The following is a 42,192-nucleotide window of genomic DNA, read 5'->3' as shown; positions in this document are numbered from 1 at the left end:
GCCACGAGCCCTTCGCCTGGCCGACGCCGCCGCTGCCGGGTTATCCGCCGCCGGGGCCCGGGGGCGGCAGCGGCATGGAGAGGTCGGTCATCTCGGGTGCGGGCAGGACGGCGCGGACGGACAGGGGCAATTCCCCGGTCCATGGTGCCGAGTTTCCGATGCTAGGAAGCGGCGGCGGCTGCCATGGCTCGAACAAAGCGGTGAAAGTGGCGCAGATGGCGGGTCTTGCCCCACCCGGGTTCAGGGTCTCGCCGCAGCGGCATCGGGCCGCGGCGCTTCTAGACTCGCCGGGGCCGCGATTCGGCGGCGTCGAGGAGCAAGGCGTGAGGAAGAGGCTCTGGCAGTTCTGGATCGACCGTGGCGGCACCTTCACCGACGTCGTCGGCCGCGACCCGGCGGGTGCGCTGCACACGCTCAAGCTGCTGTCGGAGAACCCCGAGCACTACGAGGACGCCGCCGTCGAGGGCATGCGCCGCCTGCTCGGGCTGGCACCCGGCGAGCCGATCACGCCCGAGCGCGTCGACTGCGTGAAGATGGGCACGACGGTGGCGACGAACGCGCTGCTCGAACGCCGGGGCGAACCGACGCTGCTGGTGACGACGCGGGGGTTCCGCGACGCGCTGCGCATCGCCTGGCAGGCGCGGCCGCGGCTGTTCGAGCGCCACATCGTGCTGCCCGAGCTGCTCTACGCGCGTGTCGCCGAGGCCGACGAACGTGTGCAGGACGACGGCACGGTGCTGCAGCCGCTGGACGAAGCGGCGCTGGCGGCCGAGCTGGCCGCGGCGCGCGCCGCCGGGCTGCGCGCCTGCGCCATCGTCTTCCTGCACGGCTGGCGCCACACGGCGCACGAGGCGGCGGCCGAGCGCCTGGCACGCGCCGCCGGTTTCGAGCAGGTCAGCGTCTCGCACCGCACCAGCCCGCTGATGAAGTTCGTGCCGCGCGGCGACACGACGGTGGTCGACGCCTATCTGTCGCCCATCCTGCGGCGCTACGTCGAGCGTGTCGGCGCGCACATGCCGGGCGTGCGCCTGCTGTTCATGCAGAGCTCGGGCGGGCTGACCGAAGCGACGCGGTTCCAGGGCAAGGACGCGATCCTGTCCGGGCCCGCCGGCGGCATCGTCGGCATGGTGCGCACGGCGCTGGCCGCCGGCCACGGCAAGGTGATCGGCTTCGACATGGGCGGCACCAGCACCGACGTCAGCCACTACGCCGGCGAGTTCGAGCGCGCCTTCGAGACCCAGGTCGCCGGGGTGCGCATGCGCGCGCCGATGATGAGCATCCACACCGTGGCCGCCGGCGGCGGCTCCATCCTCGCTTTCGACGGCGCGCGCCTGCGTGTCGGCCCCGAGAGTGCCGGCGCCAACCCCGGCCCGGCGTGTTACCGCCGCGGCGGGCCGCTGGCGACGACCGACGCCAACGTGCTGCTGGGGCGCGTGCAGCCGGCCTGGTTCCCGCGGGTCTTCGGCCCCGGCGCCGACGAGCCGCTGGACCGCGACGGCGTCGTCGCGCGTTTCCAGGCGCTGGCCGCCGAGGTCGTGTCCGCGACCGGGCGCGAGACCACGCCCGAGGCGCTGGCCGAGGGTTTCGTCGCGATCGCGGTGCAGAACATGGCGAACGCGATCAAACGCATCTCGGTGGCGCGCGGTTACGACGTCACCGGCTACACGCTGCAGTGTTTCGGCGGCGCCGGCGGCCAGCACGCCTGCGGCGTCGCCGACGCGCTGGGCATGACGCGTGTCTTCGTGCACCCGCTGGCCGGCGTGCTCTCGGCTTACGGCATGGGGCTGGCCGATCGCATCGTGATGCGCGAAGCCTCGCTCGAGCAGCCGCTGGACGCCACCGGCCTGGCCGCGGCGCGCGAGCGGCTGCAGCAGCTCGGCGGCGCGGCAAGCGATGAGCTGGTGGCGCAGGGCGTCGCGCCCGAAGGCATCGAGCTGCGCCCGCGCCTGCTGCTGCGTTACGCCGGCACCGACACCGCGCTCGAACTGGCGCTGGCAGCAGGCGACGGCGTCGCCGCGCTCGCGGCCGCCTTCGAAGCCGCCTACCGGCTGCGTTTTGCCTTCGTGATGCCGGGGCGCTGCCTCGTCGTCGAAGCGGTTTCGGTCGAGGCCGTCGCCGCCGGCGAAGGTTTCGACGAAGCCGCCGCGCCGATCGAACCCGCCGCCTTCGTGCCCGAGGCCGCGGCGCGCGTGCGCGTCTACAGCGGCGGCTGGCAGGACGCCGGGCTCTACGTGCGCGAGCAGCTTCGCGCCGGCGCCGTCGTCGACGGCCCGGCGATCCTGGCCGAACGCAACGCCACCACCGTCGTCGAACCCGGCTGGCGCGCGCGTGTGCGCCCCGCCACGCTGGCGGCCGACCCGGGCGCGCCTGGCGGGCCGCTGGAGCTGGAGCGTGTGCTGCCGCGTGCCGCCGTGCACGCCGCCGGCACCGAGGCCGACCCGGTGATGCTGGAGGTGTTCAACAACCTGTTCATGAGCATCGCCGAGCAGATGGGCTCGCGGCTGCAGAACACCGCCTACTCGGTGAACATCAAGGAGCGGCTCGACTTCTCCTGCGCGCTCTTCGACGCCGAGGGCCGGCTGATCGCGAACGCACCGCACATGCCGGTGCACCTGGGCTCGATGAGCGAGAGCATCCGCAGCGTCATCGAGCGCAACCCCGGCATGCAAGCGGGCGAGGTCTACGCGCTCAACGACCCCTACCACGGCGGCACCCATCTGCCCGACGTCACCGTCGTCACCCCGGTCTACCTGGACGCGGCCGATGCGAAGCCGGCGTTTTTCGTCGCCAGCCGCGGCCACCACGCCGACATCGGCGGTTCGACGCCGGGTTCGATGCCGCCGTTCTCGAGCACCATCGCCGAGGAAGGCGTGCTGCTGGACAACGTGCTGCTGGTGCAGGACGGCCGGCTGCGCGAAGCCGAAATGCGCGCGCTGCTGGCGTCGGGCCCGCACCCGGCGCGCAACCCCGAGCAGAACCTGGCCGACCTGCGTGCCCAGATCGCCGCCAACGAGAAGGGCGTGCACGAGCTGCGCGCCATCGTCGCCCAGTACGGTCGCGAGACGGTCGCGGCCTACATGGGCCATGTGCAGGACAACGCCGAGGAGTCGGTGCGGCGCGTCATCGGTGCGCTGAAGAACGGCGCCTTCGAACTGCCGCTGGACAACGGCGCCGTGATCCGCGTGCAGGTCACCGTCGACACTGGCGCGCGCGAAGCGACGATCGATTTCTCCGGCACCAGCGAGCAGCTGCCGAACAACTTCAATGCGCCCAAGGCGGTGACGATGGCGGCGGTGCTCTACGTCTTCCGCACCCTGGTCGACGCCGACATCCCGCTGAACGCCGGCTGCCTGAAGCCGCTGAAGGTGATCGTGCCCGAGGGCTCGATGCTGAACCCGCGGCCGCCGGCGGCGGTGGTGGCGGGCAATGTCGAGACCTCGATGTGTGTCACCAACGCGCTCTACGGCGCGCTCGGCGTGATGGCCTCGGGGCCTTGCACGATGAGCAACTTCACCTTCGGCAACGAGCGCCACCAGTACTACGAGACGATTTCCGGCGGCTCGGGTGCCGGCGCCGTCTTCGACGCCGCGGGGCGCGTGACCGGCGGCTTCGACGGCACCGCGGTCGTGCAGACGCACATGACGAACTCGCGCCTGACCGACCCCGAAGTGCTGGAGCACCGCTTCCCGGTGCTGCTGGAGAGCTACAGGCTGCGCGCCGGCTCCGGCGGCGCCGGCCGCTGGCGCGGCGGCGACGGCGGTGTGCGCCGCCTCCGCTTCCTCGAGGCGATGACCGCATCCATCCTCAGCAACGGGCGCCAGGTGCCGGCTTTCGGGCTGGCCGGCGGCGCGCCGGGGGCGGTGGGCGTGAACCGGGTCGAACGCGCCGACGGCCGCGTCGAGCCGCTGGGCCATATCGGCTCGGTGGCGATGCAGCCGGGCGATGTCTTCGTCGTCGAGACGCCGGGCGGCGGCGGCTACGGCGCAGCGTAGGCGGCGGCGGGTGCCGGCCGCGGCGCCGTCAGCGCCGCCGCGGCCCAGCACAACCAGGCGGCCCAGAGCACGTGGCTGACGTAGTGCGCGCCGCGCAGCACCTGGCCGGCGCCAAAGAGCAGGGTCAGCAGCAGCGCCAGCGCCAGCCAGCGCCGCGCCGCCAGCGGGTGGCGCGTGCGCAGCGCGAACCAGCCGGTGAAGTAGGCCGCCGCCGAGGTCGCATGGCCCGACGGGAAACAGCCGCCCGGGCCGCCGTCCCTCAGGCCCAGCTGCCAGTGCGGCACGTAGGCGGCGCTGCCGCCGAACTCGGCCAGCGACCAGGGGCAGCTGGTCGCGCTGATGTCCTTGAACACGGGCACGACGGCCAGCACCGCCAGCGTCACCAGCACCCAGCGCAAGCGCTCTGCACGCGGCAGCGAGCAGCCGGCCAGCGGCCGCAGCACGTTGACGACGAGCAGGCCGAAGACGATCCAGGCGAGCGCGCGCCCGCCCTGGTGCAGCACGATGCTGGTGAGCCAGTGGCTGCGCCAGCCGAAGCCGGCGGCGGTCCCGAGCAGGCGTTCGACCGGCAGGTCCAGGCCGCTGATGTCCCAGGCGAGTACCGGCAGCAGCGCCACCAGCGTGACGACCAGGTCGCGCGGGACCCCGTGGGCCCGGGTCACGGGGTCAGCTCGCGTCGGCAGCCGGCGCCCAGGTCCATCGCGGGCTCGTACAGCGAGGTCTGCACGTCCAGCAGCCCGAGCATCAGGTGGAACAGGTTGTCGTGGCTGGCCGGCTGCGCGGCGCGGCGCGCCAGGCAGGCGGTGTCGAGCGTGCCGTCGGCCGTGGACCAGACGATCATCGGCACCTTCTTCTGCTCGGCCGGGGCGATCGGCCAGGGCAGGCCGTGCAGGTAGAAGTTGTTCTCGCCCAGCGACTCGCCGTGGTCGCTGACGTAGACCAGCGTCGCGTCCACCCGGTCGGCGTGCGCCTGGAGCGTGCGCACCAGCGTCGCCAGCACGTGGTCGGTATAGAGCACGGCGTTGTCGTAGGCGTTGACGATCTCTTGGCGCGAGCAGTGGCGCAGGTCCTCGTCCTGGCAGGCCGGCTTGAAGCGTTCGAAGGCCGGCGGGTAGCGGCGCGAGTACGCCGGGCCGTGGTTGCCGAGCTGGTGCAGCACCAGCAGCTGCCGGCCCTGCACCTGCTCGAGCCAGCCGTCCAGGCCCGAGAGCAGCGCGTCGTCGAGGCAGCGGCCGTCGGGGCACAGTGCCTTCGGCGCGACCGCGGCGGCGGTCTCTGTCGGCAGGCCGTCGCAGACACCTTTGCAGCCGGCCTGGTTGTCGCGCCAGCGCACGCCGACGCCGGCGCGTGCGAGCACGTGCAGCAGCGATTCGCTGCCCCGGATCGTGCTCTCGTCGTAGTGGCGCCGGCCCAGGGCCGAGAACATGCACGGCACCGAGACCTCGGTATTCGTGCCGCAGCTGGTGACGTCGCGGAAGTTGACGACCTGCAGTGCCGCGAGCTCGGGCGTGGTCTGGCGGGCGTAGCCGCCCAGCCCCCAGTTGGCGGCGCGTGCGGTCTCGCCGACGACGAAGACCACCACCTTGGGCCGCTCGCCGGTGCGCCAGCTCGGGCCGGGCCGGGCGTCGGCGCCGAGCGTGCGCTTCGGGCCGGCGGCGCGCGCCTCGCGGCCGGCGACGCTGGCCAGCGACCACAGGTAGTTGGCCGGCGTCACCAGGTAACGCAGCTCGTGCTGGTTGCGCATCAGCGAGGCCAGCGGCTGGTACTGGGCGACGACGACGCCGACCAGCACCGCTGCGGCCAGGCCGATGGCGGCGATGCGCACGCCCAGCGCCTGCGCCCAGCCCCGGCGCACGACGCGCACGCGCCAGAGCACGAGCAGCGGCAGCACGGCCAGCAGCAGCAGGTCGGGCACGAGCGAAGCGGTGAAGAGCTCGCGCGCCTCGCCGACGTCGGTGCGCATCACGTTGCGCAGCATCGACGGGTCGAGGTAGATGCCGAACTCGTCCATGTAATGCGCGGCGAAGGCGGTCGCGACCAGCACCAGCGCCAGCAGCGGCTTGATCGTCAGCCGCGTCATGAAGGGCGCCAGCAGCAGGAAGTGCAGCGCGACCAGCGCGGCGCCGAGCGCGGCGATGAAACCGATGCTGCTGCCCAGGTTCTGCCCGGCCACGGCGCTGGCGAAGAAACGCTGGTTGACCGCGAGCGCCCAGAACACGCTGGCGGCCAGCAACAGGGTTTCGCTGCTGGCGCGTATCGTCCAGCGTTCGGGCTCGGCGTCGGCGATGGGTTTTGTCGTCACGGCATCACTGTGTGACGGCGCGCTTAAAGGTCCATTAACTCGATAGAAATGAAGCAACCGGTTTTGCTACTGACCGGATTCGAGCCCTTTGGCGGCGAATCCATCAATCCTTCGTGGGAGGTTTGCGCCGCGCTTCAGGGAGAACCCCTGGATGGACTGCGCATCGAGGCGCTGCGCCTGCCCTGCGTCTTCGGCGCCGCGCTCGAGCTGCTGGACGCGGGGCTGGCGCGGCACGCGCCGGCGCTGGTGCTGCAGCTCGGCCAGGCCGGCGGGCGGCCCGATTTCACGCTGGAGCGGGTCGCGATCAACGTCGACGACGCGCGCATCGCCGACAACGCCGGCGCGTGCCCGGTCGACCAGCCGGTGGTCGCCGGCGGCCCGGCGGCGTACTTCTCGACGCTGCCGATCAAGGCGATGGTCGCGGCGCTGCAGGACGCGGGCCTGCCGGCCTCGGTGTCGCAGAGCGCCGGCACCTTCGTTTGCAACCACGTCTTCTACGGCCTGATGCACCGCCTGGCCACGCGCCCCGGCGTGCGCGGCGGTTTCATGCACCTGCCGCTGCTGCCCGAACAGGCGGCACGCCAGCGCGGCGCGCCCAGCCTGCCGCTCGCGACCCAGGTCGAGGCGGTGCGGCTGGCGCTGCGCACGGCCTGGCGCACGCGGGAGGATCTGCGGGTGGGTGGCGGCGCGGAGAGCTGATCCGCCGGCGCGCGTGAAATCGCGTTCCGGCCCGACTGCGGCGTAGCAGGCCTTGGAGCCTGCCGTGCCCAGACTCAGTCCTTGGGCCGGGACGTGATGACGATGTTCGACGGCACCCGGCCGTCGACGTCGCGCGGCAGCGTGCCGATGCGGTCGATCGCACGCAGCACCGCTTCGTCCCAGGCGGGCACGCCGCTGGACTTGAGCAGGCGGCGCGCGATGATGGTGCCGGTCGGGCCGGCGCGCACCTCGATTTCGGCCACCGGGTTGCCGGCCACCGAATCGGCGAAGACGATGTTCTGCCGGATCAGCGCGCGCAGCTTGCCGCCATAGGACGCCGACGGCCCGGCGTCGCGTGCGGCGGTGCCGGTGGACGTGGCGGCGCCGGTGCCGCTGCCGCCGAGCGAGTTCTGCATGCGCTTCAGCTGGTCCTCGCGCAGCTTGGCCAGGCGCTGGGCCTCGGCTTTCTGCTGCGCCTGCTTCTGCTGGTCGGCCTTCTTCTGCGCCTCGCGTTCCTGGCGCTCGGCGTCGGCCTTCTCTTTTTCCTTTTCCTTCTTCTCGGCTTCGGCCTTGGCCTTCTTGTCGGCCTCGGCCTTGTCGCGCGCCTTCTTCTGCTCGGCGGCCTGCTTCTCGGCGAGTTCGCGCTTCTCGCGCTCCTCTTCCTTCTTGCGGCGCTCGGCACGTTCGACGGCGATCTCGGCGTCGCGGTCCGGGGCGGCCTTGGGCGGCGCCGGCGGCGGTGTCGCCGGCTTCGGTTCCGGCTTGGGCTCGGGTTCGGGTTCGGGCGGCGGCGGTTCGGGCGCTGGCGGCGGTGCGGCCACGGTCGGCACCGCGGCCCAGAGTTCGGCGCTGATGGTCTCGGGTTCGGACGAATGCCAGTCGACGCTGACCGTCAGCGCGATGATCAGCGCCACGTGCACCAGCAAGGCCAGCAGCCCGGCCGGCAGCAGGCTGTCGGGCGGGCGGGGCTGCAGCGCGTCCTGCGCCACGGCTTCAGGCTCCCTGCTTGACCGAGAGGCCGACACGCTGCACGCCGGCGCGCTGCAGCGTGTCCATCACGCGCACCACGCTCTCGTACTTGACGTTGCGGTCGGCGCTGATGACCACCGGCACCTCGGCCTTGCCGCCTTGCGCGTCGCGCACGCGGGCGACGAGCTGCGGCAGCTTGACCGCGTCGGGCTCGCCGGCCTTGCTGCCGTCGATCAGGCGCAGCTTGAGCGTCTCGTCGCTGCCGACGACGATCTCGACCACCGCGCTCGGCCGCTGCTGCGACTTGCCGACCGAAGGCAGGTCGACGACGCCGGTGGTGATCAGCGGCGCGGTGACCATGAAGATGATCAGCAGCACCAGCATGACGTCGATGAACGGGACCATGTTGATCTCGTTGACCGAACGGCGGCGGCCGCGGCCGCCGCGGGAGGCGACTGCCGGCATCTCAGACGCCCGTCGCCGGGGTTCCGGCGTTGCGCTGCAGGATGTTCGAGAACTCCTCGATGAAGGTCTCGAGCTGCATCGCGATGCGGTCGATGTCGCGTGCGAAGCGGTTGTAGGCGATGACCGCGGGAATCGCGGCGAAGAGCCCGATCGCGGTCGCCACCAGCGCCTCGGCGATGCCCGGCGCGACGGTGGCCAGCGTCACCTGCTGCAGGTTGGACAGGCCGACGAAGGCATGCATGATCCCCCAGACGGTGCCGAACAGGCCGACATAGGGCGAGACCGAACCGACCGAGGCCAGGAAGCTGAGGTGGCTCTCGATCGCGTCGAGTTCGCGCTGGAAGCTCGCACGCATCGCGCGCCGTGCGCCGTCGAGCTGCGCACCGGCGTCAAGGCGCTTTTCGCGCAGCTTCAGGAACTCGCGCATGCCGCTGGCGAAGATGCGTTCGATCGGCGCCGCGTCGGTCTTGTTCGTCGCCGCCTGGTTCAGCTCGGTCAGGCTGCGGCCGGACCAGAACTCGCGCTCGAAGGCTTCGTTGCGGCCGCGCACGGTGCGCAGGCCGAAGATCTTGCCGAAGATGACGGTCCAGCTCGCCAGCGAGACGAGCGCGAGACCGGCCATCACGACCTGCACGACGGCGCTGGCCTGCAGCACGAGGGAGACGATCGAAAGGTCCTGGTTCATCGGATGGCGTCGAAGATCGAAAGCGGGATGCGGGCGGGGCGGAAGGTCTCGGCGGCGACGCAGCCGACGCGGATCTGGCCCTCGGCCAGCAGTTCGTCGCCGCGCCAGGCCTGCTGGGCGACGACGAGCGAGGCGCGGCAGAGTTCGCGCAGTTCGACCGTGACCTCGATCTCGTCGTCCAGCCGCGCCGGGCGGCGGTAGGACACGGTGGCGTCGGCGACGACGAAGACGGTGCCGGTGGCGGCGCGGTTGGCTTCCTGCCCGATGCCCAGCGCGCGCAGCCACTCGGTGCGGGCGCGCTCGAAGAACTTCAGGTAGTTGGCGTAGTAGACGACGCCGCCGGCGTCGGTGTCTTCCCAGTAGACGCGGACGCGGTGGCGGAACGGTGCGGCGGCAGACATCGGAAGCCGAAGATTATGCGGCAGTGCAGCAACGGCCTCGGCGGGCGCGGGGCTGGCGGCGCCTCACCGCAGTTCGCGCGCCAGGCGCGCGATCGCGGCTTCCAGCTCGCTCATCGAGTTGGCGAAGGACAGGCGCAGGAAGCGTTCGGCGGCGGCCGGGCCGAAGTCGCGGCCCGGCGTCATCGCGACGTGGGCGCGCTCCATCATGCGCATGCAGAAGTCCCAGCTGCTGGGCGAAAAGCGCGAGCAGTCGGCCCAGGCGTAGAAGGCGCCGTCGGGTTTGACCGGCACCGCCAGGCCGAGCGCGTCCAGCGCCGGCACGATGAAGTCGCGGCGGCGGCGGAATTCGGCGCGCCGGGCTTCGTATTCGGCGATCGCCTCGGGCTCGAAGCAGGCCAGCGCCGCGTGCTGCGCGACCGAGGACGCGCAGATGAACAGGTTCTGCGCCAGCTTCTCCACCGGGGCGACCAGCGCCGTCGGCAGCACCACCCAGCCCAGGCGCCAGCCGGTCATGCTGAAGTACTTGGAGAAGCTGTTGATCGAGACGATGTCATCGCCGAGCGCGAGCGCGGTCTTCGTGAAGGCCTCGTCGTAACCCAGGCCGAGGTAGATCTCGTCGACGATGGTGACGCCGCCGCGCGCGCGCACGGTGTCGGCTATGGCCGCCATCTCGGCCGGCGCGATCGAGGTGCCGGTCGGGTTGCTCGGCGAGGCCAGCAGCACGCCGCGTGTGGCCGGCGTCCAGTTCGCCGCGACGGAAGCCGCGTCGAGCTGGAAGCGCGCTTCTGGCGTGGCCGGCAGCAGCCGCGCGCTGCCGCCGGCGGCGGCGACGAAATGGCGGTTGCAGGGGTAGCTGGGGTCGGGCATCAGCACCTCGTCGCCGGCCTCGAACAAGGCCAGGCAGACGAGCTGCAGCGCCGCCGACGCGCCGGCGGTGACGGCGATGCGCGCCGGGTCGACTTCGACGCCCCAGCGGCTGCGGTACCAGCCGGCGATGCGCTCGCGCAGCGCGGTCAGGCCGAGTGCCGGCGTGTACTGCGTGCGGCCGGCGGCCAGGCAGGCCTCGGCGGCACGCTGCACGCCGGCCGGTGCGGTGAAGTCGGGCTCGCCGATGTTCAGGTAGATCATCGGCTCGCCGCCGCGTGCCGGGTCGCAGGCGGGGCTGGCGGCGATGCGGTCGGCCGCCTTGGCGCACTCCATCACGTAGAACGGGTCGATGCGCTCGACCCGGCTGGCGATGCGCATCAGGATGCCTGGGCGCGGCGCTGCGCCACCTCGGCCGGGCGCAGCTCGGCGGCGGCCTTGTCGAGCACGCCGTTGACGTACTTGTGGCCGTCGGTGCCGCCGAAGCTCTTGGCGAGCTCGACCGCCTCGTTGATCGCGACGCGGTAGGGCACCTCGATGCAGTGCGTCAGCTCGTAGGCGCCGATCATCAGCACCGCGTGCTCGACCGGCGACAGCAGGCTGGTCTTGCGGTCGACGTGGCGCGAGAGCACGGCGTCGAGCGCCGAGGCTTCGGTGATGCAGCCGTGCAGCAGGGCGTCGAAATGGGCGCGGTCGCACTTGTCGAAGCCGTCCTGCTCGCGCATGTGGGCGTCGATGGTGGCGGCTTCGGCGCCGCTGATCAGCCATTCGTACAGGCCTTGCAGCGCGATCTCGCGCGAACGGCGGCGCGAGGACTTGGACGCGGCGCGTTTGCGCGCGGCGGTGCGTTCGGTGCTCAAGACAGGTCTTCCAGCAGGTTCGCCATCTCGACGGCGACGCGCGCGGCGTCGCGGCCCTTGTCGGCGGCACGGGCCCAGGCCTGGGCCTCGTTCTCGACGGTGAGGATGGCGTTGGCGATCGGGAGGCGGTGGTCCAGCGCGACGCGCGTGACGCCGGCGCCGCTTTCGTTGGCCACCAGTTCGAAGTGATAGGTCTCGCCGCGGATGATGCAGCCCAGCGCGACGAAGGCGTCGTAGCCGCCCGAGGCGGCGAGCGCGGTCAGCGCCACCGGCACCTCGAGCGCACCCGGCACCGTCACCTCGCGCACGTCGCCGGGCTCGACCCCGAGTTCGGCGAGTTCGGCGCGGCAGGCGTCGGCCAGCGCGCTCGTGATCTTGTCGTTGAATCGCGCCCGCACGATGGCGATGCGCAGGCCGCTGCCGTCGAGATCGAGCGCCTGGCCTTGATCGGCTTCTTGCATATTGCTCTGTCCCTTCAGACGTGGGCGGCGACGAAGCCGGTGATCTCGAGGCCGTAGCCGGCCATGCTCGGCATGCGCCGCGGGTTGCCCAGCAGCCGCATGCGGCGCACGCCCAGCTCGCGCAGGATCTGCGCGCCGACGCCGTAGGTGCGCAGGTCGGCCGGGGTGCGCGGCGCGGGTTCGCGCGCCTCGGGCGGCACGAGTTGCGGCAGCAGCGTGTCGATGTCGTGGGTGCAGTTGAGCAGCACCGCGCAGCCGCGTTCGGCCGCCTGCAGCGCCGCCAGCGCCGCCGGCAGCGGCCAGGAATGGGTGCCGCTGCAGGCGTCGAGCACGTCGAAGACGGTGAAGGGCTCGTGCACGCGCACCGTCACTTCGTCGGCCGGCGTCCAGCGGCCGTGCGTCAGCGCCAGATGCAGCCCGCCGCTCTTGTCGCGGTAGGCGATGCAGTCGAACTCGCCGTGCGGCGTCGTCACGCGGCGCTGGCCGACACGCTGGATCAGCGTCTCGTTGCGGCTGCGGTAATGGATCAGGTCGGCGATGGTGCCGATCTTCAGGCCGTGTTCGCGTGCGAAGACCTCCAGGTCCGGCAGCCGCGCCATCGTGCCGTCGTCCTTCATGATCTCGCAGATCACGGCCGCCGGCGTCAGGCCGGCCATGCCGGCGAGGTCGCAGCCGGCTTCGGTATGGCCGGCGCGCATCAGCACGCCGCCGTCCTGCGCCATCAGCGGGAAGATGTGTCCGGGCTGCACCAGGTCGGCGGCCTTGGCGTCGCGCGCGACCGCGGCCTGCACGGTGCGGGCGCGGTCGGCCGCCGAGATGCCGGTGGTGACGCCGGTGGCGGCTTCGATCGAGACCGTGAACGCGGTGCCCAGCCGGGTGCCGTTGCGCAGCGCCATCGGGTGCAGCTGCAGGCGCTCGCAGCGCTCGCGCGTGAGCGTCAGGCAGATCAGGCCGCGGCCGAAGCGGGCCATGAAGTTGATCGCCTCGGGGGTGACGTGCTCGGCCGCGAGGACGAGGTCGCCCTCGTTTTCGCGGTCTTCCTCATCGACGAGGATGACCATGCGGCCGGCCGCCAGTTCGGCGACCAGCTCGGGAACGGGGGAAATCGACATCGTCGCAATTGTAGGCGGCGCGTCCGGCACGGCCGGGTGGCGCCAAAGGAAAGGGCGGACGCCTCGCGGCGTCCGCCCGTGAAATCAGGCGCCGGACGGCGCTCAGCTGCGGCGGCGACGCGTGACGGCAGCGCCCGCGAGCGCGATCCCGGCCAGGGCCAGCGTCGCCGGTTCGGGCACGGTGCCCGGGTCGGTGCTGGCGTTGGCCAGCAGCAGGTCGTCGAAGCCGACGTAGTCGTCCTGGCCGTCGGCCTGCAGCACCTTCAGCGTCAGCGAGGTGAAGCTGAAGTCCTCGTCGACCAGCCCCCAGAACAGCAGGCTGCCGTTGGTGATCGCGTTCGGCTCGTCCCGCGCCGGCGTGTCGTCGGGGTAGATCGTGTATTCCTGGGTGCCGTCGCTGCCCGTCAGCGTGATCAAGATCGCGCCGGCGAAGTCGCCGATGTCGGTGGCATAGAAGCCGAAGGCGTTGATCGCCTGCGCGAAGGTCAGCGTGAACGACTGCGAGGTTTCCCAGAACAGCGCGGATGCGGCGCCCGGCGTGGTGTTGAAGCGCCCCGCCGTCGTGCCGTCGACGAGCGTCTCCTTGCCGACGTAGCCCTCGCCGCCTTCGTCCACGGACTGCAGCTTCACGGTCCCGCCGAAGAGGGTCTGCGGCGTGCTCAGGTAGGCGTAGCTCTCGAAGCTCTCCGTCTTCAGGCTGGCGGAACTCGTGGCGGCGGCGAATTCGTTCTTCGCGGTCGCCGCTTCGCCTTCAGCCGGTACCTGCCCGTTCGGGCTCGCGTCGAGCCCGGTGTAGATCACCGGCGTCGCGAAGCTCGCCCCGGCGGCGCACATGGCGGCGACGGCAAGCGCCGACCGACCCCAGTTCAGCAAGGAACCCATCGCTCATCCTCCCGCCGCAGACCATCCGCACGAATGAACGGAAAGGCCCGCGCACCTCTCTGAACGATCATAGAGGCGCCCCCCCTAGGCCAAGCCCCCCCATTCACATGGCGCTCTCGGCGCGCGCCCGCGTTCAGGGGGCTGCCGGGATGGCGAGCGGACGCGCCAGCAGCCGCAGGTCGGCGCCTACCGGCTGGCAGCCGACGAAGGCGAAACGCAGACCCTGGGCGAGGGTGTCGAAGGGCCCGAGCGCGGCCATGGCGCGGCCCTCTCCGAGCAGCAGCGGCGCGGTGTAGACCAGCAGTTCGTCGACCCGTCCGCTGGCCAGCCAGGCCGCGTTCAGGCGTGCGCCGGCTTCGACGTGCAGTTCGTTGACGCCGAGCGCGGCCAGATCGGCGAGCACGGCGTCCAGCGCCACCCGGCCATCCGCGCCCGGTCGCAGCCGGAGTTCGGCGCCTGCGGCGCGCAGAGCGGCGCCGGCGCCGTCGTCGACGGCAGCGAAGACGATGCAGCGCCCCGGCGGCGCCAGCAGCCGCGCCGTCGGCGGCGTGCGCAGCCGCGAGTCGACGACGGCGCGCATCGGCTGCAGCGCGGTCGCAACCAGGCGCACGTCCAGCCGCGGGTCGTCGTCGAGCACGGTGCCGATGCCGGTGAGCACGCAGCCGGCGCGGCGCCGCCAGGCGTGGCCGTCGGTGCGCGCCTCGGCGCCGGTGATCCACTGGCTGGCGCCGTTGGCAAGCGCGGTGCGGCCGTCCAGCGATGCGGCGATCTTCATCCGCACCCAGGGCCGGCCGCGTTCGACGCGCGAGAAAAAGCCGATGTTGAGTTCGCGCGCGGCGGCGGCGATGTCGGCGTCGGCGAGTTCGACCTGCACGCCGGCGGCGCGCAGCCTCGCGATGCCGGCCCCGGCCACCTGCGGGAACGGGTCGCCGACGGCAACGACGACCCGCGCGATGCCCGCGGCGGCGAGCGCCTCGCAGCACGGCGGCGTGCGGCCGTGGTGGGCGCAGGGTTCCAGCGTCACCCAGGCGGTGGCGCCGCGCAGGTCATGGCCCGCGGCGGCGGCGTCGCGCAGCGCCATAACTTCGGCATGGGCCTCGCCGGCGCGCTGGGTGGCGCCGCGGCCCAGGACGCGGCCGTCCTCGTGGCCGAGGATGCAACCGACCCGCGGGTTGGGGTCGGTCAGGCCGATCGAGCCTTCGGCGAGCGCCAGGGCTTCGAGCAGACGGGTGCGGTCCAGCGGTGACATCGGGCGCGGCGGGGGCGAAGGCACGGCGGTGCGCCGCGCCGCGATGCTAAGGCGTCGTCGACGTCGGCACCGGCTCGGGCTGGTGTTCCAGCGTCAGCGTCATCGGCTGCGTATCGGGGTCGTCTGCGGGACAGGCGTACCGGTTGCTGCCGTCGCCGGCGCTGATGACGAGGAAGTTCTGGTTCGTCAGCGCGCCGCCGACGTCGACGTAGTCCAGCGGGTGGTCGACGTTGCGTGTCGGCCGCAGCGCCGTCGTGTAGCGGCACACGCGCACCGCGTCGGCCGAGCTGCGGGTGTCGGGCACGTCGCCCACCGGCAGCGTCGCCAGGTTGGACAGGTGCAGCGTCGAGCGGCCCGACCAGACTGCCGTGCCGGTGCCCAGGGGCACGGCGCACCAATAGGCCACGAAGCCGGCGTAGAGCCGGTGCACGCAGCTGTCGGCGGCCGGCAGCGGCGAGCCGGTGCGTTGCACGGTCACGAAGGGCGAAAGAACCGAGTCCTGATCCGTCTCGCCGATCGCCGACGGCACTTCGGCATCGGCGGCGGTGGGCTCGTGGCCGGTCGCGAAACGGACGTATCCCGCCAGCAGGTAGGCTTTGGTCGAGACGCAGGGCAAGCCGGGCGTGCAGATGCTGGTGATGACGCCGGTGACGTTGTTGAAGACCCAGCCCACGCCTTCGCCGCCCAGTGGCCGGAAGGTGCTGCTGCCGTCCCCGTTGTCCTGTGCCTGCACCGGGATGGCGGGGTTGCGGCCGCTGGGTGTCGACAGCACCGTCTGGTTCGCCGGCAGCACCAGCGCGCCGGCCAGCGCCGGCGGCACGCCGGTGACCAGCGTGCCGAAATCGACCCACTGGTTGTCGGTCTCGGACCGGCGGTCGCGCCAGGCGACCTTGACCGAGACGGTCTTGGCGCGGCCGGCAGCCAGCGTCTGGACGTCCTGGTAGAGCGTGTACTCGGTGTTGACGTTGGTGGCCGTGATGCGTTCGCCCGGAGCTGCCGCGATCCCGTCGTAGGTCTCGCCCTTGATGTCGTCCAGCGAGGTGTAGGCGCGCAGCTGGTCGATGCGATCCTGCGCGATGCGCACGGCCTCGCTGCGCTGGCGCGAGAGGTCGGCGTTGGCGCGCAGCGTGGCCTGCAGGCCGACGACGCCGAGCAGCCCGATCGCCATCACCGCGAGCGCGACCATCGCCTCGACCAGCGAGACGCCGCGCTGCACCGGGCGCGACGGCTTGTTCATGGGAAGTCCTTCCAGCTGCCCGGCACGCGCACGAACGAGCCGGTCAGCGTCGACAGCCGCTTCAGGATCTCGGCGTCGTGGTAGACCGCGCCGCCAGCGTCGGTGGCGATCTGCAGGTCGTTCTCGGCGACCAGCGCGCCGTTGACCCGGGCCAGGCCGCTCAGGCGCCAGGTGGTGGCGCGGCCATAGATCAGGCCGTTGACGGTGCGCCCGCCGCTGTCGAAGTCGAGCTCGCCGGTGACGACGATCAGCACCGGCGCGGCGGCGCTGCCGATCGCGCCGCTGCCGTCGAGCCGCAAGTCGCCTTCGACCCAGATCGGGCGCCCCGGGTTGCGCGCGACGGCGTCGGCGAGCGCGGCACCGTCGCAGGCCGAGCTGGCGCAGTCGAGCAGCACTGCCGCGGGCTGGTCGCGGAAGGTCTCGGGCCGCATCATGAAGATCGAGGCGAACATGCGCATGCCGGCGATGGCCGGATCGGGCGCGGCCAGGGCGGTCAGGACCGGGTCGTTGGCCAGGCGCAGGGCCGTTGTGTCCGGCGTGCCCGCCGCGCCCGCCGCCTCGACGCCGACGATCGTGCCGCCCGCCCGCACCGCGTAGCCGACGTCGTTGTTGCCGCGGCCCGCGGTCAGCGTGCTGCCGCCGCCCAGGCCGATGTCGCCGCGCACCGTCAGCGTGTCGCGCGGCAGCGCCGCCGTGACGTTCTTGCTGCCGTCGCGTTCGACGGCGGCGACGCGGCCGGTCATCGCGGCCCCGGTCGAGATCGAGGCCACCGCTTCGCCCGAGGGCGCAACGGCGCGCGCGACGGAATCCGTTGGCGAGGGCACGATCATGTCGGCATCGAAGGCCAGGCACTCCTCGAGCAGCCGCGTGCAGCCGTTGGCGTAGACGCGCACCTGGCCCGGCAGCGAGCCCTCGCTGACGATGGCGATGCGGAATGCCGGATGCGGGCCGTCGCTCGTCGGCGGGACGGGCAGCGCCGCGCCGTCGGCCGGGCAGCGGCAGCTCCAGGATTCGCCGTCGCGCACGCAACTCGCGAACGCGACGTTGCCACTGGTCGCGTCGCGGTGCGGGCTGATGTAGCCGGTGTCGGCATTCGTGACCAGATAACGCTCGCGAAAACTGGTGTCGCTGGCGGCGGCGCTGGGTTCGCAGTTGGCGTCGATGCGGCCGGCGTTGAGCAGGGTCAGCGCCCAGCCCAGGCCGGCCTCGGCCGTCTCCATCGCCTGCGTCGAGCGGTACTGGTTGGTCGCGGTGCGCTGCTCGAAGATCAGATTGCGGCTGGTGTAGGCGGCTACCAGCGAGACGACGAAGAACAGCATCAGCACGACGGCCAGTGCCGCCACGCCGCGCTGGCGGCTGGCGCGAAGCGAGGGCGTGCAGCGTTTCATGCCGGGCACATCTGCGTCGAACTGGGCGGCACGTACTCGACGAAGTCGTTGCGCAGCTTCACCCGCGTCGAGATCGAGCGTTTGACGCTCGCATCGCTGACCGCCTCGCCCTCGATGTCCACCTGAAGCAGCCGCACCTTGAGCAGCGGCCAGCATTCGGTGCCACCGCTCGGGCACAGCTTGGGGCAGGGCAGGGGTTCGGGATCGCTGCCGTCGTCGACCAGCTCGAAGTTCAGGCGCGTGATCTTCAAGGTCCGGCTGTCGGTGAGTTCCTGCCAGCTCGACGGCGTCGTGGACTGTTCGCACGTGCCCGCCGAGGGGGTGCTCGGGCCCTGGATCGCCGTCTTCAGCACGCCGTTTTCGAGCTTGATGCCGAGCGGGCTGTTCATCGCGCCCGAGCGGTAGTAGTGGTAGACGATGCTGCTGCCGTCGGGCACCACGGTGGCGTAGAGGTTGCAGCCTGGGGTCGGGTTCTCGGTCGACCACACGCCGATGGACTGGGCGTCGTTCCAGATGCCGGCCCGGCGCAGGTCGCGCACGATGATGTCGGCGCTGGCGCGCAGGTCCTGCTGCACCTGGATCTCGAGCATCAGGCGGCGGTTCTCGGTCAGCTGGCCCGACACCAGCAGCGCCGACGCCGCGACCACCAGCAGGCCGACGGTCACGCCGACCATCAGCTCGACGATCGACAGGCCGCGTTGCCGGCGCTGGCAGCGGCGTCGGTTCAGCATGCCGGCACCCCGAGCCCGTTGCCGATGCCGCAGATGGTGGGCCGGCCGGCGCGGCCTATCGTCGTTCGCAGCGTGCGCGTCGAATCGAGCACCGTGTCGATGACGATTTCGTCCAGCGGCACCGGGAGCTTGTCGGTCTTGTTCGTGATCAGCCCGCCGGTCACCGGGTCGAAGCCGAAGCCGCGGTTGCGGCCCGAGATCGCCATGTGCACGCCGTCCGCGGCCGGCAGGACGACGGTGCGCACTTCGGTGCCGACCGTGCCCTCGCAGGCCGCGCCGGGCCCGCGGCTGCAGTCACAGCGTTCCGTCATCGAGTCGGCCGTCGGCGGCAGTTCGTAGAGCGTGTAGCAGCGCAGCGTGCTGCCCGAAGGGAACAGCACGAAGCTGTACAGGTCGCGGCCGACGGCGCGGCTGCGCGCGAACTGCAGGTCGGTCGTCAGTTGGGCACTGATGCTCTTCAGGCGCTGCACCCGGATGTAGTCGAACAACGAGGGCGCGCCGAGCGCGAGCACGGTGCCCAGCAGCGCGACGACGACCAGCAGCTCGATCAGCGTCAGGCCGCGCGGGCGGAGGCGGCGCGTGCCGGTCATTGTTTCCAGCACTCCTGGGTGGCGGCGTACGAGAAGCTCGAGCAGCTGCCGCAGCCGGCGTACTCGAGGTTGCCGCCTCGCAGCCGCATGCTCATGTTGCGGCAGCGGCTGTCGCCGGCCTGGCTGCTGTCGCTGTTGCCGCGTGCGGTGACGATGTAGGCGCTGGCCAGGCTGTCGCCTTCGACCGCCGACTCGGCGAGCTCGAGCGTGTAGTGGCCCGACGAACTGCTGCTGCCCAGGCCGAGGTCGCCGAGTGCCGTCGTATAGGCGGTGTGGTTGCTGCGCCAGCGCTCCTGCGCCTGCTGCACCGCGGCGATCGCGGCGTAGGCGTCGGAGCGGCGGCTCTTGCGGATGCTGTCCAGGAAGGACGGCAGCGCGACGGCGGTGAGGATGCCGAGCACCACCAGGGTGATCATCAGCTCGATGAGCGTGAACCCGGGTGCGGGGCTGCGACCGGAACTCGGACGGCGGCGACGCGACATGCGATCCATTATTCGCAGCCCTGGTTCTGCTGGTCACCGTTCATCGGCGGGTGCCAGCCGCTCGTCGGCGCGTTTCCCCGCGTTCGAGGGGCCGGGCCGGCCCGCGGCGCGGGTTCAGCAAGCTGCGTAGCCGGGCAGGCCGCTGGGCGAGCACAAGCGTACCCGGCCCATCAGGTTGACGACCGCGTTCAGCTGGCTGCCGTCGGGCAGCGACAGGCGCACGGTGGCGGTGGGTGTCACGGTGCCGCGCAGGTCGTCGAAGGCGATGGCGCGGCTGTTCGATTGCAGCTGCACCGGGTGGTCGGCGCCCAGCACCATCACGCGCAGCACGCGGCGCTCGCCGCACTCGAGCCGGCCGTCGGCGTCGCAGTTGCATCCGGGCGGGCCGTCGTGCAGCACCCAGCAGCGTGCGCCGCCGAACTCGAGCCGCAGCGTGTCCGACTGCGCCACCGCCAGGCTGCGCGCGAAAGCGACGTCGGTCTCGAGCTGCGCGGCGACCGCACGCAGCCGCTCGCGTTCGCGCAGCGACGCAAAACCCGGCGCCGCCATGCCCAGCACGACGGCGGCGATGCCGACGCTGACGGCACATTCGATCAGTGTGAGGCCGCGTGCGCGGCGCAGGCGGCGGGGTGTGCTGGCCATCGTCTTCCTCCGGTGCCGGGGCACTGTAGGAAGGCGGCTCGCCGGGCGCTGTCCCCTGGCGGCGGGGGCGTGGGGCGCCCGCTGGCGTGGCCCCTCTAACGAGGGACGCGCCGCGTCAGATGTCGCGGATCAGCTGGCGGAACGCGTCGACGTCTTCGAAGCTGCGGTAGACCGATGCGAAACGCACGTAGGCCACCTTGTCCAGCTTCTTCAGCTCGCGCATCACGAGTTCGCCGACGCGTGTGCTCGGCAGCTCGCGCGCGCCGCCTGTGACCAGCTGCTCCTGGATGTGTTCGATCGCGGCGTCGACCTGCTCGACGCCGACCGGGCGCTTGCGCAGCGCCAGCAGCATCGACGCGCGCAGCTTGCCGGCGTCGAACTCGACGCGCGCGCCGTCCTTCTTGACGACGGCCGGCATCGCGACCTCGGGGCGCTCGTAGGTCGTGAAGCGCTTTTCGCAGTGCAGGCAGCGGCGCCGGCGGCGTACGACGCCGCCTTCGTCGGATTCGCGGGTCTCGACGACCTGCGTTTCGCCGTGGGCGCAGTACGGACAACGCATGCGCCGCCGCCTCGTGTCAGCGGTAGACGGGGAAGTCGCGCGTCAGCGCCGCGACCTTCTCGCGCACCGCGGCCAGGTTGGCCTCGTCGTGCGGGTTGTCGAGCACGTCGGCGATCAGGTGCGCGGTGCGGCGCACCTCGTCTTCCTTGAAGCCGCGCGTCGTCATCGCCGGCGTGCCCAGGCGGATGCCGCTGGTGACCATCGGCTTCTGCGGGTCGTTCGGGATGCCGTTCTTGTTGCAGGTCATGTGGGCCTTGCCCAGCACGCCTTCCGCTTCCTTGCCGGTCAGGCCCTTGGGACGCAGGTCGACCAGCATCACGTGGCTCTCGGTGCCGCCGCTGACGATGCGCAGGCCGCGTTCGATCAGCGTCGCCGCCAGCACCTTGGCGTTGGCCGCGACCTGCTGCTGGTAGGCCTTGAATTCGGGCGCGAGCGCTTCCTTGAACGCGATCGCCTTGCCGGCGATCACGTGCATCAGCGGGCCGCCCTGGATGCCGGGGAAGATCGCGCTGTTGATCTTCTTGGCGATCGCCTCGTCGTTCATCAGGATGATGCCGCCGCGCGGGCCACGCAGGCTCTTGTGCGTGGTGGACGTGACGACGTCGGCGTGCGGCACCGGGTTCGGGTAGACGCCGGCGGCGACGAGGCCCGCGTAATGCGCCATGTCGACCATGAAGTAGGCGCCGATGGCCTTGGCGACCTTGGCGAAACGTTCGAAGTCGATGCCCAGGCTGTAGGCCGAGGCGCCGGCGATGATCAGCTTGGGGCGGTGCTCGAGCGCCAGGCGTTCCATCGCGTCGTAGTCGATGGCTTCGTTGGCGTCCAGGCCGTAGCTGACGACCTTGAACCACTTGCCGCTCATGTTCAGCGGCATGCCGTGCGTCAGGTGGCCGCCTTCGGACAGGCTCATGCCCATGATCGTGTCGCCCGGCTCGAGCAGGCCGAAGAACACGGCCTGGTTGGCCTGCGAGCCCGAGTTCGGCTGCACGTTGGCGAAGTTGGCGCCGAAGAGCTGCTTCACGCGGTCGATCGCCAGCTGCTCGACGACGTCGACGTACTCGCAGCCGCCGTAGTAACGCTTGCCGGGATAGCCCTCGGCGTACTTGTTGGTCAGCTGCGAGCCTTGCGCGGCCATCACCGCGGGGCTGGTGTAGTTCTCCGACGCGATGAGCTCGATGTGCTCTTCCTGGCGGCGGTTCTCGGCCTGGACGGCGGCCCAGATCTCGGGGTCGACGTTGGCAATGGTGGAGGTGGTACGGTCGAACACGGCAGTCCTCTTCGGAAGGAAGGGCCATCGAGCGCCCCGATGGCGAGGCGTCGTCGAGAGCTGCCCAGGCGAACGGCGGACACCGGCTGTGGGGCCGGTCTGCGCTTCCCGGTGGTCAGTCCACCTCGGGGCGGGTGTCGCCCCTTCATCGCCAGTCGCGCAGGCTGCGGAGTGTAACGGCAGCCGCAGCCTACACCCGCCGGAGGACGTCAAACGCCCGGCCGGGCGGGGCCGGGCTCAGTGGCGCAGCAGCGCCAGCTGCTCGGCGCGGGGCGTCGGCGGCTCGGCCGGCGGCACCGGGATCGGCGCCGCTTCGCGCGGCACGATCATCGGCGCCGTCACCGGTACGCGGTTGCCGGCGGCGACACGCTTCAGATAGACCTGCTCGGTCATCACGCGGTCGACATAACCGCCGTCGCTGTCCTGCAGCGCGGCGCCGACATAACGCCGCAGCCCGTCTTCCAGGCCGCCGGCGCGGCTGATGCACTCCTTGAGCACCTGCACGCCGACGCGCAGGTTGCTGATCGGGTCGAAGGCCGCGTGTTTGCCGCCGAAGGCCTGGTACTTGTCGTCGTGGATGCGGGTCATCACCTGCATCAGGCCCTGGGCGCCGACGGAACTCTGCGCAAAGGGGTTGAAGCTCGACTCGACGGCCATGATCGCGAGGATCAGCGTCGGGTCCAGTCCCGCCTTCTGGCCGATGGCCCAGGCTTCCTGCACCAGCGCGCTGATCGGCTCGGGCGCCACCTTGTAGCGGCGCGAGATCCAGGTCGCGACGGCCGCCTGCTGGCGCGTCAGCGCCTTCGGGTCGGCCGCGGTCGCGCGGTTCACGGCGTCCGGCTCGGCCGGCACCTCCTCGGTTTCGCCGGCCGCGGCGACACGCACTTCGTGCCGCGTCTGCAGCCATTCGAAGGCCATCGTCTCGGCCTGCTGCCGCAGATCGTCGCGGCCCGCCACGAAGACGAGCGCCGCCACCACCGCCAGGCCGACCACGGCCAGGGTGTTGTGCCCGATCTCCAGCAGACCGTGACCGACGTCACGGGCGAATACCGTCAGCGAGCGCCCCGTGGCTTGCTGCGCAGTGCGCAGCATCGCAATGGCTTTCATCGCATCCCTCTTCCAAGCGCCGTCCAGGAGCCCGGCCGTGGAGCAGGGGGCTCACGACGGGGCGACGGCGATAATCGACCGACTTTGCGCAAACGGCCATCGAACGGGCCGGCACGCAAGCGGGACTGCAGCGTCCGTCCTGATGATTACGATGCGGACGGTACGGGTCTGCCCTGATCCAGATCCAGGGCTGGCGCGAATTTTAAGAAGGCTCTCATATCCGGTCAAGAATATGAAGTCGCCTTGTTATATCCAAAAAGCATGACCTACCGAGACCTGCGCGATTTTCTGGCCCAACTCGAGGCCGTCGGCGAGCTCCGAACGCTGCATGAACCGGTGTCTCCGGTGCTCGAGATGACCGCGCTGGGCGACAAGCTGCTGCGGGCTGGCGGCCCGGCCGTTCTCTGCCGCAAACCGACCGGTTTCACGACACCGGTGCTGATCAATCTGTTCGGCACCCCCAAGCGAGTGGCCCTCGGCATGGGGGCCTCGTCGCCGGCCGAACTGCGCGACGTCGGCCGCTTGCTCGCCGGCCTGAAGGAGCCCGAACCGCCCAAGGGGCTGAAGGACGCCGGCAAGCTGCTGCACATGGCCAAGGCGCTGTGGGACATGAAGCCGGCGCTGCAGCGCAGCGCGCCCTGCCAGGAAGTCGTGCTGCAGGGCTCTGAAGTCGATCTGAACCGCCTGCCGATCCAGACCTGCTGGCCCGGCGACGCCGGCCCGCTGCTGACCTGGGGCCTGGTCGTCACGCGCGGGCCGCAGGCGGTGGCGGCGCCGCGGCTGCGCCAGAACCTGGGCATCTACCGCCAGCAGCTGATCGGCCGCAACCAGTTGATCATGCGCTGGCTGGCGCACCGCGGCGGCGCGCTCGACTTCCGCGAGTTCGCCCAGGCCAACCCGGGCAAGCCCTTCCCGATCGTCGTCGCGCTCGGCGCCGACCCGGCGACCATCCTCGGCGCGGTGACGCCGGTGCCCGACAGCCTGTCCGAGTACCAGTTCGCCGGCCTGCTGCGCGGCAGCCGCACCGAACTCGTCGAATCCGGCGTCGGCGAGGGCCGCGCACTGCAGGTGCCGGCCAGCGCCGAGATCGTGCTCGAGGGCCACATCCCGGTGGCGCCGGACGGCTTCAGCGGCGAGTCCGAACGCGGCGTCAAGCTCTGCGAGCGCGGCGGCTACCTGCACGCGCTCGAAGGCCCGTTCGGCGACCACACCGGCTATTACAACGAGCAGGACTGGTTTCCGGTGTTCCAGGTCGACCGCATCACGCACCGGCGCGACCCGATCTACCACTCCACCTACACCGGCAAGCCGCCCGACGAGCCGGCGGTGCTGGGCGTGGCGCTGAACGAGGTCTTCGTCCCGATCCTGCAGAAGCAGTTTCCGGAGATCGTCGACTTCTACCTGCCGCCCGAAGGCTGCAGCTACCGGATGGCGGTGATCTCGATCCGCAAGGCCTACCCGGGCCACGCCAAGCGCGTGATGTTCGGCCTGTGGAGCTTTTTGCGGCAGTTCATGTACACCAAGTTCATCGTCGTCACCGACGACGACGTCGACATCCGCGACTGGCGCGAAGTCATCTGGGCGATCACGACGCGCATGGACCCGGTGCGCGACACCACGCTGGTCTCGGAGACGCCGATCGACTACCTCGACTTCGCCTCGCCGGTCAGCGGCCTGGGCGGCAAGATGGGGCTGGACGCGACCAACAAGTGGCCCGGCGAGACCACGCGCGAGTGGGGCCGCCCGATCACGATGGACGCCGCGGTCGAGCAGCGGGTGCAGTCGCTCGTCGAAGGTTTGATCTCACCCTCTTGACGTGCATCCGGCGCGGATTTCGCGCTTGAAGTGCGGCCAGGCCTCGCCTAAGTTTGTGGAGCCTGAACGCAGGCATCAAGGAAGACGGCGCAATTCCTGCGCGTCGGGGGCCCCGGACCTCTTCTCTTCGGAGCCCCATCGGTGACCAGCGGTCACCCGCCCCCTCCGGCCCCCTGGACCGGAGGGGGTTTCGCTTTTCAGGCCCGGACTTTGCTGATTTCGCGCTGAGCCGCGCCGCTTGCGCCGCCTCTGTGCGTCAGGCTCGCGGCCCGCGCCCGACGACGGTGCGGCGGGTCGCGGCGTAAGGCCTGTGAATTTCCACGGCCGGAGTTGGCATCTCTGTGGACAACTCGTGCGCGGCGTCCGCAGGTCCTTGATTCATCGGGGCTTTCATCTGATTGCCACAAATTGTGGCAAGCGCTGACGCGGCCCCCGCCCTTGCACCGCCGGCGTGCGCGGCCCGCGGTCAGCCCCCCGTTCAAGCCCCGAGAAAGTGCCTGCGGTAGCGCGCCGGCAGGTCGTCCAGGCGCAGCATCACCGGCAGATCGGCGGTGTTGAAGTCGGGATCCCAGGCCGGTGCACCCAGCACGCGCGCACCGCAGCGCAGATAACCCTTGAGCAGCGGCGGCGCGTCGACGTCCAGGTCCTGGCGCAGCTCCTCGACCGGCAGCGCCAGGCGCGGCCGCACCCGCCACTCGGGCGCCGCCAGGTGGCTGGCTTCGAGCCGGCGCCACAGGCTGGCAGCGGCGTGGCCGCCGTCGCGCATGCCGACGCTGGCGCAGCCGACCATGGTCTGCAGGCCGTTGCGCGCCATGAAGGTGGCGAGCGCCGCCCACAGCGCCATCACGACGCCGCCGGAGCGCCAGTCCGGGTGCACGCAGGAACGGCCGAGCTCGACCATCGTCGTGCGCAGCGGTGCCAGCGGCGCCAGGTCGAATTCGTTCTCGCTGTAGAGCCCGCCGGCGCGTGCGGCCGCTGCCGGCGTCATCACGCGGTAGGTGCCGACCACGGGGCCGGGCTCGGCGCCGTCGCCCGGCGCGCGCACCAGCAGGTGTTCGCAGAAGGCGTCGTAGCGGTCGACGTCCAGGCCGGCCGGCGTTCCCGGCGGCAGGTCCAGGCGTGCGCCCATTTCGCCGACGAAAACCTCGTGGCGCAGGGCCTGCGCTTCGCGCACCTCGTCATCGTCGCGGGCCCAGGCGACCGTAAGCGCCGCCTCGGCCTCGGCCGTGGCGCCGGGCATCCGGCGGGGGTTGCGGGCGCTGCTGCGGTCTTCGATCGCGGCGGCGGCGAGGGGCGGGGTCAGGATCGTTTCGGGCATGGACCGCGATCGTCACGAGCCGGGGTGACGTGCGGGTGAAGCGTCGATGACGAAGCCGTGGCGCCGCCTTTGCCATGCCCGGATGCGAGCGCGCCGGCTGACGCCGCTCAAACCGCCATCAGACGTCGCAGCGCTGTCACGCGGCGATCACCGCCCGGGCCTGCAATGCCCGCCGTCGTGCCGCCGGCACGAATGCCACAGGACCGTCATGAATTCATCTAACGACAACACCCGCCACCCGAACCCGCGCCGCCGCTTCCTGCAGAGTGCCGCCGGCCTGGCCACCGTCATCGTGCTGCCGCAGGCGCTGCTCGGCTGCGGCGGTGGCAGCGACAACGACGACGACGGCCCGCTGCGCCTGGCGGTGCTGAGCGACATCCACCTCTACGACAGCACCCAGCTCGGCAGCAGCACCGAACTCGACGCCTACCTGCTGCAGGACCGCAAGATGATCAAGGAGAGCGTCGAGATCTTCGACGCCGCGCTCGCGGCCATCGTCGCCGACAAGCCCGACGCGCTGCTGATCAGCGGCGACCTGACCAAGGACGGCGAACGGGTCAACCACGAACTGCTCGCCGCCCGTCTGCAGACCCTGCGCGCGAAGGGCATCCGCGTCTTCGTGATCCCGGGCAACCACGACGTCGCCAACCCCGACGCCAAGGACTTCCGCACCGTGCCGGCGACCGCCGCCGCCCAGGCCGACGCGGCCACCTTCGCGACGATCTACGCCAACTGCGGCTACGGCAATGCGATCGCACGCGACCCGGCCTCGCTCAGCTACGTGGCCGAAGTCGGCGACGGCGTCTGGCTGTTCGCGATCGACTCCTGCCGCTACGCCGAGAGCGCGTCGCCGAGCGCGCCGATCACCGCCGGCCGCGTGCGCGCCGCCACGCTCAGCTGGCTGCAGACCTGGCTGGCCAAGGCCAAGGAGCGCGGCGTCGTCGCGCTCGGCAGCATGCACCACGGCCTGATCGAACACTTCCCCGGCCAGTCGACCTTTTTCCCCGAGTACCTGGTCGAGGACCGCCAGAACCTGGCCGCGGCCTTCGCCGCCGCCGGCCTGACCGTCGTCTTCACCGGCCACTACCACGCCCAGGACATCGTGCGCGCCAGCTACGGCGGCGTCACCGTGCACGACGTCGAGACCGGCTCGACCGTGACCGCGCCCAGCCCCTACCGCCTGGCCACCGTCGACCGCGCGGCGCGCACGCTGGCCATCGAAAGCGGCACCGTCACCGCCACCACGGGCCACCCGCAGGACTTCGTCGCCTGGTCGCGCGACTACCTCGAGACCGGCCTGGAGACGCTGGTCACCGCGCTGCTGACCTCGGCGCCGTATTCGGTGCCGGCGCCGACGGCCGCGGCGCTGGTGCCGCTGATCGTGCCGGCGATGGTCGCCCACTACGCCGGCGACGAGAAGCTCACCGACGCCGGCGTCGCCGCGACGCTGCAGGCGATGGCGCAGAGCAGCGACGCGATGACGGCGATGCTCGGCGGCTTCGTGCTCGGCCTGTGGAGCGACCCGCAGCCGGGCGACAACACGCTCGCGATCACGCTCTGAAGGCGGCGCGGGGATGTCCCCGTCCGCCGTTGGCATCCCTGTGGACAAGATGGGGGGCCGGCGCGCAAGTGCCTGTCACGCCGGCGTTTTCTTTGGATTGCCCGGTTTTTGGGCAGTCCCGCAGGCGGGTGCGGTGCCCCAGCGGGCGGCTGCGCCAAGCGCTGGCGCGCCCCGGCCGCTGGTTATGATGCCCGTCGTTGGTGCTCGTGCCGGCTCTCGTGCCGGCGCAGTCAAACGGGAATCAGGAAGGGCCGGTCCGCCGGATCCGGCCCCAACCTGAGCTGCCCCCGCAACGGTAAGCGGACGACCTCGTGTCGGTCGTGCCCACATTCCACTGGACCTCGGCGTCCGGGAAGGAGGGCACGGCGGGTCCGCCAGCCCGGATACCGGCCAACGAGGGGCCGCAGCCGCGGCCGCACCCGAACCGCCCGCGGGGAAGCAGGCGGCCGTCGACCGTCGCCTCCATGTCCCTGCTGCCGCCTTCCATTCCTGCCGCCTGTCGCGGCTGCCCCGTTGTCGTGCCCGCGCGGCGCCCCCGGCCCTCGCTCCGTCCGGAGGGCTGGCGATGAACGCCGCCGGGTCCTTCGGCTCGGTGCCGGTTTCTCCCTGGCCCGAGGGCAGTGTCTGCCTCGTCGGCGCCGGCCCAGGCGCCGCCGACCTGCTGACGCTGCGTGCCTGGCACCGGCTGCTGCAGGCCGAGGTCGTCGTGCACGACCGCCTGCTCGCGCCCGAGGTGCTGGCGCTGCTGCCGCCCGACACCGAACGTCTGGACGTCGGCAAGGCCGCCGGCCACCACTCGGTGCCGCAGCCGCAGATCCAGGCGCTGCTGATCGAACACGCGCGCCGCGGCCGGCGTGTCCTGCGGCTCAAGGGCGGTGACCCGTATCTCTTCGGCCGCGGCGGCGAGGAGGTGCAGGCGCTGCTCGAAGCCGGCATCGGCGTCGAGGTCGTGTCCGGCGTGACCGCCGCCAGCGGCTGCGGCGCGGCCGCCGGCATCCCGCTGACGCACCGCGACCTGGCGCGCCACTGCGTGCTGCTGCCGGGCCATTTCGCCGACGACACCGCGCCCGACTGGGCGGCGCTGGCCCAGCCGCAGCAGACGCGTGTCTTCTACATGGGCGTGCGCCGGCTGGCGCACATCGCCGCCGAGCTGCAGCGCCACGGCCTGGCGCCGGACACACCGGCGGCGCTGGTCTTCGACGGCACGCGGGAGAGCCAGAGCGTCGTCGCCACCGGGCTGGCGGCGCTGGCGGCGCAGGCGCCGGCTTATGACGAACGCCCCGGGCTGTTGATCGTCGGCGAGACGGTGCGGCTGTCGCCGCACTACCGCGAGGCCGAAGCCGTGGCGCCTGCGGCCCCGCCCGGCGGCGAACATTACGGCCCGGCCGACCGTGCCCGGCTGCAGCGCCTGCTGGCCGGACGCCGCGACATGCGCCATTTCCGCCGCGGCCAGAACATCGAGCCGCAGACGCTCGATCGGCTGCTGCAGGCCGCCAACCAGGCGCCATCGGTCGGCATGATGCAGCCCTGGCGCTACCTGCGCGTGCGCGACGCCGCGCTGCGCGAACGCATTGCCGACATCGTCGCTGCCGAACGCGACGCCACCGCCGCTGCGCTCGGCGAACGCGCCGCCGACTTCCTGCGGCTGAAGGTCGAAGGCATACGCGAATGCGCCGAGTTGCTGGTCGCGGCCCTGCCGCCCGACGACGGCACCGTCTTCGGCCGGCGCACGATGCCGCGCGAGATGGTCGTGTGTTCGCTCGCCTGCTCGATCCAGAACCTTTGGCTCGCCGCGCGCGTCGAGAACCTGGGGCTGGGCTGGGTCTCGATGTTCGAGCCGGCGCGGCTGGCCGAGCTGCTGGCGATGCCGGCCGGCGCCGAGCCGCTGGCCATCCTCTGCCTCGGGCCGGTCGAGGCCTTCTACGCCGCGCCGATGCTGGAGCAGGAAGGCTGGCGCACGCGCCGGCCCTGGCAGGACGCGGTCTACGAGGACGTCTGGGGCGCGAGCCCGAACTCGCGCGCCAGCAGCGTGTAGGAGCGCTGGCGCACGGCTTCGTCGTGGGCCCAGGTGTTGACGACGACGTGCTCCAGCGCCAGCCGCCCGGCCAGCGCCTGCAGCCGCGCGGCGACGTCGGCGGCGGCACCGACGAGGGTCTTGGCGCGGGAGCCCGCCAGCAGCGCCTCTTCGTCGGCTTCGAAGCCGGTGAGCGCGACGTCCTCCGGCCGCGGCAGCGCCCCGAGCCGGCCACGCTGGCGGTCCAGCCACCAGCGTTCGCGCGACAGCGCGTGAAAGCGCGCGCTCGCATCGTCGTCGGCGGCCAGGGCCCAGACGCAGATCGTCGCCTCGGGCCGCGGGTGGCGCGCGCTCGGCCGGTACAGGCCGCGGTACAGGTCCAGCGCCGCCTCGACGCCCTGGCCGTCGGCGAAGAAATAGGCGAAGGCGTATGGCAGCCCCATGTGCGCCGCCAGCTGCGCGCCGTAGGTCGAGCTGCCGAGGATCCAGACCTCGGGCGTGCGGGCGGGCCCGGCGCCCTCGGGTGCCCGCGGGTGGGCGACGATGCCGCCGTGGCGGGTGCCGCCGACCCAGGCCTGCAGGTCGGCCACCGCCTGCGGGAAGTCTTCGGCCGCCTGCAGCGCGTTCGGGTTCAATGCTGCCGCGGTGCGCATGTCGCCGCCGGGCGCGCGGCCGACACCGAGGTCGATGCGCCCCGGCGCCAGCGCATCGAGCACGCGGAACTGCTCGGCCACCTTCAGCGGCGCGTAGTGCGGCAGCATCACGCCGGCGCTGCCCAGGCGCATGCGCCGGGTGCGCGCCGCGATCGCCGCCAGCAGCACTTCGGGCGCGGTGCCGGCCAGCGCCGCCAGGTTGTGGTGTTCGCTGACCCAGAAACGTTCGTAGCCCAGCGCTTCGCAGTGTTCGGCGAGCGCGACGCTGGCGCGGATCGCTTCGTCCTCGCCGCGGCCGGCGGCCGCGGGCGACTGGTCGAGCACCGACAGCCGCATCAGGCGTTGGCGCGGCGGATCATGTCCGCCGCCTTCTCGCCGATCATGATGGTCGGCGCGTTGGTGTTTCCGGAAACGATGCTCGGCATGATCGACGCGTCGGCAATGCGCAGGCCCGCGATGCCCTTGACCCGCAGTTCGGCGTCGACCACGTCGTCGGCGCCCGGGCCCATGCGGCAGCTGCCCACCGGGTGGTAGATGGTGTCGGCCTTGGCGCGTACCCAGCGCTCCAGCGCCGCTTCGTCGAGGCCGGCAGCCGTTGGCTGGCCGCCACCGGCCAGCGCCGGCTGCGCCAGGATGCGGTGCGTCAGGCGCACGCCGGCCATCAGGCGGCGCAGGTCGTCCGGGTCGCTGAGAAAACCCGGGTCGATGCGCGGCGGCGCCAGCGGGTCGGGGCTGGCGAGCGCGACGCTGCCGCGGCTCTTGGGCCGCAGCACGCAGACGTGCGCCGACCAGCCGTGCCCCAGCACCGTGCTGCGGCCGTGGTCGACGAGCTTGCCGATGACGAAGTGCAGCTGGATGTCGGGCCGCGCCTCGTCGTTGCGCGTGCGCAGGAAGGCGCCGGCCTCGGCGAAGTTGGTCGTCAGCATGCCGCTGCGCTGCGCGCGCCACTGCTGCACGCCGCCGAGCACGCGCCAGGCGCCGCCGACCGAGACCCCGACCGTGTCCCGGGCCTGCGGCGCGTCGACCAGCAGCACGACGTCGGGGTGGTCGTGCAGATGGCGGCCGACACCCGGCAGCTCGTGCAGCACCGGCAGCCCCAGCGCCTGCAGCTCGGCCCCCGGGCCTATTCCCGAGAGCAGCAGCAGCTGCGGCGACTGCAGCGCGCCGGCCGCCAGCACGACCTCGCGCCGCGCCTGCAGCACGCGCCGCGTGCCGCCCTGCAGCACTTCGACGCCGACGGCGCGCCGGCCCTCCAGCACGAGCTTCAGCGCCTGCGCACCCGTGATCACCTCGAGGTTGGGGCGCGCCAGCGCCGGTGCCAGATAGGCCTTGGCAGCGCTGAAACGTTCGCCGCCCCGGTGCGTCACCTGGTAGTAGCCGACGCCTTCCTGGCTGGCGCCGTTGAAGTCGGGGTTCTCGTCGAAGCCCGCCTGGCGCGCGGCCTCGATGAAACGCTGCGACCAGGGGTTGGGCTCGGGCAGGTCCATCACGTTGAGCGGGCCGCCGCCGCCGTGCCAGGCGCTGGCGCCGCGTTCGTTGTGTTCGGCCTTCAGGAAGTAGGGCAGCACCTCGGCCCAGCTCCAGCCGGGGTTGCCGGCGGCGGCCCAGCCGTCGTAGTCCTCGTGCTGGCCGCGGATGTAGATCATCGCGTTGATCGAACTCGAGCCGCCCAGCACCTTGCCGCGCGGCTGGTAGCCGCTGCGCCCGCCAAGCCCGGGCTGGGGCGCGGTGGCGAAAGCCCAGTTGGCCTGGCCGGTGCGCGCCATCAGCGCGATGCCGGCGGGGCAGTGGATCAGCGCGCTGCGGTCGGCGTCGCCGGCCTCGATCAGCGCGACCCGGGCCTGCGGGTCTTCGGACAGGCGCGCGGCGAGCACGCAGCCCGCCGAACCGCCGCCGACGATCAGATAGTCGTACACGCTTGTCTCCGTGTTTTTGGTTTTCGGGCCATCTTAGCCAGCGCCATTGGAGAGTTCGCTCCAGAGCCGGCGGCGGCTGTCACTCCCGTGTCCGCTGCGGGGGCTCGGCTGGCGTGGACACGCCGGTTGCCGATAATCGCCACCCCTGCGGCCGCCCCGGCCGCCCGCCGCGGCGCCCGTCCGCCGCAGCCGCGCCCACGAGGCGCCACGGAGACCACAGCTTGTTCCAGCGTTTCGAACGCCTGGTGCATCCCTACCCGGATGCGCTGCCGCCCACACCGCCGAAGACCTTCTTCGCCTTCCTCTGGGAATGCTCGCGTGGCATGCGCGGGCTGCTGCTCGCGCTGACGCTGCTGACCGCCGGCATCGGCGCCTTCGAGGCGCTGCTGTTCAGCATGATGGCCCACGTCATCGACGTGCTCGCCAAAGTCGACCCGGCGCGGCTGTGGCAGCAGGAAGGCCACACGCTGACGCTGCTGGCCGGCGTGCTGGTGGCCAGCATCGTGCTCGCCGGCGTGCAGGCGCTGGTCAAGTACCAGTCGCTGTTCGGCAACTTCCCGATGCGCCTGCGCTGGGACTTCCACCGCCAGCTGCTCGAGCAGAGCATGGGCTTCTACCAGGACGAGTTCGCCGGCCGCATCGCCACCAAGGTGATGCAGACCGCGCTGGCGGTGCGCGACACCTGGCTGATCCTGGCCGACATCCTGGTCTACGTGCTGATCTATTTCGTCACGCTGGTGGGCATCGTCGGCAGCTTCGACCTGTGGCTGGTGCTGCCCTTCGCCGGCTGGCTGGCGCTGTACGGCCTGTGCCTGGCCTTCTTCGTGCCGCGGCTGGGCAAGGTGGGGCAGAAGCAGGCCGACGCGCGCTCGCTGATGACCGGGCGCATCACCGACGCCTACACCAACATCGCCACCGTCAAGCTGTTCTCGCACTCGCAGCGCGAGGCGCGTTTCGCGCGCAGCGCGATGCAGGAGTTCATGGGCACGGTGCATGCGCAGATGCGCCTGGTGAGCGGCTTCGAGATCGCCAACCAGGCGCTGAGCGTGGGCCTGATCGCGTCGACCGCGGGCGTGTGCCTGTGGCTGTGGACGCAGGGCCAGGTCGGCGTCGGCGCGGTCGCCGCGGCCACCGCGATGGCCTTCCGCCTGAACGGCATCTCGCATTGGGTGATGTGGGAGATGGCCTCGCTGTTCGAGCACATCGGCACCGTGCACGACGGCATCGCCACGCTGGCCAAGACCCGCAGCGTGCTCGACAAGCCCGAGGCCAAACCGCTGGAGGTGTCGCGCGGCGAGATCCGCTTCGACGACGTGCGTTTCTCCTACGACCCGCGCAGGCCGGTGCTCGACGAGTTCTCGCTCGTCATCCGCCCGGGCGAGAAGATCGGCCTGGTCGGGCGCTCGGGCGCGGGCAAGAGCACCGTCGTCAACCTGCTGCTGCGGCTGTACGACATCGATTCTGGCCGGATCACGATCGACGGCCAGGACATCGCCGGCGTCACCCAGACCAGCCTGCGCGCCGCCGTCGGCATGGTGACGCAGGACACCTCGCTGCTGCACCGTTCGGTGCGCGACAACATCCTCTACGGCCGGCCCGACGCCGGCGACGAGGACATGCGCCGCGCCGCCGAACGTGCCGCCGCGGCCGACTTCATCGCCGGCCTGGCCGACGCCAAGGGCCGCCAGGGCTACGACGCCCACGTCGGCGAACGCGGCGTCAAGCTCTCGGGCGGCCAGCGCCAGCGCATCGCGATCGCACGCGTGATGCTGAAGGACGCGCCCATCCTGCTGCTGGACGAAGCCACCAGCGCGCTGGACAGCGAGGTCGAGTCGGCGATCCAGGACAGCCTGTACAAGCTGATGGAAGGCAAGACGGTGGTCGCGATCGCGCACCGGCTGTCGACGATCGCGGCGATGGACCGGCTGGTGGTGATGGACCGCGGCCGCATCGTCGAGGTCGGCGACCACCGCAGCCTGCTGGCTGCCGGCGGCCTGTACGCGCGGCTGTGGGCGCACCAGAGCGGCGGTTTCCTCGGCGCGGACGACGAGGACGCGGCGGCGACGGCCGGCTGACAGGTCCTGCGGCGCCGCGCGCCTGTCGCAGGCCCGCAAGCGCTGTCACGCGCGGGGCCGACGCCGCTTGTCTAGCGCGGCGGCGGCTCTTCCATCGCCTGCGTCGGCGCGAACGGGCGCATCTCGGGCGTCATCGTCATCGGCTGGGTCTCGGGCCAGTCGGCGCCGCGGCGCTCGGCGGGGGCCAGGGCGCGGTCGAGCGCGGCGCGGCGCTCCGCCTGGTCGCCGGCCGGCGCCGGCGTGTCGAGCTGCCGCACCAGTGCGCGTGCCGTCTCCTCGGCGGCAAAGCGCGAGTTCTCGGCATCTTCCAGCCGGCGCCGCAGTTGGGTGACGCGGCTCCGGTTCCACAGGGCCGCGGCGCCGCTGAAGGCGGCGAACACGAGCGCGGCGGCGAGCAGCGGGGGCCAGTAAGCGTCCATCGAGGCGCTATCGACCGCGTTCGGCCGCACTTGAGCATTTGCGCGAACCGCAAGAGCCGAGCGCGACGGAACACACGCCCGGTGGCTCGAGGCGCCGCCAGACCGGGCCCGGGCCGGCCCTGACGCCACATGGGGCGGGCGCGGGCGGCGACAATCGCCGGTTAGCCCAAAACCCGAGAAATACCCGTGTCCAGCCCCCCGACCCCGCCGCGCCCGGCGCGTGCCCTCACCGGCTACAAGCCGTTCTGGGCCAAGCGTTTCGGCCCCGCGCGTTTCCTGCCGACCTCGCGGCAGGAGATGGAGGCGCTGGGCTGGGACTCCTGCGACATCGTCATCGTCACCGGCGACGCCTACGTCGACCACCCGAGCTTCGGCATGGCCGTGATCGGGCGTGTGCTCGAGGCCCAGGGTTTTCGCGTCGGCATCATCGCCCAGCCCGAGTGGAACGCGGTCGAATCGTTCCAGGCGCTGGGGCGACCGAACCTGTTCTTCGGCATCGCTGCCGGGAACATGGATTCGATGATCAACCACTACACGGCCGACCGCCGCATCCGCAGCGACGACGCCTACACCGCGGGAGCCGCCGCCGGCAAACGCCCCGACCGCGCGACGCTGGTCTACACCCAGCGCTGCCAGCAGGCCTACAAGGACGTGCCGGTGGTCATCGGCGGCATCGAGGCCAGCCTGCGCCGCATCGCCCACTACGACTACTGGCAGGACAAGGTGCGGCGCTCCATCCTCGCCGACACCAAGGCCGATCTGCTGGTCTACGGCAACGCCGAACGCGCCATCGTCGAGATCGCCCACCGCCTGGCGCGGCGCGAGCCCATCGAGGCGATGACCGACATCCGCGGCACCGCCTTCCTGGTGCGCAGCGCCTTCGCGCCTCAGGGTTTCGTCGAGATCGACTCGAGCGAGGTCGACCTGCCCGGGCGCGTAGACGCGCTGGCCAACCCCTACGAGCCGCCCGACCACACCGCCGCCAGCGACGCCCCGGCGCTGGCCGTGCCCGCCGGTGGCGACGACATCACCGTGATCGACGCCGAAACCGGCGCGCTGAGCACGGTGGCCGAGCACCCGATCAGCTTCGTGCCGCGGCGTGCCGCGCGCGCCGCGCCGCCGCCGCGCGACCGCACCGTGATCCGCATGCCCTCGTACGAGCAGGTCAGGGCCGACCCGGTGCTCTACGCCCACGCCAGCCGCGTGCTGCACCTGGAGACCAACCCCGGCAACGCGCGCGCGCTGGTGCAGCGCCACGGCGAGCGCGACGTCTGGATCAACCCGCCGCCGCTGCCGCTGGCGATGGCGGAGATGGACCACGTCTTCGACCTGCCGTACGCCCGCAGCCCGCACCCGCGCTACGCCGACGAGTTCGGCCGCCACGACGGCGCGACCAAGATCCCGGCCTGGGAGATGATCCGCTTCAGCGTGAACATCATGCGCGGCTGTTTCGGCGGCTGCAGCTTCTGCTCGATCACCGAGCACGAGGGCCGCATCATCCAGAGCCGCAGCGCCGACAGCATCGTGCGCGAGGTCGAGCAGATGCGCGCCATGCCGGGCTTCACCGGCGTCGTCAGCGACCTGGGCGGGCCGACGGCCAACATGTACCGGCTGGGCTGCAAGAGCCCGGAGATCGAGTCCGCCTGCCGCAAGCCGAGCTGCGTCTACCCCGACATCTGCCAGAACCTGCGCACCGACCACGGCCCGCTGGTGAAGATCTACCGCCGCGTGCGCGAGCTGCCGGGCGTGAAGAAGGTGCTGATCGGCTCGGGGCTGCGCTACGACCTGGCGGTCAAGAGCCTGGAGTACACGCGCGAGCTGGTGTCGCACCACGTCGGCGGTTATCTGAAGATCGCGCCCGAGCACACCGAAGGCGGGCCGCTGTCGAAGATGATGAAGCCGGGCATCGGCGCCTACGACCGCTTCAAGCAGTTGTTCGACCAGTTCAGCGCCGAGGCGGGCAAGAAGCAGTACCTGATCCCGTACTTCATCGCCGCGCACCCGGGCACGACCGACGAGGACATGATGAACCTCGCGCGCTGGCTCAAGCACCACGGTTTCAAGGCCGACCAGGTGCAGACCTTCTACCCCAGCCCGATGGCCACCGCGACGGCGATGTACCACACCGGGCTGAACCCGCTGAAGGGCGTGCACCGCGACGAACGCGGCGAGCGTGTCGACGTCGTGCGCGGCGAGCGCCGCCGGCGGCTGCACAAGGCCTTTTTGCGCTGGCACGACCCGAACAACTGGCCGCTGCTGCGCGAGGCACTGAAGGAGATGGGCCGTGCCGACCTGATCGGCAACGGCAAGCAGCACCTGATCCCGAGCTACCAGCCCGCCATCGACGGCGGCTACCAGAGCGCACGGCGCAAGAACAGCACGCCGCCGGGCAAGGGGACGATGCTGACGCAGCACACGGGGCTGCCGCCGCGGGCGGGGTTGCCTTGCGGGCGGGCGAAGGCGGGTGCTGCTGGCGGCGCGGCGGGTGCTGCGGCCGCTCCGGGGCGGGGTGGCGCGGGGAAGGTGGCTGCTGTGCCTGCCGCGGCTGAGCGCCGCGGGCCGGGCGTGGGCGGCAAGGCACCTGTGGGCGGCAAGGGTCAGGGGCGCAAGCGCTGAGGTCGGGTGCCGTGCTGGTCGCGGTCTGAGTTGGACGGGGTTTGGCCCGCGGCCGGTTCTTCGTCTGCGCTGGGCCCCTCGTGGGCTTCACTGCCGTCGGCAACCTCGCATCACGCCGGGTAGACTGGGCTTCCGTTCTTCGGAGTCGCCATGCCGGACACCGCCGCCGAACTCGCAGCACGTGGCAAGCAACTGCCCCGCGAGGAGCGCGAGCGCCTCGTCGATGAACTGCTAGAGTCGCTGAACGAGCCGGCGGTCGTCGAACTCGACGCGGCGTGGGCCGTCGAGATCGAGCGTCGGCTGGCCGCATATGACCGCGGGGAGGTCCAGGCGCTTCCCGCCGAAGAGGTCTTTTCCAAGGCCCGCGTTCTCGCGAAGTGAGCGCGGTTCGTTTCCTGCCCGAAGCCGCGCGCGAGCTGTTGCACGAGGTCGAGTACTACTCGAAGGCCAGGACCGGGGTCGGGATTCGGTTCCAGGCGGCAGTCGAAGCGGCACTGGAGCGGGCTGTGCGCCATCCGATGGGTGGTGCCCCTTCGCCCCAAGCCACGCGCAGCGTGCTGGTGAAGGGTTTCCCGTTCAGCATCGTCTATCGCCTCTCGCCGGATGGCTTGCTGGTCGTCGCAGTCGCTCCTCATCGTCGGCGGTCCGACTACTGGAGCGCGCGGGTGGGTGAGGCCTGAGCATCCGTTCGTTGCGGGCGTGAAGGCGGTCCACGTCGTCGCCGTGCCGTTCACCGTCTTCGGTGCCGCGTTCTCCCGGTGGCTCGGGTGATGTCGACGCTACGCCTCCTGTTCGACTGTTCGTAGAACCGGCGCGAACCCGACGCGTTCGGGTGCCAGGTTCACGGCACCCGGCAGGTGAAGCCCGACAGCCCCGACGAATCCCTTATGCCAACAGGGCGCACGCGGCCGCCGGATCTCGAGTCGCCCCGAATGGGGTTGCCGCTCCGCCCGGCGGGTGTGATAACCGCGTGACGGCCTGCCGCCTTCAACACATTGGTTGTCGCCGATGCCTGAGCGCGATCGGTCCGCGACTGCGCTTCCTCGGATTACAAGTGAGCGGCAACTGTGCTAATGGGTCATCTGGGGTCTGAAAAATGCCGGCAATGATCGTTATGGGCGACAAGACGGACCACGGCGGTGAAGTCATCGAGTGCTCCGAAATAACTGACACGCACGGGAGGCGAATTGCCCGCGTCGGAGACAAGGTGCGCTGCCCGAAGAAGGGACACGGCACCACCGTGATCGTGACGGGAGACGACACGATGCTGATCGATGGGAAGGCCGTTGCCTACCACGGCTGCAGGACTTCATGCGGTGCCACCTTGCTCTCAAGCCAGACGGCCACCACGGTTGAACTCGACGGCGCCGTTGGAGTATCGGCGGTGACCCATGCTGTCGCCGCGGCATCAGGGCAGGCCGCGATCGAATCGGTCAAAAGGTCGCTATTCGATCTGCGATTTCTGCTGAAAGATGAAATGACCGGTCGTCCCGTCGTGAGCATGTCCTATAGGATTACGCTGGAATCCGGCGAAGAGTTCATTGGCAATAGCGATTCGGATGGCTTGACCCAGTTGGTGGGTTCAGACACGCGATGCGCGGCGAACATCGAGGCTCCTTATTATGGTGACATCTCGAGCGACTCTTACCCCTGCGACGGACACGGCCCCTGCTGTTGTTAGCGTCCCGGCGGCAGATCCAAGCGGCGCGCACTGGTGTGTGCGCTTTGCTGGTAGCCGTTCCGTTACGGCCTGCATGGAGCCGTTCAGGGCGAACGTCACATCGTTCATCGCTGCGCTACGTGCCGCGGGCGCGTCGGTAACCGTGTCAGCTACCTATCGTCCGCCGCAGCGTGCATATCTGATGCACTGGAGCTGGATGATTGTCAACATAGGTATCGACCCTCGAACGATCCCGAAGATGGCTGGTGTCAATATCAGATGGGACCACGTTGATGCGGCGGGCGTCTACGCTGCCGCGGACTCACTGGCCGGCGCGCAGGGCATGGTAGACGGATACGACATGCAGAACCTCATGACGGCTCCTGCGCTCAACTCCCGGCATACGGTCGGTGCGGCCATCGATATGTCGATCTCGTGGGTCGACACATTGCCTGTCAAAGACGCGGGTGGCAACACTGAAAACATTACGAGCCAACCACGAAACGGCATGAACGTCCGCCTTGCGGCAATTGGAGCAAGTTATGGAGTCATCAAGTACAACGGATCTGGAACCGACAGGCCACATTGGTCGGATACGGGAAGATGACTTCGGTCTCGCTCGCATAACGGCCACACTCTTCGCAGCGCTGGCTATTGCCGCGTGCAGCACCCGTGCAGAAGAAGACCTCGCTGACTTCAGGAAGTTCGTGGACGAAAGAGAAGCGTGCGAGCACTTCGCGGGCGAGATACCCGATCCGCCTGATCCTGAGCGCATGAAGGAAGTCCTTGAGCAGATTCAACTCTATTGCGCCGGAACGGATGCGCGGCTGGCCGCGCTGAAGTCGAAGTATGCGAATAACATCAAGGTCATGTCGAAGCTGAACGAGTATGATGAAATAATCGAAAGAGCGAGGCGCTGATGCCCCGAAGCAATCGCTTTGGTTTATTCTGGTGCATCCGGCAAGCTGGCATGTTGGTTCGATGCCAGCAATGGCAAGTTTCCCCGCTGCGCCGCCCTGGGCGCAATTTTGACGTTGCGGCATCTGACGTGCTTCGATCGTATCGCAAAGGAATATTAACTGCTGCTCTGGCATTCTCCGGCTGCGCCACGCAGTGCGCCGAACAGCGAGACCTTGACGGCTTCATCCAGCGTCGAGCCGTTTGCGACCATTTTCGAGGCGAACTACCGGACCCCGCGGATACGGCGCGCATGAATGAAATCGTCAAGAACGCAAACGAATTCTGTGCAGGTACCGACGCGCAACTGCGGGCGCTCAAATAGAAATACGCTCTCGACGCCGATGCCATGACGAGACTGCGTTAGTACGAAGAGGAAGTGGAATGAAGGCGCGCCGCGCCGGCTTCGACGCCCAGCGGGCGGTGTTGAAGGCCCAGGCGGCGCGGAACCCCGCGAATGCGCCCAACGATCAGGCGCTCGACCGTCTGGCACGATGTTTCGGCCGGCCTTATGTGGAGGCCGTTGCCTGCCATGCATCCTGAGATCCTTGTCGAAGCAGATTTCCGAGATCGCGGCTCGAGCCTGAACCTGCCCCGGGCGCTGGCCGATCGGGTACGTATATCCCTTGAAGGATGCGGCGCGCCGTTCGTCGTCGCCCTCTGCGGCTGGGCCGACACCGGCAAATCGACCGTGGCCGCGCAACTCGTGGCGGGCTTGGGGCGGCTCGGCATCGCCGCCGACGCGATCTCGACCGACGACTTCATGCGCGACCGCGCCGAGCGCGACGCCATCGGCATCAGCGGCTACGACCTCCGGTCGATCGACATGGCGGCTTTGCAGGAGGCGATCGTCTGTTTTCTCGAGCGCAAGCCGTTCTGCGTGCACCGCTACGACAACAAAACGGGCACGAAGAGCGCCGAGCCGAGGACGGTGTCCCCTGTGGACGTGCTCGTGGTCGAAGGCATCCATTCGCTTCACCCCGAGCTCGCGCCTCACTCCGGCCTGAAGGTCTTCATCGATGCCGACGAGGCTGTGGCGTTCGAGCTGCGTGTACGCGCCAACCAGCGCAAGCGGGGCATGTCGGCGTGCGATGCGGCGGCCAGGGTTCCGAGCGAGTGGAAGGACTACAGCACCTGGGTGCGTCCTCGTCGCGAGCACGCCGACCTTGTCGTCCAGGTCGACCTGGAGTTCCGTTATCGCTGGGTCAGGACCGGCCCGTCTGCGGGTTTGATCGACCGCGAAACGGCATGAACGTCGAAGATGCCAGGCTTGGAGCGGGTCATGCGGTCATCAGGAGCGACGGATCCAGAGTTGACAGGAGACTTCGTCAGCACGAAGAGGAAGTGGAATGACGGGCCCACCCTCCTCGTCATCGACGTCCAGATCGGCCTGAATTCCCCCGAATACGGCCCCCGCGGCAACCCCTCTTGCCTGTCGAATGTCGCCGGGCTTCTTCAAGCCTGGCGCGGCCGCCGTCTTCCGGTGATCTTCACCCGCCACGTCTCCTCCCGCCCCGATTCGCCGCTCGCCCCGGGTGCGCCGGGCCTGGCAATCGAGGCCGCCGTCGCGCCTCATCCTGGCGAGCCGGTCTTCGACAAGCGCACGAACAGCCCGTTCAAGCTGCCGGCTTTCGTGCAAGCCCTGGCGCCGCCGGGTCCGCATCACGAGCTGGTCATCGTCGGCCTCGCCACCGATGCCTGCGTCACCGCGGCGGCGCGTGAAGCCAAGGACCTCGGCTACGAGGTGACCGTGGTGCACGACGCCTGCGCCAGCTTCGACCGGCCCTCGCTGGGCGGTGCCGCGTTGCCGGCCGACCTGGTGCACGAGGTCTGCATCGCCGCGCTCGCGGCTTCTGGCATCACGCTGCGCAGCACGCAGGCGCAACGGTCGGCGCTGGGCGCGTGAAGGAGCCGCCGGCCCGGTCGCCGGTGCCGCAAGACCATGCCGTCCCCAGGGTAACCGCCCCTCGCCGTGCCGGATCCGCGCACGTTTTGCGCTCTCGCGTGCCTCATTGCTCACCCTTGTCGTGCACGCTGCTCGGCCGACAAAATCGCCATAAACGCTGTGCGATGATGTTTCGCAAGATCGGCGCCGTGCCGTACTGGGGTGGCCGGCGATCTGGGAACCCCCGCGCAGCCGTGTCGCGCCCTGCTGCACCGCGGCACCGCCGGTGAGCGCCGCGGCGAGCCCCGGCGCCTGGAAGCAGACGATGCCCATCAGGATCATCACGATGCAGTAGCGCG

The 42,192-nt window shown here is 70.8% G+C and carries 41 protein-coding genes and 2 riboswitches; of the genes, 16 read left to right on the top strand and 25 right to left on the bottom strand.

All coding sequences use genetic code 11. The features are described 5' to 3' along the window. Window positions 1-323: 323 nt before the first annotated feature. Complete coding sequence (locus tag CKO43_RS13290; protein ID WP_346728253.1) at window positions 324-3,992, top strand: hydantoinase B/oxoprolinase family protein; 3,669 nt, start codon at window positions 324-326, stop codon at window positions 3,990-3,992. Here the strand turns inward: CKO43_RS13290 and CKO43_RS13285 are convergent. Further along, on the bottom strand, window positions 3,977-4,654 hold the full coding sequence (locus CKO43_RS13285; RefSeq protein WP_200378938.1) for a phosphatase PAP2 family protein: 678 nt from the start codon (window positions 4,652-4,654) through the stop codon (window positions 3,977-3,979). The two genes, CKO43_RS13290 and CKO43_RS13285, sit on opposite strands and share 16 nt — an antisense overlap. Beyond that, entirely contained in the window at window positions 4,651-6,294 is a 1,644-nt protein-coding gene (locus CKO43_RS13280; protein WP_200378937.1) for a phosphoethanolamine--lipid A transferase, read from the bottom strand. The genes CKO43_RS13285 and CKO43_RS13280 overlap by 4 nt, the downstream gene beginning before the upstream one ends. 48 nt (window positions 6,295-6,342) lie before the next feature. On the opposite strand from CKO43_RS13280, the gene pcp reads away from it, so the two are divergent. Next, on the top strand, window positions 6,343-6,993 hold the full coding sequence (gene pcp / locus CKO43_RS13275; RefSeq protein WP_200378936.1) for a pyroglutamyl-peptidase I: 651 nt from the start codon (window positions 6,343-6,345) through the stop codon (window positions 6,991-6,993). A 74-nt stretch (window positions 6,994-7,067) separates the two neighbouring features. Here the strand turns inward: pcp and tolA are convergent, their stop codons facing one another. The 19 genes from tolA to CKO43_RS13180 form a co-directional block, all read right to left on the bottom strand. Continuing rightward, a complete protein-coding gene (tolA, locus tag CKO43_RS13270) occupies window positions 7,068-7,982 on the bottom strand; it encodes a cell envelope integrity protein TolA (protein WP_200228989.1) in 915 nt (304 codons plus the stop codon). 4 nt (window positions 7,983-7,986) lie between these two features. Beyond that, window positions 7,987-8,427 (bottom strand): ExbD/TolR family protein, encoded by a 441-nt coding sequence (locus CKO43_RS13265; RefSeq protein ID WP_200228990.1) that lies wholly within the window; start codon window positions 8,425-8,427, stop codon window positions 7,987-7,989. 1 nt (window position 8,428) lies between these two features. Continuing rightward, entirely contained in the window at window positions 8,429-9,112 is a 684-nt protein-coding gene (tolQ, locus tag CKO43_RS13260) for a protein TolQ (RefSeq protein WP_200228991.1), read from the bottom strand. After that, on the bottom strand, window positions 9,109-9,513 hold the full coding sequence (gene ybgC, locus CKO43_RS13255; RefSeq protein WP_200228992.1) for a tol-pal system-associated acyl-CoA thioesterase: 405 nt from the start codon (window positions 9,511-9,513) through the stop codon (window positions 9,109-9,111). Before ybgC ends, tolQ begins: the two co-directional genes overlap by 4 nt. Before the next feature lie 63 nt (window positions 9,514-9,576). Further along, complete coding sequence (locus CKO43_RS13250) at window positions 9,577-10,758, bottom strand: pyridoxal phosphate-dependent aminotransferase (protein ID WP_200228993.1); 1,182 nt, start codon at window positions 10,756-10,758, stop codon at window positions 9,577-9,579. Beyond that, window positions 10,758-11,237 carry a transcription antitermination factor NusB gene (gene nusB, locus CKO43_RS13245; RefSeq protein WP_200378935.1) on the bottom strand — a complete coding sequence of 160 codons (480 nt, stop codon included), beginning with the start codon at window positions 11,235-11,237 and terminating at the stop codon, window positions 10,758-10,760. Before nusB ends, CKO43_RS13250 begins: the two co-directional genes overlap by 1 nt. Further along, on the bottom strand, window positions 11,234-11,698 hold the full coding sequence (gene ribH, locus CKO43_RS13240) for a 6,7-dimethyl-8-ribityllumazine synthase (protein WP_200228997.1): 465 nt from the start codon (window positions 11,696-11,698) through the stop codon (window positions 11,234-11,236). Before ribH ends, nusB begins: the two co-directional genes overlap by 4 nt. Before the next feature lie 14 nt (window positions 11,699-11,712). Then, window positions 11,713-12,810 (bottom strand): bifunctional 3,4-dihydroxy-2-butanone-4-phosphate synthase/GTP cyclohydrolase II, encoded by a 1,098-nt coding sequence (gene ribBA / locus CKO43_RS13235; protein ID WP_200228999.1) that lies wholly within the window; start codon window positions 12,808-12,810, stop codon window positions 11,713-11,715. Between the two features lie 102 nt (window positions 12,811-12,912). Beyond that, window positions 12,913-13,692 carry a PEP-CTERM sorting domain-containing protein gene (locus tag CKO43_RS13230; protein ID WP_200229001.1) on the bottom strand — a complete coding sequence of 260 codons (780 nt, stop codon included), beginning with the start codon at window positions 13,690-13,692 and terminating at the stop codon, window positions 12,913-12,915. Between the two features lie 133 nt (window positions 13,693-13,825). Continuing rightward, window positions 13,826-14,941: a bifunctional diaminohydroxyphosphoribosylaminopyrimidine deaminase/5-amino-6-(5-phosphoribosylamino)uracil reductase RibD gene (gene ribD / locus CKO43_RS13225; protein ID WP_200378934.1), complete on the bottom strand. Its 1,116-nt coding sequence runs from the start codon at window positions 14,939-14,941 to the stop codon at window positions 13,826-13,828. A 46-nt stretch (window positions 14,942-14,987) separates the two neighbouring features. Continuing rightward, window positions 14,988-16,178 carry a prepilin-type N-terminal cleavage/methylation domain-containing protein gene (locus CKO43_RS13220; RefSeq protein ID WP_200378933.1) on the bottom strand — a complete coding sequence of 397 codons (1,191 nt, stop codon included), beginning with the start codon at window positions 16,176-16,178 and terminating at the stop codon, window positions 14,988-14,990. Then, a complete protein-coding gene (locus CKO43_RS13215; protein ID WP_200378932.1) occupies window positions 16,175-17,566 on the bottom strand; it encodes a pilus assembly PilX family protein in 1,392 nt (463 codons plus the stop codon). Before CKO43_RS13215 ends, CKO43_RS13220 begins: the two co-directional genes overlap by 4 nt. Next, a complete protein-coding gene (locus CKO43_RS13210; protein ID WP_200229008.1) occupies window positions 17,563-18,297 on the bottom strand; it encodes a PilW family protein in 735 nt (244 codons plus the stop codon). The genes CKO43_RS13215 and CKO43_RS13210 overlap by 4 nt, the downstream gene beginning before the upstream one ends. Continuing rightward, window positions 18,291-18,887: a pilus assembly FimT family protein gene (locus tag CKO43_RS13205; RefSeq protein WP_200378931.1), complete on the bottom strand. Its 597-nt coding sequence runs from the start codon at window positions 18,885-18,887 to the stop codon at window positions 18,291-18,293. Before CKO43_RS13205 ends, CKO43_RS13210 begins: the two co-directional genes overlap by 7 nt. Continuing rightward, a complete protein-coding gene (locus CKO43_RS13200) occupies window positions 18,884-19,369 on the bottom strand; it encodes a type IV pilin protein (RefSeq protein WP_200378930.1) in 486 nt (161 codons plus the stop codon). Before CKO43_RS13200 ends, CKO43_RS13205 begins: the two co-directional genes overlap by 4 nt. A gap of 114 nt (window positions 19,370-19,483) precedes the next feature. After that, window positions 19,484-20,011 (bottom strand): GspH/FimT family pseudopilin, encoded by a 528-nt coding sequence (locus CKO43_RS13195; protein ID WP_200378929.1) that lies wholly within the window; start codon window positions 20,009-20,011, stop codon window positions 19,484-19,486. Between the two features lie 115 nt (window positions 20,012-20,126). Then, complete coding sequence (gene nrdR / locus CKO43_RS13190) at window positions 20,127-20,570, bottom strand: transcriptional regulator NrdR (RefSeq protein WP_200229012.1); 444 nt, start codon at window positions 20,568-20,570, stop codon at window positions 20,127-20,129. A gap of 16 nt (window positions 20,571-20,586) precedes the next feature. Continuing rightward, entirely contained in the window at window positions 20,587-21,837 is a 1,251-nt protein-coding gene (gene glyA, locus CKO43_RS13185) for a serine hydroxymethyltransferase (RefSeq protein WP_200378928.1), read from the bottom strand. Between the two features lie 55 nt (window positions 21,838-21,892). Continuing rightward, window positions 21,893-22,006: riboswitch (ZMP/ZTP riboswitch) on the bottom strand. 68 nt (window positions 22,007-22,074) lie between these two features. Further along, complete coding sequence (locus CKO43_RS13180; RefSeq protein WP_200229015.1) at window positions 22,075-22,944, bottom strand: transglycosylase SLT domain-containing protein; 870 nt, start codon at window positions 22,942-22,944, stop codon at window positions 22,075-22,077. Between the two features lie 261 nt (window positions 22,945-23,205). Between CKO43_RS13180 and CKO43_RS13175 the strand changes: the two genes are divergently transcribed. After that, window positions 23,206-24,759 carry a UbiD family decarboxylase gene (locus CKO43_RS13175; protein ID WP_200229017.1) on the top strand — a complete coding sequence of 518 codons (1,554 nt, stop codon included), beginning with the start codon at window positions 23,206-23,208 and terminating at the stop codon, window positions 24,757-24,759. A 478-nt stretch (window positions 24,760-25,237) separates the two neighbouring features. On the opposite strand, the gene CKO43_RS13170 is transcribed toward CKO43_RS13175, so the two are convergent. After that, the gene (locus CKO43_RS13170) at window positions 25,238-26,077 is read right to left on the bottom strand and encodes a GNAT family N-acetyltransferase (RefSeq protein ID WP_200378927.1); all 840 of its coding nucleotides are present in this window, start codon (window positions 26,075-26,077) and stop codon (window positions 25,238-25,240) included. A gap of 208 nt (window positions 26,078-26,285) precedes the next feature. Here CKO43_RS13170 and CKO43_RS13165 point away from each other — a divergent pair, with 208 nt between their 5' ends. Together CKO43_RS13165 and cobA are read left to right on the top strand one after the other, a co-directional pair. Next, window positions 26,286-27,638, top strand: a complete 1,353-nt coding sequence (locus CKO43_RS13165; RefSeq protein WP_200378926.1) for a metallophosphoesterase family protein — start codon at window positions 26,286-26,288, stop codon at window positions 27,636-27,638. 181 nt (window positions 27,639-27,819) lie between these two features. Beyond that, window positions 27,820-28,047, top strand: a riboswitch (cobalamin riboswitch). 156 nt (window positions 28,048-28,203) lie between these two features. Next, complete coding sequence (cobA, locus tag CKO43_RS26320) at window positions 28,204-29,673, top strand: uroporphyrinogen-III C-methyltransferase (RefSeq protein ID WP_200378925.1); 1,470 nt, start codon at window positions 28,204-28,206, stop codon at window positions 29,671-29,673. Here cobA and CKO43_RS13155 read toward each other — a convergent pair. Both CKO43_RS13155 and CKO43_RS13150 read right to left on the bottom strand, forming a co-directional pair. Continuing rightward, window positions 29,622-30,641: an LLM class flavin-dependent oxidoreductase gene (locus tag CKO43_RS13155; RefSeq protein ID WP_200378924.1), complete on the bottom strand. Its 1,020-nt coding sequence runs from the start codon at window positions 30,639-30,641 to the stop codon at window positions 29,622-29,624. The genes cobA and CKO43_RS13155 overlap by 52 nt on opposite strands. Next, window positions 30,641-32,221, bottom strand: coding sequence for a GMC family oxidoreductase N-terminal domain-containing protein (locus tag CKO43_RS13150; RefSeq protein ID WP_200378923.1), 1,581 nt, complete (start codon window positions 32,219-32,221; stop codon window positions 30,641-30,643). The genes CKO43_RS13155 and CKO43_RS13150 overlap by 1 nt, the downstream gene beginning before the upstream one ends. Before the next feature lie 221 nt (window positions 32,222-32,442). On the opposite strand from CKO43_RS13150, the gene CKO43_RS13145 reads away from it, so the two are divergent. Then, entirely contained in the window at window positions 32,443-34,296 is a 1,854-nt protein-coding gene (locus tag CKO43_RS13145; RefSeq protein WP_200229030.1) for an ABC transporter ATP-binding protein, read from the top strand. Between the two features lie 71 nt (window positions 34,297-34,367). Here the strand turns inward: CKO43_RS13145 and CKO43_RS13140 are convergent, their stop codons facing one another. After that, a complete protein-coding gene (locus CKO43_RS13140) occupies window positions 34,368-34,715 on the bottom strand; it encodes a hypothetical protein (RefSeq protein ID WP_200378922.1) in 348 nt (115 codons plus the stop codon). Between the two features lie 186 nt (window positions 34,716-34,901). On the opposite strand from CKO43_RS13140, the gene CKO43_RS13135 reads away from it, so the two are divergent. The 10 genes from CKO43_RS13135 to CKO43_RS13090 all read left to right on the top strand — a co-directional run bounded on the left by CKO43_RS13135 (window position 34,902) and on the right by CKO43_RS13090 (window position 41,854). Then, window positions 34,902-37,331 (top strand): YgiQ family radical SAM protein, encoded by a 2,430-nt coding sequence (locus tag CKO43_RS13135; protein WP_346728252.1) that lies wholly within the window; start codon window positions 34,902-34,904, stop codon window positions 37,329-37,331. Window positions 37,332-37,481: 150 nt separating this feature from the next. Further along, a complete protein-coding gene (locus CKO43_RS13130) occupies window positions 37,482-37,712 on the top strand; it encodes an addiction module protein (protein WP_200231799.1) in 231 nt (76 codons plus the stop codon). Continuing rightward, window positions 37,709-38,011 carry a type II toxin-antitoxin system RelE/ParE family toxin gene (locus tag CKO43_RS13125; RefSeq protein WP_200378921.1) on the top strand — a complete coding sequence of 101 codons (303 nt, stop codon included), beginning with the start codon at window positions 37,709-37,711 and terminating at the stop codon, window positions 38,009-38,011. The genes CKO43_RS13130 and CKO43_RS13125 overlap by 4 nt, the downstream gene beginning before the upstream one ends. A gap of 416 nt (window positions 38,012-38,427) precedes the next feature. Then, the gene (locus CKO43_RS26435) at window positions 38,428-39,012 is read left to right on the top strand and encodes a PAAR domain-containing protein (RefSeq protein WP_200378920.1); all 585 of its coding nucleotides are present in this window, start codon (window positions 38,428-38,430) and stop codon (window positions 39,010-39,012) included. Window positions 39,013-39,085: 73 nt separating this feature from the next. Then, window positions 39,086-39,598 carry a hypothetical protein gene (locus tag CKO43_RS13115; RefSeq protein ID WP_200378919.1) on the top strand — a complete coding sequence of 171 codons (513 nt, stop codon included), beginning with the start codon at window positions 39,086-39,088 and terminating at the stop codon, window positions 39,596-39,598. Between the two features lie 100 nt (window positions 39,599-39,698). Then, complete coding sequence (locus CKO43_RS13110; RefSeq protein ID WP_200378918.1) at window positions 39,699-39,911, top strand: hypothetical protein; 213 nt, start codon at window positions 39,699-39,701, stop codon at window positions 39,909-39,911. After that, on the top strand, window positions 39,911-40,273 hold the full coding sequence (locus tag CKO43_RS13105) for a hypothetical protein (protein ID WP_200378917.1): 363 nt from the start codon (window positions 39,911-39,913) through the stop codon (window positions 40,271-40,273). The genes CKO43_RS13110 and CKO43_RS13105 overlap by 1 nt, the downstream gene beginning before the upstream one ends. Window positions 40,274-40,332: 59 nt before the next feature. After that, window positions 40,333-40,491: a hypothetical protein gene (locus CKO43_RS13100; RefSeq protein WP_200378916.1), complete on the top strand. Its 159-nt coding sequence runs from the start codon at window positions 40,333-40,335 to the stop codon at window positions 40,489-40,491. After that, window positions 40,481-41,200, top strand: coding sequence for a uridine kinase family protein (locus tag CKO43_RS13095; RefSeq protein ID WP_200378915.1), 720 nt, complete (start codon window positions 40,481-40,483; stop codon window positions 41,198-41,200). The genes CKO43_RS13100 and CKO43_RS13095 overlap by 11 nt, the downstream gene beginning before the upstream one ends. 18 nt (window positions 41,201-41,218) lie before the next feature. Beyond that, window positions 41,219-41,854, top strand: a complete 636-nt coding sequence (locus CKO43_RS13090) for a cysteine hydrolase family protein (protein ID WP_200378914.1) — start codon at window positions 41,219-41,221, stop codon at window positions 41,852-41,854. The last annotated feature ends 338 nt before the right edge of the window (window positions 41,855-42,192 follow it).

The sequence above is a fragment of the Rubrivivax gelatinosus genome (assembly GCF_016583785.1).
GTDB lineage: Bacteria > Pseudomonadota > Gammaproteobacteria > Burkholderiales > Burkholderiaceae_C > Rubrivivax > Rubrivivax gelatinosus_B.
The sequence above is the reverse complement of the archived record's forward strand: the minus strand, read 5'-3'. Positions and strand labels throughout refer to the sequence as shown.

Excerpts from the sequence above, each read along its gene's own strand:
- ribD (WP_200378934.1), bottom strand. The coding sequence starts at position 14,941 with ATGTCACCGCTGGACCGCACCCGTCTGCTCGAAGCCCTGGCGCTCGCC.
- CKO43_RS13095 (WP_200378915.1), top strand. The coding sequence starts at position 40,481 with ATGCATCCTGAGATCCTTGTCGAAGCAGATTTCCGAGATCGCGGCTCG.
- CKO43_RS13265 (WP_200228990.1), bottom strand. The coding sequence starts at position 8,427 with ATGCCGGCAGTCGCCTCCCGCGGCGGCCGCGGCCGCCGCCGTTCGGTC.
- CKO43_RS13115 (WP_200378919.1), top strand. The coding sequence starts at position 39,086 with ATGGAGCCGTTCAGGGCGAACGTCACATCGTTCATCGCTGCGCTACGT.
- CKO43_RS13130 (WP_200231799.1), top strand. The coding sequence starts at position 37,482 with ATGCCGGACACCGCCGCCGAACTCGCAGCACGTGGCAAGCAACTGCCC.
- CKO43_RS13215 (WP_200378932.1), bottom strand. The coding sequence starts at position 17,566 with ATGAAACGCTGCACGCCCTCGCTTCGCGCCAGCCGCCAGCGCGGCGTG.
- CKO43_RS13180 (WP_200229015.1), bottom strand. The coding sequence starts at position 22,944 with ATGAAAGCCATTGCGATGCTGCGCACTGCGCAGCAAGCCACGGGGCGC.
- CKO43_RS13175 (WP_200229017.1), top strand. The coding sequence starts at position 23,206 with ATGACCTACCGAGACCTGCGCGATTTTCTGGCCCAACTCGAGGCCGTC.
- CKO43_RS13105 (WP_200378917.1), top strand. The coding sequence starts at position 39,911 with ATGCCCCGAAGCAATCGCTTTGGTTTATTCTGGTGCATCCGGCAAGCT.
- CKO43_RS13250 (WP_200228993.1), bottom strand. The coding sequence starts at position 10,758 with ATGCGCATCGCCAGCCGGGTCGAGCGCATCGACCCGTTCTACGTGATG.
- nrdR (WP_200229012.1), bottom strand. The coding sequence starts at position 20,570 with ATGCGTTGTCCGTACTGCGCCCACGGCGAAACGCAGGTCGTCGAGACC.
- pcp (WP_200378936.1), top strand. The coding sequence starts at position 6,343 with ATGAAGCAACCGGTTTTGCTACTGACCGGATTCGAGCCCTTTGGCGGC.
- CKO43_RS13210 (WP_200229008.1), bottom strand. The coding sequence starts at position 18,297 with ATGCTGAACCGACGCCGCTGCCAGCGCCGGCAACGCGGCCTGTCGATC.
- CKO43_RS26435 (WP_200378920.1), top strand. The coding sequence starts at position 38,428 with ATGCCGGCAATGATCGTTATGGGCGACAAGACGGACCACGGCGGTGAA.
- ribH (WP_200228997.1), bottom strand. The coding sequence starts at position 11,698 with ATGCAAGAAGCCGATCAAGGCCAGGCGCTCGATCTCGACGGCAGCGGC.
- CKO43_RS13220 (WP_200378933.1), bottom strand. The coding sequence starts at position 16,178 with ATGAACAAGCCGTCGCGCCCGGTGCAGCGCGGCGTCTCGCTGGTCGAG.
- CKO43_RS13100 (WP_200378916.1), top strand. The coding sequence starts at position 40,333 with ATGAAGGCGCGCCGCGCCGGCTTCGACGCCCAGCGGGCGGTGTTGAAG.
- cobA (WP_200378925.1), top strand. The coding sequence starts at position 28,204 with ATGAACGCCGCCGGGTCCTTCGGCTCGGTGCCGGTTTCTCCCTGGCCC.
- CKO43_RS13205 (WP_200378931.1), bottom strand. The coding sequence starts at position 18,887 with ATGACCGGCACGCGCCGCCTCCGCCCGCGCGGCCTGACGCTGATCGAG.
- CKO43_RS13200 (WP_200378930.1), bottom strand. The coding sequence starts at position 19,369 with ATGTCGCGTCGCCGCCGTCCGAGTTCCGGTCGCAGCCCCGCACCCGGG.
- CKO43_RS13170 (WP_200378927.1), bottom strand. The coding sequence starts at position 26,077 with ATGCCCGAAACGATCCTGACCCCGCCCCTCGCCGCCGCCGCGATCGAA.
- CKO43_RS13195 (WP_200378929.1), bottom strand. The coding sequence starts at position 20,011 with ATGGCCAGCACACCCCGCCGCCTGCGCCGCGCACGCGGCCTCACACTG.
- CKO43_RS13155 (WP_200378924.1), bottom strand. The coding sequence starts at position 30,641 with ATGCGGCTGTCGGTGCTCGACCAGTCGCCCGCGGCCGCCGGCCGCGGC.
- CKO43_RS13165 (WP_200378926.1), top strand. The coding sequence starts at position 26,286 with ATGAATTCATCTAACGACAACACCCGCCACCCGAACCCGCGCCGCCGC.
- tolQ (WP_200228991.1), bottom strand. The coding sequence starts at position 9,112 with ATGAACCAGGACCTTTCGATCGTCTCCCTCGTGCTGCAGGCCAGCGCC.
- ribBA (WP_200228999.1), bottom strand. The coding sequence starts at position 12,810 with ATGTCGATTTCCCCCGTTCCCGAGCTGGTCGCCGAACTGGCGGCCGGC.
- CKO43_RS13230 (WP_200229001.1), bottom strand. The coding sequence starts at position 13,692 with ATGGGTTCCTTGCTGAACTGGGGTCGGTCGGCGCTTGCCGTCGCCGCC.
- ybgC (WP_200228992.1), bottom strand. The coding sequence starts at position 9,513 with ATGTCTGCCGCCGCACCGTTCCGCCACCGCGTCCGCGTCTACTGGGAA.
- CKO43_RS13140 (WP_200378922.1), bottom strand. The coding sequence starts at position 34,715 with ATGGACGCTTACTGGCCCCCGCTGCTCGCCGCCGCGCTCGTGTTCGCC.